52 protein-coding genes and 5 pseudogenes are annotated in these 56,119 nt (G+C 59.2%); 30 read left to right on the plus strand and 27 right to left on the minus strand.

Features of this window, described 5'->3' with window-relative positions; translation table 11 throughout:
* Positions 1-348 precede the first annotated feature (348 nt).
* Positions 349-918: a type 1 glutamine amidotransferase domain-containing protein gene (locus EV281_RS30205; RefSeq protein ID WP_132658524.1), complete on the plus strand. Its 570-nt coding sequence runs from the start codon at positions 349-351 to the stop codon at positions 916-918.
* A gap of 598 nt (positions 919-1,516) precedes the next feature.
* Here the strand turns inward: EV281_RS30205 and EV281_RS30210 are convergent.
* On the minus strand, positions 1,517-1,897 hold the full coding sequence (locus EV281_RS30210; RefSeq protein WP_132658525.1) for a response regulator: 381 nt from the start codon (positions 1,895-1,897) through the stop codon (positions 1,517-1,519).
* A 553-nt stretch (positions 1,898-2,450) separates the two neighbouring features.
* On the opposite strand from EV281_RS30210, the gene EV281_RS30215 reads away from it, so the two are divergent.
* The 5 genes from EV281_RS30215 (at position 2,451) to EV281_RS30235 (ending at position 7,449) form a co-directional block, all read left to right on the plus strand.
* A complete protein-coding gene (locus EV281_RS30215; RefSeq protein ID WP_132658526.1) occupies positions 2,451-3,071 on the plus strand; it encodes a DUF1684 domain-containing protein in 621 nt (206 codons plus the stop codon).
* 90 nt (positions 3,072-3,161) lie between these two features.
* On the plus strand, positions 3,162-3,404 hold the full coding sequence (locus EV281_RS30220) for a DUF2934 domain-containing protein (RefSeq protein ID WP_132658527.1): 243 nt from the start codon (positions 3,162-3,164) through the stop codon (positions 3,402-3,404).
* Between the two features lie 433 nt (positions 3,405-3,837).
* Complete coding sequence (locus tag EV281_RS30225; protein WP_132658528.1) at positions 3,838-5,613, plus strand: PAS domain S-box protein; 1,776 nt, start codon at positions 3,838-3,840, stop codon at positions 5,611-5,613.
* Between the two features lie 238 nt (positions 5,614-5,851).
* Positions 5,852-6,976, plus strand: a complete 1,125-nt coding sequence (locus tag EV281_RS30230; RefSeq protein WP_132658529.1) for a PAS domain-containing protein — start codon at positions 5,852-5,854, stop codon at positions 6,974-6,976.
* The gene (locus EV281_RS30235) at positions 6,973-7,449 is read left to right on the plus strand and encodes a response regulator (protein ID WP_132658530.1); all 477 of its coding nucleotides are present in this window, start codon (positions 6,973-6,975) and stop codon (positions 7,447-7,449) included. The genes EV281_RS30230 and EV281_RS30235 overlap by 4 nt, the downstream gene beginning before the upstream one ends.
* A gap of 232 nt (positions 7,450-7,681) precedes the next feature.
* On the opposite strand, the gene EV281_RS30240 is transcribed toward EV281_RS30235, so the two are convergent.
* The 17 genes from EV281_RS30240 to EV281_RS30325 form a co-directional block, all read right to left on the minus strand.
* Complete coding sequence (locus EV281_RS30240; protein WP_132658531.1) at positions 7,682-8,050, minus strand: cupin domain-containing protein; 369 nt, start codon at positions 8,048-8,050, stop codon at positions 7,682-7,684.
* Positions 8,051-8,057: 7 nt separating this feature from the next.
* Positions 8,058-8,843: an SDR family oxidoreductase gene (locus EV281_RS30245; RefSeq protein WP_132658532.1), complete on the minus strand. Its 786-nt coding sequence runs from the start codon at positions 8,841-8,843 to the stop codon at positions 8,058-8,060.
* Positions 8,844-8,887: 44 nt separating this feature from the next.
* Positions 8,888-9,661 (minus strand): SDR family oxidoreductase, encoded by a 774-nt coding sequence (locus EV281_RS30250; protein WP_132658533.1) that lies wholly within the window; start codon positions 9,659-9,661, stop codon positions 8,888-8,890.
* A gap of 10 nt (positions 9,662-9,671) precedes the next feature.
* Entirely contained in the window at positions 9,672-11,006 is a 1,335-nt protein-coding gene (locus EV281_RS30255; RefSeq protein WP_132658534.1) for a dihydroorotase family protein, read from the minus strand.
* A 15-nt stretch (positions 11,007-11,021) separates the two neighbouring features.
* Positions 11,022-12,707, minus strand: a complete 1,686-nt coding sequence (locus EV281_RS30260; RefSeq protein ID WP_132658535.1) for a thiamine pyrophosphate-requiring protein — start codon at positions 12,705-12,707, stop codon at positions 11,022-11,024.
* Positions 12,700-13,608: an allantoinase PuuE gene (locus tag EV281_RS30265; RefSeq protein WP_132658536.1), complete on the minus strand. Its 909-nt coding sequence runs from the start codon at positions 13,606-13,608 to the stop codon at positions 12,700-12,702. The genes EV281_RS30260 and EV281_RS30265 overlap by 8 nt, the downstream gene beginning before the upstream one ends.
* Positions 13,608-14,645: an NAD(P)-dependent oxidoreductase gene (locus EV281_RS30270; RefSeq protein WP_132658537.1), complete on the minus strand. Its 1,038-nt coding sequence runs from the start codon at positions 14,643-14,645 to the stop codon at positions 13,608-13,610. The genes EV281_RS30265 and EV281_RS30270 overlap by 1 nt, the downstream gene beginning before the upstream one ends.
* A gap of 31 nt (positions 14,646-14,676) precedes the next feature.
* On the minus strand, positions 14,677-15,438 hold the full coding sequence (locus EV281_RS30275) for an SDR family oxidoreductase (protein WP_132658538.1): 762 nt from the start codon (positions 15,436-15,438) through the stop codon (positions 14,677-14,679).
* Positions 15,435-16,868, minus strand: coding sequence for a dihydropyrimidinase (hydA, locus tag EV281_RS30280; protein ID WP_132658539.1), 1,434 nt, complete (start codon positions 16,866-16,868; stop codon positions 15,435-15,437). The genes EV281_RS30275 and hydA overlap by 4 nt, the downstream gene beginning before the upstream one ends.
* The gene (locus EV281_RS30285; protein ID WP_132658540.1) at positions 16,865-18,121 is read right to left on the minus strand and encodes an MFS transporter; all 1,257 of its coding nucleotides are present in this window, start codon (positions 18,119-18,121) and stop codon (positions 16,865-16,867) included. Before EV281_RS30285 ends, hydA begins: the two co-directional genes overlap by 4 nt.
* Before the next feature lie 3 nt (positions 18,122-18,124).
* Positions 18,125-20,182 carry an ABC transporter ATP-binding protein gene (locus EV281_RS30290; protein ID WP_245508411.1) on the minus strand — a complete coding sequence of 686 codons (2,058 nt, stop codon included), beginning with the start codon at positions 20,180-20,182 and terminating at the stop codon, positions 18,125-18,127.
* A 32-nt stretch (positions 20,183-20,214) separates the two neighbouring features.
* Positions 20,215-21,090 carry an ABC transporter permease gene (locus EV281_RS30295; RefSeq protein WP_132658542.1) on the minus strand — a complete coding sequence of 292 codons (876 nt, stop codon included), beginning with the start codon at positions 21,088-21,090 and terminating at the stop codon, positions 20,215-20,217.
* Between the two features lie 3 nt (positions 21,091-21,093).
* A complete protein-coding gene (locus EV281_RS30300; RefSeq protein WP_132658543.1) occupies positions 21,094-22,107 on the minus strand; it encodes an ABC transporter permease in 1,014 nt (337 codons plus the stop codon).
* Positions 22,108-22,176: 69 nt separating this feature from the next.
* Positions 22,177-23,856: an ABC transporter substrate-binding protein gene (locus tag EV281_RS30305; protein ID WP_245508412.1), complete on the minus strand. Its 1,680-nt coding sequence runs from the start codon at positions 23,854-23,856 to the stop codon at positions 22,177-22,179.
* 181 nt (positions 23,857-24,037) lie between these two features.
* The gene (locus EV281_RS30310) at positions 24,038-25,048 is read right to left on the minus strand and encodes a GlxA family transcriptional regulator (RefSeq protein WP_132658545.1); all 1,011 of its coding nucleotides are present in this window, start codon (positions 25,046-25,048) and stop codon (positions 24,038-24,040) included.
* Between the two features lie 90 nt (positions 25,049-25,138).
* Positions 25,139-25,600 carry an amidohydrolase family protein gene (locus EV281_RS30315; RefSeq protein WP_132658546.1) on the minus strand — a complete coding sequence of 154 codons (462 nt, stop codon included), beginning with the start codon at positions 25,598-25,600 and terminating at the stop codon, positions 25,139-25,141.
* 787 nt (positions 25,601-26,387) lie between these two features.
* A complete protein-coding gene (locus EV281_RS30325; RefSeq protein WP_165912007.1) occupies positions 26,388-27,053 on the minus strand; it encodes a GntR family transcriptional regulator in 666 nt (221 codons plus the stop codon).
* Positions 27,054-27,244: 191 nt separating this feature from the next.
* Here EV281_RS30325 and EV281_RS30330 point away from each other — a divergent pair, with 191 nt between their 5' ends.
* From EV281_RS30330 to EV281_RS30360, 7 genes are read left to right on the plus strand one after another with little or no spacing between them, the layout of a single operon-like run.
* Complete coding sequence (locus EV281_RS30330; RefSeq protein ID WP_165912008.1) at positions 27,245-27,724, plus strand: ureidoglycolate lyase; 480 nt, start codon at positions 27,245-27,247, stop codon at positions 27,722-27,724.
* A gap of 3 nt (positions 27,725-27,727) precedes the next feature.
* Positions 27,728-28,633, plus strand: a complete 906-nt coding sequence (locus EV281_RS30335; protein ID WP_132658550.1) for an allantoinase PuuE — start codon at positions 27,728-27,730, stop codon at positions 28,631-28,633.
* Positions 28,634-28,669: 36 nt separating this feature from the next.
* Positions 28,670-29,533 (plus strand): transporter substrate-binding domain-containing protein, encoded by an 864-nt coding sequence (locus EV281_RS30340; RefSeq protein WP_132658551.1) that lies wholly within the window; start codon positions 28,670-28,672, stop codon positions 29,531-29,533.
* A 56-nt stretch (positions 29,534-29,589) separates the two neighbouring features.
* Positions 29,590-30,261 carry an amino acid ABC transporter permease gene (locus EV281_RS30345; protein ID WP_132658552.1) on the plus strand — a complete coding sequence of 224 codons (672 nt, stop codon included), beginning with the start codon at positions 29,590-29,592 and terminating at the stop codon, positions 30,259-30,261.
* Between the two features lie 9 nt (positions 30,262-30,270).
* Positions 30,271-30,951: an amino acid ABC transporter permease gene (locus tag EV281_RS30350; RefSeq protein WP_132658553.1), complete on the plus strand. Its 681-nt coding sequence runs from the start codon at positions 30,271-30,273 to the stop codon at positions 30,949-30,951.
* Entirely contained in the window at positions 30,948-31,916 is a 969-nt protein-coding gene (locus EV281_RS30355) for an NAD(P)-dependent oxidoreductase (protein ID WP_165912009.1), read from the plus strand. Before EV281_RS30350 ends, EV281_RS30355 begins: the two co-directional genes overlap by 4 nt.
* A gap of 25 nt (positions 31,917-31,941) precedes the next feature.
* Positions 31,942-32,712: a glucose 1-dehydrogenase gene (locus EV281_RS30360; RefSeq protein ID WP_132658555.1), complete on the plus strand. Its 771-nt coding sequence runs from the start codon at positions 31,942-31,944 to the stop codon at positions 32,710-32,712.
* A 303-nt stretch (positions 32,713-33,015) separates the two neighbouring features.
* Here the strand turns inward: EV281_RS30360 and EV281_RS30365 are convergent, their stop codons facing one another.
* On the minus strand, positions 33,016-33,273 hold the full coding sequence (locus EV281_RS30365; RefSeq protein WP_132658556.1) for a hypothetical protein: 258 nt from the start codon (positions 33,271-33,273) through the stop codon (positions 33,016-33,018).
* 77 nt (positions 33,274-33,350) lie between these two features.
* Here EV281_RS30365 and EV281_RS30370 point away from each other — a divergent pair, with 77 nt between their 5' ends.
* The 4 genes and pseudogenes from EV281_RS30370 (at position 33,351) to EV281_RS30385 (ending at position 36,622) form a co-directional block, all read left to right on the plus strand.
* Positions 33,351-34,244 carry a Ku protein gene (locus EV281_RS30370; protein ID WP_132658569.1) on the plus strand — a complete coding sequence of 298 codons (894 nt, stop codon included), beginning with the start codon at positions 33,351-33,353 and terminating at the stop codon, positions 34,242-34,244.
* An 11-nt stretch (positions 34,245-34,255) separates the two neighbouring features.
* The gene (locus EV281_RS30375) at positions 34,256-35,071 is read left to right on the plus strand and encodes a Ku protein (protein WP_132658557.1); all 816 of its coding nucleotides are present in this window, start codon (positions 34,256-34,258) and stop codon (positions 35,069-35,071) included.
* 283 nt (positions 35,072-35,354) lie between these two features.
* Positions 35,355-35,803 (plus strand): annotated as a pseudogene (locus EV281_RS30380) (SDR family oxidoreductase); the annotation flags it as partial.
* A 27-nt stretch (positions 35,804-35,830) separates the two neighbouring features.
* Positions 35,831-36,622 (plus strand): SDR family NAD(P)-dependent oxidoreductase, encoded by a 792-nt coding sequence (locus EV281_RS30385; RefSeq protein WP_132658558.1) that lies wholly within the window; start codon positions 35,831-35,833, stop codon positions 36,620-36,622.
* An 803-nt stretch (positions 36,623-37,425) separates the two neighbouring features.
* Here the strand turns inward: EV281_RS30385 and EV281_RS30395 are convergent.
* A complete protein-coding gene (locus EV281_RS30395) occupies positions 37,426-38,841 on the minus strand; it encodes a PLP-dependent aminotransferase family protein (protein WP_132658559.1) in 1,416 nt (471 codons plus the stop codon).
* Positions 38,842-38,931: 90 nt separating this feature from the next.
* Here EV281_RS30395 and EV281_RS30400 point away from each other — a divergent pair, with 90 nt between their 5' ends.
* From EV281_RS30400 to EV281_RS30415, 4 genes are all read left to right on the plus strand, one after another.
* Positions 38,932-39,357 (plus strand): cupin domain-containing protein, encoded by a 426-nt coding sequence (locus EV281_RS30400; protein WP_132658560.1) that lies wholly within the window; start codon positions 38,932-38,934, stop codon positions 39,355-39,357.
* An 11-nt stretch (positions 39,358-39,368) separates the two neighbouring features.
* The gene (locus tag EV281_RS30405; protein WP_132658561.1) at positions 39,369-39,818 is read left to right on the plus strand and encodes a carboxymuconolactone decarboxylase family protein; all 450 of its coding nucleotides are present in this window, start codon (positions 39,369-39,371) and stop codon (positions 39,816-39,818) included.
* A 172-nt stretch (positions 39,819-39,990) separates the two neighbouring features.
* Positions 39,991-40,185 carry a hypothetical protein gene (locus EV281_RS30410; protein WP_207896917.1) on the plus strand — a complete coding sequence of 65 codons (195 nt, stop codon included), beginning with the start codon at positions 39,991-39,993 and terminating at the stop codon, positions 40,183-40,185.
* 241 nt (positions 40,186-40,426) lie between these two features.
* Positions 40,427-41,146 carry an SDR family oxidoreductase gene (locus tag EV281_RS30415; RefSeq protein ID WP_132658562.1) on the plus strand — a complete coding sequence of 240 codons (720 nt, stop codon included), beginning with the start codon at positions 40,427-40,429 and terminating at the stop codon, positions 41,144-41,146.
* A 277-nt stretch (positions 41,147-41,423) separates the two neighbouring features.
* Here EV281_RS30415 and EV281_RS30420 read toward each other — a convergent pair whose 3' ends face one another.
* A complete protein-coding gene (locus EV281_RS30420) occupies positions 41,424-42,518 on the minus strand; it encodes a GSU2403 family nucleotidyltransferase fold protein (protein ID WP_132658570.1) in 1,095 nt (364 codons plus the stop codon).
* A 375-nt stretch (positions 42,519-42,893) separates the two neighbouring features.
* On the opposite strand from EV281_RS30420, the gene EV281_RS30425 reads away from it, so the two are divergent.
* The 4 genes and pseudogenes from EV281_RS30425 (at position 42,894) to EV281_RS31380 (ending at position 46,754) form a co-directional block, all read left to right on the plus strand.
* Positions 42,894-44,867 (plus strand): AI-2E family transporter, encoded by a 1,974-nt coding sequence (locus EV281_RS30425; RefSeq protein WP_132658563.1) that lies wholly within the window; start codon positions 42,894-42,896, stop codon positions 44,865-44,867.
* Between the two features lie 162 nt (positions 44,868-45,029).
* On the plus strand, positions 45,030-45,302 hold the full coding sequence (locus tag EV281_RS30430) for a type II toxin-antitoxin system VapB family antitoxin (protein WP_245508413.1): 273 nt from the start codon (positions 45,030-45,032) through the stop codon (positions 45,300-45,302).
* Positions 45,302-45,686 (plus strand): annotated as a pseudogene (locus EV281_RS30435) (type II toxin-antitoxin system VapC family toxin). Before EV281_RS30430 ends, EV281_RS30435 begins: the two are co-directional and overlap by 1 nt.
* A gap of 927 nt (positions 45,687-46,613) precedes the next feature.
* Complete coding sequence (locus EV281_RS31380; RefSeq protein WP_165912004.1) at positions 46,614-46,754, plus strand: hypothetical protein; 141 nt, start codon at positions 46,614-46,616, stop codon at positions 46,752-46,754.
* Positions 46,755-46,832: 78 nt separating this feature from the next.
* Here the strand turns inward: EV281_RS31380 and EV281_RS31960 are convergent.
* Together EV281_RS31960 and EV281_RS30440 are read right to left on the minus strand one after the other, a co-directional pair.
* Positions 46,833-47,064 (minus strand): annotated as a pseudogene (locus tag EV281_RS31960) (SOS response-associated peptidase); the annotation flags it as partial.
* Between the two features lie 532 nt (positions 47,065-47,596).
* Entirely contained in the window at positions 47,597-47,923 is a 327-nt protein-coding gene (locus EV281_RS30440; protein ID WP_132658564.1) for a hypothetical protein, read from the minus strand.
* A 650-nt stretch (positions 47,924-48,573) separates the two neighbouring features.
* Here EV281_RS30440 and EV281_RS30445 point away from each other — a divergent pair.
* The gene (locus tag EV281_RS30445; RefSeq protein WP_132658565.1) at positions 48,574-49,185 is read left to right on the plus strand and encodes a L,D-transpeptidase; all 612 of its coding nucleotides are present in this window, start codon (positions 48,574-48,576) and stop codon (positions 49,183-49,185) included.
* A 49-nt stretch (positions 49,186-49,234) separates the two neighbouring features.
* On the opposite strand, the gene EV281_RS31385 is transcribed toward EV281_RS30445, so the two are convergent.
* Entirely contained in the window at positions 49,235-49,372 is a 138-nt protein-coding gene (locus tag EV281_RS31385; RefSeq protein WP_165912010.1) for a hypothetical protein, read from the minus strand.
* A gap of 272 nt (positions 49,373-49,644) precedes the next feature.
* On the opposite strand from EV281_RS31385, the gene EV281_RS30450 reads away from it, so the two are divergent.
* Positions 49,645-50,622 carry an alpha/beta hydrolase gene (locus EV281_RS30450; protein WP_245508414.1) on the plus strand — a complete coding sequence of 326 codons (978 nt, stop codon included), beginning with the start codon at positions 49,645-49,647 and terminating at the stop codon, positions 50,620-50,622.
* Between the two features lie 376 nt (positions 50,623-50,998).
* Here EV281_RS30450 and EV281_RS30455 read toward each other — a convergent pair whose 3' ends face one another.
* Entirely contained in the window at positions 50,999-51,442 is a 444-nt protein-coding gene (locus tag EV281_RS30455; protein ID WP_245508415.1) for a cupin domain-containing protein, read from the minus strand.
* A gap of 116 nt (positions 51,443-51,558) precedes the next feature.
* Here EV281_RS30455 and EV281_RS30460 point away from each other — a divergent pair, with 116 nt between their 5' ends.
* Positions 51,559-52,296 (plus strand): TetR/AcrR family transcriptional regulator, encoded by a 738-nt coding sequence (locus EV281_RS30460; protein ID WP_132658567.1) that lies wholly within the window; start codon positions 51,559-51,561, stop codon positions 52,294-52,296.
* 603 nt (positions 52,297-52,899) lie between these two features.
* Complete coding sequence (locus EV281_RS31390; protein WP_165912011.1) at positions 52,900-53,073, plus strand: hypothetical protein; 174 nt, start codon at positions 52,900-52,902, stop codon at positions 53,071-53,073.
* Between the two features lie 627 nt (positions 53,074-53,700).
* On the opposite strand, the pseudogene EV281_RS30465 reads toward EV281_RS31390, so the two are convergent.
* Positions 53,701-54,703, minus strand: a pseudogene (locus tag EV281_RS30465) (aldehyde reductase).
* Between the two features lie 126 nt (positions 54,704-54,829).
* Between EV281_RS30465 and EV281_RS30470 the strand changes: the two are divergent.
* Positions 54,830-55,810 (plus strand): AraC family transcriptional regulator, encoded by a 981-nt coding sequence (locus EV281_RS30470; protein WP_132658568.1) that lies wholly within the window; start codon positions 54,830-54,832, stop codon positions 55,808-55,810.
* A gap of 201 nt (positions 55,811-56,011) precedes the next feature.
* Here EV281_RS30470 and EV281_RS31500 read toward each other — a convergent pair.
* Positions 56,012-56,119, minus strand: a pseudogene (locus EV281_RS31500) (LysR family transcriptional regulator); the annotation flags it as partial.

A 56,119-nucleotide genomic window follows, 5' to 3' on the forward strand; every position in this document is an offset into this window, starting at 1 on the left:
AACTCCGTTCGGGCTACGCCCTCTCTGCGTTCCACCGCTGCTGCAGAGTCTCATCTTGATTGACGCTTCGTCTCATCTTGATTGTCGCGCTGCACGAATGCGGCCATCTGCTCATGATTGGCTCGACCTCCTCCCAGCGGTAGATCTCGGAGCGAGGATACCGCAGACTCATCCTCCAGCACTTCTTCCGCAACCTCGATCGACTATGAGCGCTGCCATCGTTCCGCCTGTCCAGCGATAGTCTGGCGCCCCGCAGGGAATTGATCGCCTGGTGGCGGAACATCGAGTTCTCTTCCAGGTTTAAATTCTGACACTTGTGTCGAATTCTCAATAACTAAGGAGAACCTCATGACCCTGGCAGGTAAGAAAATTGCTGTCCTGATCGCGCCGCGGGGGACCGAAGATCCCGAGTTCAAGCAGCCGAAGGAGGCTGTGGAGGCCGCGGGCGCAACCGTCACTGTCGTTGGTATCGAGACGGGAGAGGCGAAGACGAACAACGGCGACCTGGACCCAGGCAGAAGCTATAGGGTCGACAAAGCTGTGAAGGATGTTTCCGCGTCGGACTTCGACGGTCTCGTCATTCCGGGCGGCACGGTTGGTGCCGACAAGCTGAGGGCGAACCAGGATATCGTCTCTTTCGTGACCTCATTTTTTGAGCAAGCGAAGCCGGTGGGGGTAATCTGCCACGGCCCTTGGCTGCTGGTCGAAGCGGATGTTCTCAAGGGGCGGACGCTCACCTCTTATTCGTCGATCCGTAGGGATATCGAGAACGCGGGCGGCGTCTGGGTCGACGAGGAAGTCGTGACCGACAAGGGATTGGTCACCAGTCGAAAGCCAGATGATCTCCCGGCCTTCTGCGCGAAGATCGTCGAGGAGTTCGCCGAGGGCAAGCATCCCAAACAAGCTCGTAGGGCCTGACTCTCCGGAAGCATCCAAAATCCTCGCAAATTTCAAGAAGGGGCGGCGGCTATAACACATGGAACGCCGGACCATCCGGGCGACGAACGGCGTGAAATGATTTGCTTGAGGGAAGACGATGAAACTGGAGGCGTCTGTTGTTCGACAGCCGATTTTAGCGCGGCCCCTTCCTCGCCGCGATAGCACCTTGACCAGAGTGGCCGACGACTCCGCACTAAAGACAGAGGGCGCTCTACCCGTCATAGGGAGCGCCCTCTTTCACCCGGACACGCCAAGCAGGCGAATTCATTTCGCGGCAGGCGGTCGTTGGTCGGGTGCGTCCCTTTAGGTGGGTTCACATTCGAACGCTTTCAAGATCGGAAGGATTGTCGCGGTTGTCTCCATCCAGGCAATGGCGTTCTTCGTCCTGATGAACTTTCATGGAGGAACGCCTCAGAGGCCGGGATCGCCTCCTCGTGAGGGATGGCTCTGTCATGGGTGGTGACGGTGCCATCATCATTCGTCTTCATCACCTTCAGGACGGCGGCGTCTCAGGCGTGCGCCACAGAAATTTTTCATACCAAACGGGAGCCCTTCCAAACGGAACCTCTGATACGTATCAGCCAGCATATCCAAGGACCTCGCCTTGGATGGTAGCTATCAGCTGCCGGCTTTCATACGGCTTGGCGAAGAACCGTACCCCCGTAGGAATATCCGATTGGGTTGTTTCACGATCACCGGATATCACCATGACTTTCACCGACGACCAGCGTACCTTCGTGAAGGTAGCGAGCGCAAGTCCGTCCAGTTCTCCGGGCATGCGGATGTCTGTTAACAGCACGTCGATGTTCTGAGATGTCTCAAGGATGGCAACCGCATCTGCATAATTGCTCGCTTCGACAACCATCATACCGGCATCTTCGAGCAAGGACTTCGTTGCCAATCTGACCAACGCCTCGTCGTCGACCACGAGTACGCTGATGGCTTTGTCTTTGATCATATCGCATTCTCTCATTTCGGGAGCGAACGGGCCGATGGGGAAGATGACCCAGTCGCGTGGACTAATGAGCCTGTTGCGGGAAGAGGTGCGACAGGCTTCTTGATCACATGAACGACCGCTGGGAGGAGGATGCCGCGGTTCGATAGAGAATGAACTCTGGGAGGAGGACGAGGTCACTCAAGTCCGAAGAATCGCCGGAGGAATGCAACGCTTCGATACCGACAATTTATGCTTGTCTAGCCCAACGAGTAGGCAAATTCGCGCAATGGAGCCATGCGCTATGCACGTGTCGCAGACCTCATTTTTTGCCCGAAGATTGTTCGCTGGCGAAGCTCCGTGACCGACGGTCCGTCTGTAAAGCTAGTGGGGCCGGGCCGATAGCCTGCTGAAGCATTTTTAGTTATCTTTCAGTCGTTGTTGACTCCGCACTTAAACGTCACCCGTAATTGACGCGGGCAGTGCAACACACCCGATCACACGCTGGCTTTTAACGTTGGCGAGCTTTTAGATCAGAGAAAGCGGCGCGGCGTTTTCGGTCACGGGAGATAATGAATTGAACGAAACTGAACAGCTTTGGGACTGGCGCGAGAAGATCGCAAACCTCTATTACCAGGCGCGTTTCAACGAGAATGTTACCGATGCCTGGAGAACTTGGTGTGACACTCGTTCGAAGATGTTTCGCGACCATCCTCAGTCCCCAATCGAAGCACAAGACCGTAAGACCTATCACGGGCCGACAACGTTTCCTTATGATGCATCGTTGCGCCTGGCGGTAGAGCTCGTTCCAGTAACCGCGGATCACATGACCATCGCTACGGGATCGGATGGCGAGTTGTCGATGCGTTCGTTTGCACGCACCACCGGTTTGGACGCTAGACTTGGTGGCGAACTGACCCTTTACTGGATTGAGGGTTACGGCGGTGGCGTCTTCCTGCCGTTTGCCGATGCGACATCAGGAAGCGAGACGTATGGTGGCGGCCGATACCTTCTTGACACCATCAAGGGAGCAGACCTTGGGGTTGTCCGGCCGGACGGTAAACTAGTGCTCGATTTCAACTTCTCCTATTTTCCTTCGTGCGCTTATTCATCTCGCTACGTCTGCCCATTGGCACCATCGGGCAATCGGCTGGCGGGCGCGGTAAGAGCCGGAGAACGGCATCCTATTTCGGCATGAAAGCGTCTAGTGCAGAAAGGCAGAACGTTCGCACCGGAACTTGGGCACCGGACGCCCGTTTAAGGCTCACATCAAGCAAGGAGCTTTTCCATGGGAGATCGCGAGCAAGCACGGCGAGAGCGCGCCTACAGAATTTGGGAGGCAGAAGGTCGCCCCGAAGGACGACATCTCGATCACTGGCGGCGCGCAGACGAGGACGGCGAAGCAGTAGAGACGGACGCCGCCGAGGTGACCGACGCAAACCAGGAAGCCGACAGCCAGTTCAATGGCCAGGGCGCAGAAGCGCCATCAGCGGTAGATCTCAGGCCGCCTTCCGTGTCGAGCGCTGACTGACAAGTACCCGATGGCCCTGAGGGCCAGCCTTTGGGCGCAGCGGTCCGAACGGCAATGCCGGGTCTCGATTCCTTGTCAGGAACCTTGACCAGTCGTGCATTTCCCAGTTGGATATGAAAATCTCGGACATCCTCCGCTGGCACGGAGTGATGTAGGTGCGGCCTGCCCCTCTGGCGCATTGCCTCCATCCTCTCCGTTCCCCTGCTACCGGGCACGGCCTTCGGGTGGGCTCGGGAACGTTTCCGGCAGTCGCAGCCATTCTTCACATTAGTGCGCCATGTGATGGCTTCCACTATCGAAACGGCGCGCAGTGTTGAGCGTGTCCCCTTGTTATCGCGTTCAAGCGGCTTAACTTCACATCTGTTTCCATAGGGTCGATAGAGTGTCTGCAATCGAATTGAACAATGAAACCGCGTGTGCCGGAATAGCGGACATGATCGAGCGGGGGCTCTGGGACGACTCCGTCGTGGGACCGCCGTCGGAATGGCCTGATTGTCTGAAGTCCGCCGTGGACATCATGCTTCCTTCACATGCACAGATCGTGATGTTCTGGGGCGACCAGTATGCAGCCCTTTATAACGACGCCTACGCTCCCACGATCGGCCTTAGGCATCCGCGTGCGTTCGGAAGACCGGCAAAGGAGAACTGGGGCGAGCTCTGGGATGACCTTAAGCCTTTATTGGATCGCGTCCTTCATGGTGGCGAAACCGTTTCCGCCAGGGATCGTCAATTTTACATCGAGCGTCACGGACATCCCGAAACCGTCTATTTCGACATTTCCTATTCGCCGATCAAAGACGAAACCGGTAGCGTCCGCGGGGTGTTCTGCATCGTCAGCGAGACGACAGAAAGAGTGCGTTCGCAGCAAGCGCTCAAGGAGAGCGAGGAACGTCTGCGGGCGCTATTTTCCCAGTCCGCCGCAGGTATTGGCCAGACCGACCTTCAGGGCCGGATGACCCTCGTCAACCAGCGCTTCTGCGAGATGCTCGGCTACCAGCGGGAGGAGCTTGTGGGCATCCGTTTTCAGGACTTGACGTTTCCGGACGACCGTCAGGAAGCTGAACGGCTTTTCATGCGCCTTGCCGAGACCGGCGAACCCTTCGATATGGAAAAGAGATGCGTGCGGAAAGACGGAAGTCTCGTATGGACGGCTGTCTCGGTCTCTGCCCTCACAGATGACGATGGTTCAATCCGGCAGGTAGGATTCATCGCCATTGACATCTCGGCCAGGAAGAGCGCCCAGGAAGCGGAGCGCCTGCTTGCGTCGATTATCGCTTCCTCCAACGACGCCATCCTCAGTATCGATCTCGGCATGACGATCACCAACTGGAATGCGGCTGCCGAGAGGCTATACGGATACACTCGAGACGAGGCGGTGGGAAAGTCGGTCCTGATGCTCCTCCCGGAAGGACGTCGTGACGAGGAGCCGGAAATTCTTCGGCAAGTCAGCGCCGGAAAGGTCGTGGAACCTTACGAGACGCAGCGTCGAAGAAAAGATGGCGGCCTGGTAGACGTCCAGCTGAGCGTTTCCCCGATCTACGACAGCAATGGAAGAACGATCGGCGCTTCCAAGGTGGCGCACGACATCACGGCCCGAAAGGAGGCCGAACGTCTTCAAACGGTGCTGACCAGCGAGCTCAATCACCGCGTCAAGAATACGTTCTCCACTGTCATTGCTATTGCAAGACAGACCCTGGATCGAGAGGGAACAGATCGGAACCAAGTGAGCGCATTCCAGGATCGCCTCATTTCGATGGCGAAGGCACACGATCTGCTCACGCATCGCGACTGGCAACGCGCTGACTTGGGAGAGTTAGTCAGCCAAGTGCTGGAACCCTACCCTCCTGAGCGGTTCGACATCGAGGGCTGCGCTGTGCTGTTGCCTCAGAAGGCCGTTCTCTCGTTTTCGCTCGCAATCCATGAGCTTGCAACGAACGCCGCAAAATATGGAGCATTGTCTGTCGCTCAAGGGAGGGTCTCGATCTCCTGGAGCTATGAGGAGGCCATCACGAGGCTGCGGTTCAGATGGGTCGAGCGGGATGGCCCGACAGTACAACCGCCGTCCCGGAAAGGCTTTGGTTCGCGTCTGGTCGAGAGGCTTCTGGCAGCCGAGCTGAATGGCCGTTCGACAATCAACTACGATCCTGCCGGTGTCATCTGCGAGATCGAGGCGATCTTGGATCCGGACGCAGCACCGGAGCGACGATAGCTGGTCTTCGGCCATTTCTGTCATGCTCGCGTCTCCCGTCTTTTCTCCGCAAGCGCCCAATTTTCGCCGATCGCCGCATGCTGTGTGGATCCTTGAACGGGAAAATTCTCCAGCCTAACTGTTTTCGGCCCTCTCACCGATGGAGCGCATCGGGGTCGGGCAAGCTGTCGCCGAGGATGGAGCGGGAACTCGAAGACCCACAATGCATTACACCGAGACTAGAAACCACTAGGTCACTATGCAGGAAAACGACCAGAAACGAGCTGAAGCGCGAGATGCCGGGGAGCGCCTTGTTAGCCGCCACGTTCGCGAAGACCCCTTTGCCGCAGCGTTCAAAGCGACGCGTATGCCGATGATTGTCACCGATCCAAATCAGGCCGATAATCCCATCATCTTTTGCAATGCCGCATTCGAAAAGCTGACCGGCTATTCGAGCAGCGAAGCGGTCGGTCGAAACTGCCGCTTCCTTCAAGGCCCGGAGACGAACCTGGAAACGGTGGGTCGCATTCGCGCCGCAATCAGCGCCGGTTCCGATATCGCCATCGACATCTTGAACTACAAGAAGGATGGCGAACCCTTCTGGAATGCCCTGTTCCTATCTCCGGTGCGCGACGATAACGACAAGATTATCTACTTCTTCGCCTCCCAGCTCGACTTCACCAATGTGAAATCACGGGAGGCGGATCTCGCCGCCGCACGTCATCGTGCAGAAGAGGAAGTCGCCGCGCACACCGAGAAACTGGAGGCTGCACTCAAAGCCAGGTCGCTGCTCGTCCACGAGGTCGATCACCGCGTCAAGAACAACCTGCTGACCATGGCGTCGATCGTAAAACTCCAGACCCGGCTGACGAGGGACGAAGGGCAGAAGCGCGTTTTGAGGTCCGTGCTAAACCGCGTGGAGGCCTTAAGCACCGTTCAAAGGAAACTGTTCACGCTGGAGGACGTCTCGCGCTTCGACGTCGCGGATTTCACGAAGGAACTCGTCACCGATCTTGTCGAAGCTGTTGGGCGCAAGGATATCCGACTGACGCTTGATCTGCATCCCCTCTATGTGCCGGCCGTAAAGGCGACACCGCTGTCGCTGATCGTCAACGAGCTTATCGGCGACGCCGTCCGGCGCGGCTTAAGCGACGGTGGCGGCGACATCCATGTCGTCGTCAAACGGTTGAACGGCCATTTCCTAATCAGAGTGGAGGACACGTCCATACCGGTTGAGGTCGATGCGGATACCGCCGAGATCGGTCGCATTCTTCTCGAGACCTCTGCCAAGCAGGTCGACGCGAAAATCGAGAAGCGGATCGAGGGACATCGGACAACGGTCGATGTCACTTTGCTCGTCGATGCACAGGAGAGCGCGCATTGAAGGTTATGATTGTCGAAGATGAGATGTTGCTCGCCATGGAGCTTGAAACCGAGGTTGAAATGGCCGGACACGAGGTGAGTGGGGTGGCGATGAACCGAAGGCAGGTGGACGACCTCCTGCGAGCGCATCGGCCGGATTTCGCTTTTGTCGATATTCATCTTCAGGACGGTCCAACGGGGATCGAGGTCGGGCGCGATCTGGCATCCAAAGGCATTCCGTACGTGTTCGTCAGCGGTAATATCAAAAAGATCCCCGCGGACTTCGCGGGCGCCCTCGGCGCCATCGAAAAGCCCTACACGATGAACGGCATGACGAATGCTCTTGCCTATATCTCAGCGATCCTGATGGGTGAGGAAGATATCTCCCCTCCCGCAAGCCTTGTGCTCGCCGACGACGCTCGGACCATCGTGTTTGCAGGCGCACGGAGTTCGACCTCATTCTGGGAGGCTCAGGATAACCTCAACGAACGGTAGGCGGTGCGGCAAGCAATCTTTTGGCTGAGCGGATATCCCGCTTGCTCCGGCCGTGCAGGAACCATCGAAATCTTCAGTTTTCGTGAACGGCGGCTTCCAAAGTCTCAAATCCAGCCGGAAAACACTTGTGCCGCGATTTCTGGCGGTGCAATCGGCGGATCCGGACCGGGTAACAAGTCTCAACATCTGCGACTCGTAGGGCGGCTTTTAGGCCGCCCCGATCAATCTCTTCTTATTCGAACCTCAGAACTGACGAGCCAATCCACCCGGGAAGCTGGTCCGGACGCGCCGGTGCAAAGATCTCATAATAGACACAACCTTCCGGCCCCGTTCCGATCGCCGCGTGTCGCGAGCCTGCCGGAAAGAAAACCATGTCGCCCGCGCTGGCTTCAAGCTTCTTGCCATCGATGACGAGCTTGCAAAGACCCGAAACCATAATCAAGATCTGCTCATTTTCGTGTGAGTGTGTCTTGCCATCGAAAGCAGCGTCTGCCGCCGTTTCAATACGCACGGCCGAGATCTTATCGGCGCAGATTCCCTTGCGGGAGGAGCCTGCCCGCATGCCGGCAACAGCCGGCAATGTCTTCCAATCAATCAGCATGTCTACCTCATACGCTCGCAATCAGCCCGCCATCAACGCGGATTAGCGAGCCGGTGAGATAGGATGCCCTGCTGCTCGCCATGAAGGCGACGACATCGGCGTATTCCTGCGGATCACCGTAGCGACCAACGGGGATCGAGGCTGTGCTGGCTGCTGAAACGTCTTCTACGGACTTGCCTTCACGCTTGGCTTTCTGCTCGTCGAGGTATGTGATGCGTTGGGTTGCGACACGGCCCGGAAGGACGACGTTGACCGTCACGCCGTCACGGCCCACCTCGCCTGCCAGCGTTTTCGACCAGCCGAGGAGCGACATGCGAAGTGAATTCGAAAGCCCGAGGTTGGGAATGGGTGCGACGACACCCGATGATGTCGACGTGATAATGCGGCCCCACTTCCTCTCCCGCATCTTAGGAAGAACAGCGTCGCTGATGGCGATGACCGAGAGCACCATGCTGTCGAAATACTTGCGCCAGCTGTCAGCGCTTTGACCGGAGACCAGCGTCGGCGGCGGTCCGCCGGTGATATTGACGAGGACATCGACCGAGCCGAGTTGATTTTCGATGGCGGCGAGATTAGGGGCGATCGCGTCAAGGTTGGCAAGGTCCCATTCCACGGCCATACCCGAACCGCCGGCTGTGCTTATATCGGAAACCGTCTTTTCGGCCGCTTCCTTGTTAATGTCAGCGACCGCAATCTGCGCACCCTCTGAAGCGAGCGTTTTGGCGATCGCACCGCCAAGTCCTCCGCCAGCCCCCAATACGAGAGCCGTTTTACCATTCAATCCCAGATCCATGGTCTGTTCCTTTCTGTTGTTGTCGATTTTTGTCCGGCGTCAGATCAGCCGGCCATCCAGCCGCCATCGACCATCAGGTTGACGCCGGTGATGTAGCTCGCCATATCGCTGGCAAGGAAAAGGGCCGCACCCGCGACATCGCGGGGTTCTCCAAGACGCGGCCAGGGCGTACGCCGTCGCGAATAGTCGAGGGCGTCGGGATCATTGGCGACGCCCGGCTTGCCGGTGATGATCTTGCCGGGTGCGATCGCGTTGCAGAGGATCATATCGGCGGCGTGATCGACCGCGATCTGCCGGGTCATCTGTACGATTGCTCCTTTGCTGACGCCGTAGGGAAAATCGCCTGGGCAAGCCACCATGCCGTGCTGCGAGGAGACGTTGATGATCCGGCCCCGCGCCTCGCCCTCAGGCTCCTGTGTCAGGAACTGCGTTACCGCGCGTTTGCAACAGTAGAAGAAGCCCGTAACGTTGACCGACATAACCCGATCCCATTGTTGCAGGGAGGTATCGAGAAGATTGGTCGAAGTGTATATCGCGGCGTTGTTGACCATGATGTCGAGGCGACCGAACTCTTTTACTGTCTGGGAGACAAGCGCATCGACGTCCGCCCAGCTGGCGATATCGGTCTTGACGAACAGACAGCTTCCGCCCGCCGCGACAATAAGGGCACGCGTAGTATCGCCTCCCTCGATCGGAGCCTCGGATAGGTCGGCAATGACGACGGTTGCGCCCTCTTCGGCATAGCGAAGTGCGATCGCGCGTCCGAGACCTGAACTGGCACCGGTCACAATTGCAATTTTATCATCGAGCATAGGCATTGGAATTCCTTCAAGCGAGGCTGCGGACAACTCGGCCGCGGCGCGAGGCAATAAGTGCTCCGTCTGCGACGATGCGTTCACCACGCAGAAACACGTCCGTCAGCCTGCCGGGCGTGCGCTTGCCATGAAAAGGGGTATAGGCTGCGCGAGAGACCTGAGTGATGTCGGTGATATCAGTGGAACGGGTCATATCGATAAGCAGAATGTCAGCGTCACGACCAACCGCGATGGCACCCTTGGCGCGCCCCAGCCCAAAGCGAAGCGCGGGGTTGCGAGAGCAGATGCGGACCAGATCCTGAAGGGTCATAAGCTTTTCCGCCACGAGATCCAGCATAACAGGGAGCAGCGTCTGGAGACCGGGCATGCCGCCCGGAATGTCGGCAAAGACGTCATGGGGAAGGGATTTCTCTAGCGGGCTATGGGGTGCATGGTCCGTCGCCATGATGGCAATCAGTCCTTCAGAGACCGCATTGCGCAAAGCCACTACATCGTCACGGCTGCGGAAGGGAGGCGATCCCTTGAGTCTGGCGCCCGCAGTCTCGTAATCTTCAGAGGTGAAAAACAGGTTCTGCGGTGTCGTTTCGACGGTGACATCCGCCATTCCACGAAAGCGGCGCCACGTCTCTACGCCAAGCTTGGAATTCACCTGGCGTACATGCACACGCGCGCCGGTCTCGGCTGCAGCCAGCACCGCCCGCGCAATCCCCCCAGCTTCAGCAAGCGGCGGTCTGCTTTCCAGAAATGCCCTGATGTCGCCAGCCCGGTTGCGTCCGGCGCTGCCCTCGAGGATCGATTGCTCGCCGGGAGAAACTCCTATCACCGGGCCGGCGCCCACAACACGGCGCAGCATCTCGGTTACAGCATCCATCGTGTCGAAACGGTAGTCGACGGGCACGTCGGCCGTGAACAGCTCGAGAGAAACCGGCGACAAGGCCAGCAGGTCGTCCAGGTTATCGATTTTCCTCGAAAGCACTGCCTGAAAACCGACATCGACATGAAGACGGCCTGCGGCACTCGCCATCTTTTCCGACAATTGCTGAGCGGTTGCCGTCCAGGGATCGTCAGTCGGCATATCGAGGACCGTCGTCACCCCGCCAAGGGCGGCGGCATGGGTACCGCTTTCGAAATCTTCCTTCTGCGTCAATCCCGGTTCGCGCAAATGCACATGCGCATCGACCAGACCAGGCAACAGCTGTTTGCCGCGAGCATCGATGAAGCTTCGTGCCGTAGCGGTGTCGCCCGGCGCAAGAAGGGCAGCAATTTCTCCACCGCGAATGCCGACGTCAGCAGGGCTTTCACGATCCGCATTGACGACGGTTCCGCCGGTGATCAGCGTGTCGAACATACGCGGCTCCCGTCCCTACCACAGACCCGCAAGTCGCGGCTCTTCATGCGTGACGACCTCGACGAGTGCCGCCTGCCCCGCCTTGACCTTTTCCAGTGCGCGCAAAAGACCCGGACGCAGCATTTCCGGTTCGACCACGCATTCGCCATGACCACCGAGGGCCTCGGCAATCGGGGCGTAGTTTCCGCTCAGCCGGTTTGCTCCATATTTGCTGGTGGCGATCGGCATGCTCTTGGCGTAACCGCCGAGCACGTTGTTGCGCAGCACGATCGTCAAGACCGGAAGATTGCATCGTATTGCCGTCTCGAAGTCGATCCCGACCATGCCGAAGGCGGATTCGCCCATCAGATTAACGACCGTCGCGTCGGGGCGGGCAAGCTTGGCGCCCATGGCGAAACCGAGACCACTGCCAAGCTGGGTGGTTTTTCCCCAGCCGATATAGCTGCCGGGCGCCGTGGCCACATAAAAGGGGCAGAACTGATCGCGCGGGTTGCCGGCGTCATGCGTGACGATCGATGTTTCCGGGTCGAGCACCTGCATCAATTCCCACACGACACGGTATGGCGAGATCGGCCGGCTTTGCGATGTCAGGAGCGGCATCCATTTTTCCATGAAGGCAGCTCGCACGCGGGCAATCTCGGCGACCGGATCAGGCCGCTCGCCGAGCGACCCATGCGCCTCGCGGATACGGGCAGTCATCTGCTTCAGAACAGACCCCACATCGCCAATCACCCCTTGCGCGATCGCATAGTCCTTGCCGAGATCAGCCTCGTCGATCGTGACCTGCAGGATAACCTTGTCGTCCGGCATTGGCAGAATGTAGTAGGATCGCGTCAGGCTGCTGCCGAGCGCCAGCACAACGTCGGCCCTGTCCAGAAAATGATCGACCGTCGCCGGACGTGCGCGCCCCGCGGTCCCGAGTGCCAGCGGATGGTCCTCTGGAAAACCGCTCTTGCCGTTCGGCGTCGTCATGACCGGAATCTTCAAAAGCTCCGCGAGGTCGACTAGTTCAGCCGTGGCCGATGCCGACAGAACGCCCTGGCCCGCCAGGATGAGCGGCTCTTTGGCCGCAAGCAGCGTCTCGACGAGTGTGGCGACCTCCCCATCGTCGGCTTGGGTCACACTCCGGCGCGGACGGCGATGGTCGGCCGGCAGGGCATCGAGCTTTTCGGCCAGGAGATCAACAGGCAACTCGAGAAGGACCGGCGCCGGCGGGCCATTTCGCACCCGCGATATCGCCGCATGCATCAGCTTCGGCAGATGGGCGACCTGCGTTGCCGCCTCGCACCACTTCGTGATGTGACGGAAATTGCGTCGGGATTCGAAATTTGGAGAGACGGCTTCCGCGCCGCGTGGATAGCCGGTCGGCAGGAACAGCATCGGCACGCGATCGTTGAAGGCCTGCGCTATGCCGGAAAATGCGCTTTCGGCTCCCGGACCGTACTGCACCGTGACGACAGCAAGCTCCTTGCCGGCCGTTGCCCGCGCGTAACCCTCAGCGATATTGACGGCAACCCGCTGCGTGCGGGCAATCAGCGGCGGAATGTCGAGCGCTGCCGAGGCATCGAACAGCTCGCTCGCCGGAAAACCGATGATCTGTTTGACGCCTTCTTCCTTCAGGACCCCGGCAATATAGTCCGCGCCGGTCATCGTCTCTGCGCGCAAGTGTCCTTCAGCCAGTACATGTGTGCCGTCAGCCATGATGATCGATCCAGTAGCGGGCAATATCCTGCCGGCGCATGAAGCTAGCCCCGGGGGTATTCTTGACGTGTTCGATCACATCGCGCAGGCCCGAGGCTCGGTTGGGCTGACCCATCCAGCGAGCGTGCACGCCGATCGTCAGCATCCGCCCGCCGGTCTCATCGGCTTCCCCAACCATGTAATCGATGGCAGCACGGCAATCCTCGGCAAAGTCGCGCGGATTGCTGTAGCCAGGCGCAATCAGATAGCGGCTGTCGTTCAGCGTCTTCGAATATGGCACGACGAGAAGCCGCGTCCCCTCATGGTCGAGGAAATAGGGAAGGTCATCGTTGCAGGGGTCGGAGTAATAGAGAAATCCCCCTTCCCTGACGATCAGGTCACGGGTGTTGACGCTTGGAAAGGAGCGGCAGTTCCAGCCGAGCGGCCGTCTTCCCGTGAGTTTCTGATAAAGCGCGATCGCCTCGTGAAGCTGCTCTTCCTCCTCATGGCGCGGCATGGCTGAATATTCGCTCCAACGCAGGCCATGGCCGAGGAGATCGTGGCCGCGGGCGTTCATCCAGTCGATAACGGCAGGGTTCTTCTGGAGCGCAACGGCGCAGGCCGAAACGGTCACGGGAATGTCATATCGGTCAAACAGACGTGCCAGACGCCAGACGCCGGCGCGGCTGCCATATTCGAAATGCGTTTCCGTTCCGAGGTCACGCAGCGGCGGGCTGTTGGGTATATTGTATTCGCCCCAATTGTCGTTTCGCCCGTCCTCGAGCCAGGAGTATTCTGCGCCTTCCTCGTAGTTCAGTACGAGATTGATCGCGAGCCTTGCCCCGCCCGGCCAAGTGACGACCGGTGGGTTCGGGCCATAGCCGACGAAATCGCGCGATTGATCTTTTGCCGTTGCGCTCATCACTTCTCCTCGCTCTCATGTTCGTTTTCGATGATCCAGTCCATGTAATCATGGAAGGACTGCCTGGCGCAGCGCGGCCGCCAGCCCGTATCCAACGCGATGCGGGAAATGTCATAGGCGCCCCACATCCCGTCTTTCAGCGAAACATCCTGGACGATGTTGGCGCTCTCGGCCGGGCTCACTTCGACTTGTAGGTGAGGCGCGCGTTCCCTTGCCCAACCGACGATGTCGCCGATCGTGGAGGTCTCTCCGCTGCCGATATTGTAGTGCCGGTAGCGCAGCCTGTCCGCGAGGAGGAGTGCGACGATCGCATCGGCGACATCCGTCGAGGTGACGTAGTCGCCGACAGGTTCCAGGCTGTTCGGGCGGATTGCCTCGCCTGCAAGCGCCATATGGGCGATGCGGTTTGGCACATGCCGGAAATTGCGGCTGCCCGTGGCCCGATCCATTGGACCGTAGACCGAGGCGAGCCTGACGGAGGCGGCCGACAGACCGAAGAGATCGGCATAGCGGTTGACAACCATCTCGGCAGCAAATTTGGAGATCCCGTAGAGCGTCAGAGGTGCGACATACCCGCCTTCCGGAAGGGGTTCGCCCGTCCAATCCGGCCCGTGATGACGATAGACAGAACCCGAACTGACGAAGACCAGACGTTGAATGAGGGGACGCGTCCGCAGCCATTCGAGCATATGCACGGTGCCCATGAGATTGACATCGACGATCCTGGCAGGGTCTTCGGCTTCGGGCTGGCGATTTGCCTCTGCAGCACTGCCACGCGAAATCGGAGTAACGGTCGCGCCGTGCACCACGTAGCGGATATCGTGGCTGTCGAGCGCTGCTTCCCACGCGTTGCGATCGCGGATATCGGCCGTCACCACAGTGAGCCGATCGCGAACCGGAGCAAAATAACGTTCCGCCATGGCATCCAGGCCGGCACGATCAAGGACGACCACACGCGCCAGGGGATCACGATCGAGCCACGTCCGTGCGAGGACGCTCATGACGAAGCCGGTTGCGCCGGTGACGAGAAGGGTCATTTCAAATCCATCCAAGATTTCGATACAGGGATCAGCGCGTCGCGTAGCCGCCGTCAACAAGAAGGTCGGTGCCTGTGATGAAGGAGGCATCCGCCGACAGGAGGAAGGCAGCGGCAGCGGCTATCTCTTGCGGCTTGCCGATGCGACCAAGCAGATGGTCGGGGCCCAGCGCGGCATTCGCCGCGTCGAGATCGGGCCAGCGCTGCAGAAGCCTCGGGGTTGCGACGGCGCCTGGCGACAGACTGTTGACACGGACGCCATCGCCGGCGTGGTCGACGGCCATGGCCTTGGCGAGGTGAACAAGGCCGGCCTTTGCGGCACAGTAGGCGACGGCCTTGCCGGTCGCTACATGCGCGAACTGCGATGCGATGAAAACGACCGATCCGCCGCCGCCCGCAAGCATCGGCGCAAGCGCATATTTGCTCGCAAGGAAGGCGCCCGTCAGGATCACGTCGACCTCCAGCCGCCATTGCTGCTCGGGCAGGTCGAGGACGCTGGCGTCCAAGGCGGGCGCTGCTGCATTGTGCACGAGACCGTCCAGGCGACCGAAATGCCTCAAGCCTTGATCGACGGCGTCCTGGACCGACGCACTATCCGTCACATCGCAGCGGACGGCGAATGCCTTGGGGCCAAGCGACCGGGCTAGCGCCGCGGCACCATCGAGCGATTGATCCGCACAGACCACAGCGGCATTTTCATCGGTGCAACGTCGCGCGATTGCCGCACCGATACCGCTCGCGGCACCGGTCAGAAAGACCACCTTGCCATCAAGGCGTGACGTCATCGCGCTCATGATGCGAGAACCTTCGAAAGACCCTGCTGTGGCGGGAAGGGCCGCTCTCTGGCGATGAACCGGCCACGGCCGGGTTCGGCCGTGATCTTCCCGTCGTCCCAGACGATGTCGCCACGTGAGATCGTCATGATCGGCCAGCCTTTCACGACTTGGCCCTCATAGGGCGTGTAATCGGTCGCGTGATGCAGCAGAGAATTGGTGACGGTGACGCTGCGATCCGGATCCCAGATCGCGATATCGGCGTCTGCGCCAACCGCAATGCGTCCCTTCCGGGGATGGAGGCCAAACAGCCGCGCCGGCGCACCGGCAGTCAGGTCTGCAAATTTCTGCAGCGATATCAGCCCGCCATTAACGGCTGCGGAAAACAGCAGGGCAAGGCGTGTTTCGATACCGGGTATCCCGTTGGGAATGCGATGGAAGGGCGTCCCGGGACCGCCGGCGATCTTGTCGGCATAGTGCCAGGGCGAATGGTCGGAGGTGAAGACTTCGAGCGTTCCGTCGAGGATGCCGGCCCAGATTGCCGGCTGGTTGGACTTGTCGCGCGGCGGCGGTGTGCAGACGCATTTGGAGCCCGACAGATCATGGGTGTCGATATCGTCGGCGGAAAGAAAAAGATATTGCGGGCAGGTCTCGGCATAAATCGGCAGCCCGCGCGCCTTGGCGCGGCGAATCTCCTCGACAGCCCCACCGGCGGCGACGTGGCTGACGAGGATCGGTGTCTCGATCAGTTCCGAAAGGCTGATGGCACGGAAGGTTGCCTCGCGATCACCGATCGCCGAATGCGCCTTTTCGTGGTAGCGTAGCTCGGTCTTGCGCGCGGCGATGAACTTTTCGGTCAGCCATCGAATGCAGGCATCGTTTTCCGCATGGACCATGACCATTGCGCCTTGGGCGCGGGCAAGGGCGAGCACGTTCAAGACCTCGTAGTCATCAAGCTTCAGTCCGTCATAGGTTAGATAGATCTTGATCGATGTGCAGCCCTCGGCGATCAGACCGGGGATTTCGTCGCGCAGAACCTCTGCCGACGGGTCGCCGACGATGAGATGAAAACCATAGTCGATCCGCGCCTTCGAACGCGCTCGCTCATGGTAGTCATCGACGATTTCGCGCAGTGACTGCCCGCGCATCTGCATGGCGAAGGGCACGACTGTCGTCGTGCCGCCACACAATGCAGACAAGGTGCCGGTGTTGAAATCGTCCGCCGTCGCTTTGCCTTCCCAAGGCTGCTGGTCCATGTGGCAATGGCTGTCGACGCCGCCCGGCAGCACGATACGCCCCTCGGCCGCGACTTCCTGTTTTCCCTCGGGCAGGTCCAGCGCCAGCGCCGCTATCACGCCGTCGCGAACGCCGATATCGACCCGCCTGGTCGCATCCGGCAGCACCACGCGACCACCACGGATCACGAGATCATAGGGCTTTGTGGACGTCATTCGCTTCCTCCGGGCACGAGGCATGGTTTGGTAGCGCCGATCGGACGACGCAGATTGAAGCAGGCAGCGGCGGCAACCAGAAAGGCGCCGCTCCCAAGGAGGAGAAAGAGCGCCTGCGGTGCAAACAGCTCCATGAGCTGCGCGGCAAGCCCAGGTGTCATGATGTTGCCGATCGAATAGAGGAGCAGCAGGCTGCCCGACGCCGAGACCATATGCCGGCTGTCGAGCTGCGAATTCGCATAGGCGATGCCGATCGGATAAATCGTCAGTGCAATGGCGCCATAGGCGAAGAACAGGCCGTAAAGCACCGGCTGCGGAGAGTTTCCACCCCAGGCAATTGCCGCGCACAGTCCCGCGCCCGTCAGTCCCTGGAGCAGCAGCAGAACACGCCGGTCCATGCGATCCGACAGCCATCCGACCGGTGCCTGGGCAAGCATGCCTCCAAGGCTGAAAGCGGTCACCAGCGTCACGGCGACGGTTGCGTCCAGGTGCATCCGCTCCGCATAGATCGGCGTCATCGTGTAGACGTTCATATTCGTCATGCCCGCCTGAAAGACGCAGATGACCGTCACCGGCGCCAGGGCGGCGAGCCGCCAAATGCCGTATCGATTCCCGGAATGGGCGATGCCGGCCTCGACCGTCACCGTCAGTGGCAGCCGCAAGGCGGGCCATGGTCCGCCGACGAATCGCGCGTAAGTCAGGCCGAGCAGGATGACGCCAAATACCATCTGAAACAGATAAGGCGAATTCGCTCCGGCCAGTTCGACCAGCAGCTGCGCAAACAACGTCGCCAGCGATGTCATCAGCATGTAGAAGGAGAAATAGGTTCCCCTGTTCTTCTGATCGGCATAGAGATTGATCCAGCTTTCCGACACGACGAAAAGGGTCGCGATGGAAAAGCCGTTTATCAGGCGCAGGCAAAACCAGACCGGAGCTGCTTGCGTCAGCATATAGCCGCCCGCACCAAGGCCTGCGAGCGATGCCACAAGCAGGAAGGAACGCTCATGTCCGAAACGGACGACAAGGAAGCGCGCCGACAGGCAGCCGGCAAGAAAGCCGATAGGAAAGGCCGTCAGCAACAGCTGGACCCCGTGCGGGTCGAGTGCGGGATCGCTGAGCTGGAGCGAGACCGCCGTCGTCAGAAGTGAATTTCCGGTCGCAACGATGCAGATGCTCGCCATCACGTGCAGAATTGCACGAAGGCCTGCGGCCTTTTGCGGAGTGTCACCCATCGTCCTTTCGCGGTCGTGCATTGCCTATGCCTTTTCGGCTGGAGCAAGGACGGACGGGCGTGCGGCAAGCTCCGCCTGATCGATATGGCATAGAATTTCGTGCGTCCCGGACATCTTGCGCAACGGCGGAGCGACGGTATCGCAAATGCTGCCGAGCTTGCGATGGCATCGCGTTGAGAAGCGGCAGCCGGCCGGCACGCTCACCGGGCTTGGCGTCTCTCCCGACAGGCGGATGCGCTGGCGCGGCGTCTCGTCGGGATGCGGGCTGCGGATCGCCGAAAGAAGTGCCTCGGTATAGGGATGGGCGCCTTCGCTGAAGACCTCGTCGACTGTTCCCTGCTCCATGATCTTGCCGAGATACATGACGACGACCTTGTCGGCGACATGACGGACGAGGGCCAGATCGTGGCTGATGAACAACATCGTCGCGTGCTTTTCCCGCTGAATGTCGAGGAGAAGCGTCACGACCGCGGCCTGCACCGAGACATCCAACGCCGAGACGGGCTCGTCCGCGACGATCAGCGATGGTTCGGCTGCAAAGGCGCGCGCGATGGCGATCCGCTGTTTTTGGCCACCGGAAAGCTGGCTCGGCTTTCGGTCCGCGACAGCCGGAGACAGACGGACCATTTCCAGCAATTCACGGACGCGCTGCTCAATCCCGGCCCGGTCCTTGCGGATGCCGAACTTCTTGATCGAACGGCGGATCGAGAAGGCGGCGGAATGCGAGGGATTGAGCGTGCTGTCGGGGTTCTGAAAGATCATCTGAACCTGCTGCAGCAATTCGCGTGGACGCTCGCTTGCCTGCAGCTCGGCAATGTTTTCGCCCGCCATCCGGATTTCACCCGACGTTGCCTTGTCGAGCCCCGTCACTATCCGCGCGAGCGTCGATTTCCCGCAGCCAGATTCGCCGACGAGCGCCACGATTTCGGCTCTTGCCGCTGTAAAGCTGACGGCTTCATTTGCCTTGACGGTCCTCTGGTGACCGACCGGATAAAGACGGTTTACATTGGAAAGTGTTATCGCAGTCGATTTCGCAATCGCCTTCGTCTCGGGAGGGGCAGGCATTGCTTGGGCATCGTGGATGTCCTGCAAGCGGACGCAGCGTACCAGATGGTCTTCGCCCGCAGGCTCCAGAAGAGGCCCGGGCGGCCGATCGCAGAGGCCGGCGACGAAACTGGAACAGCGGGGTCCGAAAAGACAGCCCTGCGGCCTTTCCTGCGGCAGCGGGATCGAGCCGGGAATTGCGGCAAGCGTGCGGCTGCGCTTGTCACCGCCAATATCGGGAATGCAATCGATGAGCCCGCGCGTATAGGGGTGTTTCGGCCGGCGGAACACGTCGGCCGTTATTCCCTCTTCCACCATCTCGCCGGAATACATGATGCCGAGACGATCACAGCCTTCGGCGATGAGGCCGAGATTATGTGAGATGAACAGAAGGCTGGTCGAGTAACGCTGGCGCAATTCGGCGATCAAATCGATGACGGCTGCCTCCACGGTCACGTCAAGGCCCGTCGTCGGTTCATCGAGCAGCAGAAGCGACGGCTTGGCAAGCAAAGCCATGGCGATGACCACGCGCTGCTGCTGGCCACCGGAGAGCTGGTGGGGATAGCGCTTCAGCATGTCGCCGGGATCCGGCAGGCGAACGTCGGCCAGCATCGCCTCCGCCATCGCCACGGCTTCCTTCTTGCCGACTCCCAGATGAAGCAGCGGCACCTCGGCAAGCTGCGCGCCGATCGTTTTGACCGGATTGAGTGCGCTCATCGGGTCCTGATAGACCATCGCGATCTGTCGCCCGCGAATGGAGCGCAGTTCTTTTGCCGAGGCATTGACCAATTGCTTGCCGTTGAAACGGATGCTGCCGCCGGCAATCACACCGGTATTGCCGAGATAGCCCATGATCGCCATGGCCGTCGTGCTCTTGCCGCAGCCGGATTCTCCGACCAGGCCATAGCTTTCGCCGGCCATGACCTTGAACGAAAGATCCGGGATCGCAACGACCGTCTCGCTTTTGCCGCGAAACTCGATGCGCAGATTCCGGATCTCGAGAACGGGTTCACGATCGATCGCTGGCGTGACGGACATGGCCGCTCCTTGAAGACTGGACGCGATGATGTTCATGGTTTCCATGCCTCCCGCATGCCGTCGGCAAGCAGATTGAAGCCGAGGACGAGGCTGACGAGCGCGGCCGACGGAATGAGGGACATATGCGGCCAGACATTCAGGACGGTGACGCTTTCCTTGACCATACCGCCCCAATCCGGGTTCGGTGGCGGCAGGCCGAGGCCGAGAAAACCCAGAATACCGATCGTGATGATCGTGTAGCCGATGCGAAGGCAGGCATCGACGATCAGCAGACTGCGGCAGTTCGGCAAAAGCTCGACGATCATGATGTAAAGCGTGTTTTCCGCACGCAGCTTCGCCGCGGAGATATATTCCTGCTGTTTGAGACCAAGCACCAGGCCGCGAGTGATACGTCCGATGCCGGGCGCCGAGGCAATCGTGGTCGCAATGACGATATTGAGGACGGACGGTCCGATATTGGCGATCAGGATGACGTAGATGACCAGGACCGGAAAGGCGAGGATGATGTCTGAAAACCGGCTGATGAGGACATCGATCCAGCCGCCGTAGTAGCCGGCAATCATGCCCATCATGATGCCGACCAGCATTGCTACCGCCACCGACAGGGGCGCAACGGAGAGCACGGTGCGGGCACCGAAGATCAGTCGTGACAGGACATCGCGACCGAGGACATCGGTTCCTAGCCAATGGGCCGCCGAGGGATAGGGATTGCTCATCGCCATGACATCGGAGTCGGTTGGAGACGGCAGGGGCAGGATGGGCGCCAGAAGAGCCGCAAGAACCCAGAAGAGCACCAGACAGAGACCGACGACGGCGGTGCGAGAGTGGAAAATTCGCACCCAGTTCGACCGCCCTACCCGCTTTGGCGGCGCGACGGCGACTGCTGAGATATTATCGTGAACAGCCATGATCTATTTCACCCGGATACGTGGATCGAGCAGCATGTAGCCGAGGTCGCCGAGCAGTTGCGTGATGACGGCGATCGCGACGGTGATCAGTGTTGCGGCTTCGAGGGTCGCGATGTCGCCGAACAGGCTTGCATCGAGGATCAGGCGACCGAAACCTGGATAGGCAAAGACGAGTTCGGTGACGACAACGCCGCTGATCAGAAAGTTGATCTGCAAGAGCAGCACCGTAAAGGGTGCGATCATCGCATTGCGAAGCGCGTGGCCGAGGACCATGCGTCGCGTGCTCATGCCTTTAAGAATTGCAGTGCGGATGTAAGGCCGCTCCATGACGCCAATCATCGAGACGCGGATCATGCGCGCCACGTAGCCGAAGTCGTAGATGACCAGCACGGCAACGGGCAGCACGAACTGGTAGGGCACCGCCCAGCCGCCGTCGCTGTTGAGAGGGCTGGTGCCCGGCAGTATCGGCCAGAGGATCACGAAAAGCGTGACGAGGAAGACCCCTGAGGCAAATTCCGGGATAGAGGTGAAGGTGATACAAATGACCGATAGTGTCCGGTCTAGCACGCCGCCTTCCTTCAATCCCGACAGGATGCCGAAGATGATCGACAACGGGACGATCAGCAGAAAGGCCAGTCCCGCCAGGATCGCGGTATTGCGGAGGCGATCCCAGATGACATCGTTGACGGGCAGCTTGTTCAGCGTTGAATAGCCGAAATTCCCGAAATACTGGGCGCCGCGGGGATCCGTAAAATTCAATCCGGTGGTCGGATCCTGAAGAGGATCGGGGATTGCCCCGACGAGTACGCCGAGCCAGCGGCCGAAACGAACCGGCAGGGGATCGTTCGCCCTCAGTTTTTGCGACAGAAGGTCCACCTGCTGCTGGGTGGCGAAAGGACCGAGCGACTTGCGCGCCACGCTGCCGGGGGTGAACTCGCAGACGGCAAAGACGAGAAACGAAGCACAAAGCATCGTCACGACCATCATCACCAAACGCTTTAGGAGGAAATTCGCCATAGCCGGAGGAATCCGAATGTCCAGGCAAAGTGCCCGACCGCGCGACGCGGTCGGGCACCAGCCGAAAGGTTAAGCCGAGATCGCGTACTGATGCGCGAAGATGTACTGGGATGGATGGAGCTCGAAGCCCTTGACCTTCTTGTCCATGACGGTCGAGAAAACACGCCAGAAGGGCTGAACGATCGGCCCGTCCTCCTGCATGATCGCTTCGATCTTCGCCATCACCTTGCTGCGTTCCTTCGGATCGAGAATGCCTTCGGCTTCGGTCAGCAGCTTGTCGAAATCCGCATTGGAATAGTTGGATTCATTCCATGCGGCGTTCGAGCGGTAGGCAAGCGACAGCGTCATGATTGCCAGCGGCCGGTGGCCCCAGGCGGTCAGGCTGAACGGCGACGTCGTCCAGACTTCCCAATATTGGGCGCTCGGCAGGGCCTTGATATTGACCTTGACGCCGATGTCCTTGAACTGTTCAGCAAGGACCTGCGCGGTATTGAGCTCCCAGATGGGATCCGGGCGCGTCGTCAAGTCGAACTCGAAACCGTCCGGATAGCCGGCATCGGCTAAAAGCTTCTTGGCCTTCTCGACGTCGCGCGGATATTTGGGCAGAGCCGCGTATTCAGGATGCGACGGCGCGACGTGATGATCTTCCGCCGGAATGCCGGCGCCGAGGAGAGCCGTCTGGATAACCTTGTCGCGATCGATCGCATAGCGCATCGCCTGACGCACACGCTTGTCCTTGAACTGCTCGATATCGGGATGCATGCGCGCAACGACCGTCTGCGTCGTCTCGACCTGATAGACGGCGACATGGGCGAAATTCTTCATCGCGTTGATCTGCACTGCATCGGCTTCCGACAGACCATCCACCTGCTTGGAGGCCATGGCGGCGATACCCGCGCCCGGATTGTCGCCGAGGTCGACATATTCGAACGTGTCGAGATAAGGGCCGGTGCCCCAATAGTCGGTGCGGGCCTTGTACTTGGCACCCTTGCCGACGACGTATTCGGTCATCGCGAAGGGACCCGTGCCGTTGGCATCTGCCCCGAAGGCCCCGTTTTCTTCCGGATCAATGATGAACATCGGATAATGGTAGAGGTGCTCGGGCACGGCAATCTGCGGCGCAGAGCAGTTGAGGCGGACGGTGTGGTCGTCCACCTTCTCGATGGCGTTGTCGGCCCAAAGCTTGCTCGACTTCTTCGGATTGCCCTTCTCGTCCTTTTCGCCGGTTTCATATTCCTGCACGAGATAGCCGGTAAAGAGCCCAAGCATCGACGAGCCGATGGCGGGATCGCAAACGCGCTTCAGGTTCCAGACCACGTCATCTGCTGTCAGAGGACGACCCTTGCGCCACTTGACGTCCTTGCGCACAAAGAGCGTCCACGTCTTCAGGTCGTCGCTGACCTCCCACTTTTCCAGGAGGTAGGGATGCGTGATGTTGTTGCGATCGGTGAAGGTAAGATATTCGCAGACCTGACGGATGACGTTCGACTTCTCGGCGAAGTCTGCCAGATGCGGGTCCTTGATTTCCATGCAGCGCATGCCGATGCGCAGGTTTCCGCCCTTCGGCAGGTCTTCTGCATGGGCGGCACTACCTGGCATCGAAATGCCGGCGAGCGAATAGGCAGCTGCTGCCGAGACGCCGAGCAGCGTCGCCTTGCGCAGGAATTCGCGACGGCCGATCGAGCCGCCGGACATCTGTTCGACGAGAGTCGGAATATAGGAATGCTGTTTCTTGTCCACGGTGGTCATCTCCTAGTTGGCGCTTTAACTGTTCCGATTTTCTTGTTGGTTGGACCGATTGGCTGCTTTCGCTCGCCACCGTCGCAGCAGGCTTTTGCCCGTCACCCATCCGTCTTGGTTAAAATTAAAACAGGATGGACCTCTGTGACATGCAGCGACCCGACGTCTTCTCTGCGTCGATCGACATTGTTCACGTGGTTGACACCTCCCTTCGCCTTTCGGCTTTTCTTGTGGCTGCAGGGCTTTCGCGAAATCGCGTGCGATACGAGCGGCCGAAGTGGGAAGCCGATTGATAACCGCAGATTTCAGCGATCTTCCCGATCGCCAAATCCGTGTACGTCAGGAGTTCCCTTGCGCGCGCCATGCGCAGCTCGATGTAGAAATGACTGGGACTTTTACCGAGAGTGGCGTGAAACAGCCGTTCGAGCTGGCGCAGCGAAAGCGCAACGCTGTCGGCAAGATCGGAGATCTCCACGGGATCGCCGAGACTTGCCTCCATGCGGCGTACCACAAACGCAAGCTTGGCGTTCCTGATGCCAAAACGGTCTTCGGGGGACATCCTCTGGACGTCGTCCTGACGCCTGATGCGGGCGTGGTTGAACTGGTCGGAGATGAGCGCGGCGAGCTCCCTGCCCTCAATGGCAGAGATCAGGTAGAGCATCATGTCGAGCGTGACCGTGCCGCCTGACGAGGTCAGAAAGCGTCCATCGATGGCAAAAATGTCGTCTGTGGCAAGACAGTTCGGGAACTCGCTTCGAAAGCTTGCCAGCGACTCCCAATGGACGGCACATCGCCGCCCCTCCAACAATCGCGCCTTTGCCAGGAAGAAGACGGCCGTGCTGACTGCGCCCAGCACACAGCCTTCCGAATGAATACGCCTTAACCAGGCAAAGACGTTGGCATCATAGGCGTCTGCATAATTTATGCCGGCGCAGAGAATGACGATATCGCAGCGGGGTGCCTGCCCTACGGCCATGTCGGCATCGAAACCCAATCCGCTGCTGGATTTCACATGGTCACCATCCGCCGACAGGATCAGCCACTCGAAGGCTTTTCGCTTGGCCAGCCGATTGCCCTGCCTCAGAGAGTCAAGTGCTGCGGCAAAGGTCATCAGCGGGAAGTCCGGCACCAGGAAGAAGCCGATCCGGATCGGCCGGTCGCCCTGTGCCAACTGCTTCAGTGTATAGGTCTGTTCCATCATAAGGGGAACTCCAAACATCCGCTTTCCCTGCTTCTGCTGGCCCGCGGTAGCGGCCCCAGGCGATCAAGCGAAAACACCGCCGACCCACCGTCACCGCATGATCAGTCGGTTTTGCGTCACATCGTAGCCGGTGACCGGCTTGCCGCTCGTGCGCGCGGCATTCGGCCGGTCGCAGGCTATCAGGCGACTGCAGTCAGGCTGGGCTAGCAGTCTTCCGTCGTGACACGGGATCTCGCCGCGCGAGATGGTCGTCTGTGGCCGCCCCTCGACCACCATCCCCTCATAGGGCGTGTAATCCAGTTCATCGTGCAGCGTTTCGGTGGAGATCCGCACGCGTTTCGCCTCATCGCAGATCACCATGTCTGCGTCGGCGCCGGGCGCCAGGACGCCCTTGCGACCCCGAAGGCCGTAGAGCTCGGCTGGCCGCTCTGCGGTGACGCGCACGAAATCGCGCAGAGACAACCGGCCATTCGACACCCCCATCGGAAAACAACAGCGGCAGCCGGGTTTCCAGACCAGGAAGTCCATAGGGAACCTTGTCGGAGGTCGCATTCATTCCGTTGCGCATCTTTCCTTGAGATTCCCATTCCCCTTTGGTTCTTGTGGGAATCCCCCTACAATCCCGCTGGTATCCCATTTAAATACCGTACCAGCGGCAACTTGACGGAGTCAATCGGCAAATCACCGAGCAGTCGCTCACGAATTGAGGGGATCGAGAGGAAGGGACGCGCGGGTACGGACGCCAGCAGGCTGTCCGTGTGGCCTGCGACCACATTTTGTCGCCAATCGAAACCGCGGATTGCAATTGCGAGCGATCCTGGAAGAGCGAGCCCTGGCGGCGAGGTTGGACGTCCCATGGACACCGATCCGCGCCACCCTGTCCCGCTTGGTCGGCAAAGGGCTTACGGACAGCCCCCGGGATGGCTTCCTCACCGTTACCCGACTTGGCCTGGAGGATTTTGCGCAGCTGATACAATTCCGCCGGGTCGCTGAAACGCAGGCGCGCCTATTTCGCAGCTGGAAAGATTGCGAGCGATCGACGTCCCGAGCTGATTGACCGGATCGAGAGAATGAACAGCGCGACTCGACGACGAGCTGCATGCGCTCGTCGCGAGATCCTGCGCAAATCGGTGGCTTGAGCGATCAGCCCTAAAGGTCTGCCGGCTGTTGCGCACCCACAATGTCGGAAAGCTGCCGCGCCGGCGAGACCCGGATCGAGCATCTGGCCACTCTGCATGCCTATGCGGGCAGTAATGGCGATCTCAAAAGGATCACTGCGCAATCAGATCACGTCAGGATTTCTCAATCTCCCGACCAAGAGGTTAGTCCCCTGATCGCATCAATCCGTAAAGAGCCAGCGCATGAAGCGCTCCCGAACACGGTCGATATGGTCCGACATTGCCTGGCGCGCCTCGTCCGGCTTCTTGTCGGCGACTGCCTGCAAGACGGCGATATGCTCGCGCGCCTGCTGCTCGAAATTCTTTTCCATGCGCACGACATGAGCCATGCGCGCCTTGTCGCGCAGATTGCGGATATATTGCGCCAACATCGGTTTGCCGCTGGCATTGGCGATGAACAGATGAAATTCGTCGTCATACTCCCAAAACGGGTCGAATTCCAAACTCGGATCGGCGACAATCGCCCGGCTCTTTTCCAGGATCGCATCGACACTGCCGGGGGTGCTGCGATGGGCTGCCTGCGCGGCAGCTTCGCCCTCGAGCAGACGGCGGATTACGAGGATTTCCATCAGCTCTTCGATCGCCACCTGCTTGATGACGATGCTGCCATTCGATAGACGCGAGACAAGGCCTTCGCCCACAAGCCGATTAATCGCCGCCCGAAGCGGCGTTCGCGACGCCTTGATCTGTTCGGCAAGCTTGCGTTCGGTGAACACATCGCCGGGACCAAGCTCACGGGCCAGAATAAGGCTTCTCAGATATTGATAGGCCTGTTCCGAGATTTTGGTCTGATCTTTGCCAGTGGTGATGGTTGTCTCTTCCGCCACACTCAATCCTTGAGAGTTTTTCCCGCCGACTTCCCTCATAGACGATCAACAAGTCTCAAGCAATCCCAGCGGGGTCCCGCTGGTTTGTTATGAGGATGGGTGCGGTATTACCGCTTTACAAAATCATTTTTTTATCGCTAGTTTCGCATCGTGCCCCGTTGGTATCCCAGTGGGATTTAGATGGAGACCATGTGAACAGGACCCTTCAACCGCTTAACCAGGCTGGTTTCACGAAATACGGCGATGTCATCGAGCATCAGGGTGATCAGCGTCGACGCGCGCTCTCGATCGACTTCACGGGCGAACATGATGACATGCGGCGGGCGTTCTGGGTATCGAAGGTCGTCGAAGCGACAACTCTTCCTGCGCGGATCAAATTCCTCGAACGTCATCCCTTTTCGGACCAGGCTTTCGTTCCGCTTCGCGACACAAGTTTCCTGGTGGTTGCCTGCCCGGACAACCCGGATGGCGGCCCCGACCTGGACCGCCTCAACGCTTATATTGCGAGCCCCGGTCAGGGCGTGATCTACAGACGCAATGTCTGGCACGCTCCACTTTCTGCCCTCACCGCCCCAGCTGAATTTTTCGTGACGATGGGGATTACCGACAAGGCGGCGAATGACGAGTTCTATGAACTGCCGATACCGCTCGCCATCGATCCGGAGGCATAGCAGATGGTACCGAGCGAACACCTGACGCGGAATTTTATCGGTTACGGGGCCAAAGGCTACGATCCGAGATGGCCTGACGGAGCACGCTTAGCACTCAATCTCGTCCTCAACGTCGAAGAAGGGGCAGAGCCATCCGTCATCGATGGAGATGCCACAAGTGAGGCAGCGCTGACCGAAGGAGGCTCAGGCTCGTTTCCAGGTCGCGACCTCGCGGCTGAATCAATGTTCGAGTATGGCAGCCGCGTCGGGTTCTGGCGTCTGTCACGGTTACTGGACGAGCGCGGCCTCCCAGCCACTGTCATGGCATGCGCCCTCGCGCTCGAGCGAAATCCTGAAATCAGCCACTATCTTCGCTCGAGCCAATTCGACGTCTGCGCGCATGGTTGGCGCTGGGAGCAGCATCGCGGACTTTCCCTCGACGAAGAGCGCGAGCGGATTTCCCGAACCGTGCGCAGCATTCAGTCCTCGATCGGCAGCGTACCGGAAGGCTGGTATTGCCGGTATGGCCCGAGCGTCAACACCCGTAATCTTCTTGTCGAGCACGGTGGGTTCTCATACGACAGCGACGCTTACAATGATGAACTGCCCTATTGGGTAAGGGTCGGCGATCAGCATCACTTGGTCGTTCCCTATAGTCTCACCAACAATGACGCCAAATTCATGCGCGGGGCCATGGCGACCGCCGAGCAATTCTTCCAGTTCCTGCGTGACGCCTTCGATTTTCTTTATGCGGAAGGCAAGCAGACGCCAAAAATGATGTCGGTGGGACTTCATTTGCGGATCGCAGGGCATCCCGGACGCGCTGCCGGGCTGCAGCGTTTCCTCGATCATGTCTCACGCCACGATGGCGTTTGGGTCTGTCGCCGCGGCGACATTGCCAGACACTGGCATCAGCACCATCAGCCGTAATCATCATCAACGCCAGCAATAGAAAAGGGGAATGCAATGAAAAAAAAATCAACAAGCTCAGTCGCACTTCTGGCCGCACTCGCAAGCTTCGGACTGCCGGGTGCTGCCGCCTTTGCCGATGATCACCCGCAGGATCAGCCGCTGGTCGTCGGCTCAGACTTCGGCGTCGCGCCATGGATGGTACGCGGGGCGGCTGGACCAGAGGGTTTCGGCGTCGATCTTATCACTGCCATCGCCAAGAAAATCGGCCGTCCGTCCGTCGACGTCCAGGATATCAACTTCTCCGGCCTGTTCGCCGCGCTGTTTTCCAAACGTATCGAATTCACGGTCAATCCGCTCAATATTACGCAGGAGCGCTCGGAGAAGATGCTTTATACCGAGCCCTTCTTTGCGACGGGCAACGGCTTTCTTGTCAGGAAAGGTGAAAAGCTGGAGTCCCTCGATGGACTGAAGGGCCAGGTACTGGCGGTCAATCGCGGCACGATCTCCGATACCTGGGCAACGCAGAACGCCGACAAATATGGCTTTGAAGTGCAGCGCTACGAGACCTTCCCGGATTCGGTTCAGGCCGTCATCACCCACCGCGCCTTCACGGCGCTGAACGAAATCCCGACAACGGTTTACGCAGCGAGCAAGAACCCTGCAATCGAGGTCGGCTTCAAGGATTTCAACGGCAGAAACTTCGGTTATGCTTTCCGCTATGGCGACGAGGCCTATCGTGACAAGGTCGAGAGCGCGATCGAATGCCTGAAGCAGGATGGCACGCTGGCGCAGCTCTACGAGAAATGGTACGGCGAGAAGGCTGCCGAGGGCACCGCCTTGACCACCGTTTACGCAGGCTACGGGGCGCCGGGCTTCAAGGGCTATGACGACAAGCCTCACGATCTCGCCTGCAACTAACCCTGTTCAGATCCGGCGCGGACTGCCGCGCCGTGTTTCCCGGCGAGGGTGGTTATATGGATCAGATACTCGAGAACTATTTCAACGGCCCGGTCATCGCTCAAGCCCTCCCGGACGTGTTCGGCGGCTTCATCATTACGGTCGAACTCGCTGTCTGCGTCATCGTCATCGGCGTTTCGACCGGGCTGCTATTTGCGCTGCTGCGTTGTACCAACAACCGTCTGCTCAATGGGCTCGTAACCGTCTATGTCGAGCTGTTCCGAACGCTTCCACAGCTTGTCATTATCATCTTCATCTATTTCGGGCTGCCCTATCTGGGTCTTACCTTCTCGCCATTCGTCGCAACCGCCCTCGCTCTCGCAGCGGTGCTCGCGGCATTTTCCGCGGAAATCTTCTGGGCGACGATCATGGCCGTATCGAAGGGTCAGTGGGAGGCAGCGTCAGCGCTTGGTATTTCGCGTGTGCTGACACTTCGACTGATCATTCTGCCGCAGTCCATCCGGCTTGCGATCCCACTGGTCACAAACCGATCGATCGCCATCACCAAGGGGACCGCGCTCGGTGCGGCCGTCTCCCTGCCGGAGGCGCTCGGCAGCGCACAGAGCGCAATGTCTATCTACGCTAATCCATCGCCGCTCACCCTCGCCGCAGCCTTCTATCTCGTTTTCTTCATCCCCCTCGTCTTTCTGAGCAGGGTCATGGAAAAGCGATACGCACATTCGCATTGAGGGGCAGCCATGGATCTCTTCCTTCAGAATTTCGTGAGCTTTCAAGCCGTTCTGCAGATCTACCCGTTGCTGCTGCAGGGACTTGAACTGACTGTCCTGCTGGCGCTCGTCTCGCTGCCCCTGTCCGTACTTTCCGGTCTCGGCGTGGCGATAATCTACAGCTTTGGCAATCAGTGGGTTCGCCGGCTGGCCGTCATGCTCATCGATCTCTTGCGATCCTTTCCTGTCCTCGTCCTGCTGATCCTCATCTTTTACAGCTTGCCATTCTTCGGGCTGACACTCGGCAACTTCACCGCGGTTGTCGTGGCACTTGTGATCAACAACACCGGCTATTTCGGCGAGATATTCCGGGCGGGCCTTCAATCAATCCCGCGGGGGCAACACGAAGCGGCGGCGGCACTTGGCCTCCATCGGTTCCATACGATGATGCTTGTCATCCTGCCTCAGGTTCTCAAGAAGGTTTTGGCACCGCTGGCAAGCAATTCCCTGGAGCTTATCAAGACAACCTCGATCGCCTCGATGGTGGCATTGCCTGAATTGCTTCGGTCGGCGCGTGTCGCACAGGAGCAGACCTATAATCCGACGCCGCTGACAGCGGCCGCCGTCATCTTCTTCATCATGTTATGGCCGTTCTCGCACTGGGTATCCCGAATGGAGAGGCGCGCCATCATCGGGAGCAATCAGAGATGAACGTCCTCATCACCGGCGGCACGGGTTTCGTCGGCCTGGCAGTTACCGAAGCCTTGAAACAGGCAGGGCACGACGTGATGCTTTTTGGTCGAGCAGCCGCGCCCGCCCGGTTTGCCGGGCAAATCGGCCATGCACCGTTCATGGCAGGAGACATTACCAGCCCAGCCGATCTCGACCGGGTCTTTCAATCAGTGGAGATGCGGGCCGTCATCCATCTGGCCGCAGTCACACCCGACCGCCAAGCGGAGATGAGCGATCCGGCCGCTGTGATCGCCGTCAATGTCGCCGGGACAGCCGACCTCATGCGGTCAATGGCGCGCATTTCACCGCGGCCGCGGCTCATCCTCGCAAGCAGCGTCGCCGTCTATGGACACGCCGCGCCTGAAAGCGGAACCTTTGAAGAAGGCACATTCATACCTTCTCCAGCAAGCCTCTACGGAATCACGAAACTGGCTGCCGAAGCAACGGCAACACGGCTGGCAGATCTCTACGAAATCGATCTGACGATCGTCCGCCTTGGTCCCGTCTACGGTCCCTGGGAATATAAGACGGGGCTGCGTCCGATCTTGAGCCCACATGGCCAGGTCGTCGATCTCTGGCGGCGGGGCCACGACGTTATTCTACCGCGGGCGCTGAAGGGCGACTGGCTTTATAGCCGCGACGCGGGTGCGGGATTTGCCGCCATTCTGGCGGCTCCAAGGTTGAATCATACCATCTACAATCTCGGTGGTGGCGTGATGAGCAGTGTTGCGGACTGGTGCAAAAACTTGCAATCGCTGCACGGCGCATGTGGCTGGAAAATCGCCGGCAGAGACGACGTACCCAACTTGACATTCGGCCTTGCGGCTGATCGCGCTGCTCTCAGCATCGAACGGCTCGAAGCGGATACGGGGTTCCGGCCGGGCTTTTCCGGACCTTTGGCCGCAGATGATTATCTCAAATGGCTGGCAGCCGTGAACGGGTAGAACACGTGGGAGATCAGAGAAGGTCATGCGCCTGAAGAACAAGACTGTCATCATCACCGGCGCTTCCTCCGGAATTGGGCGCGCGATCGCTGTTCGTTTCATGGCGGAAGGTGCAAATATCGTCGCTGTCGACATATCGGCCGATGTCGTCGAGGGCGGCAGGCCCGTTATCGAGGTACTGGAGACGATTGGCTCGGACGCGATGTTTCTGCAAGCCGATATCGCGAGGTCCGATGACGTAGAGCGTGTGTTCAAGGAGGCGCAAGCCCGCTTCGGCAGGCTTGACGTACTTGTCAACAACGCCGCCATTCATGCTCCGTCACCGCTTGCCGAGACGGAGGAAGCGGACTGGGATCGCGTCATGGACGTCAATCTGAAAGGCGCCTTCCTCTGCAGCCGTGAAGCGGTTCGGTTCATGCTCCAGCAAGATATCATCGATGAGGCCCGCGGCAGGATCGTCAATATCTCGTCCCAACACGGCATGATCTCGGCACCGGGTGACTTCGCCTACGGGGTAAGTAAGGCAGGCCTCGTCTACATGACGAAGCAGATTGCCGCCGACTATGCGGCGCAGAACATTCTCTGTAACGCAGTTGCACCCGGTAAAATCCTGACTGGCAAGGGCGGTCGAGCCGTCCTTCCCGAAACGCTTGAATATTCGCGCAGCCGAACGCCCATGCCGCGTCTGGGGACCCCTGAGGATGTTGCCAAAGCGGCCCTCTTTTTGGCCTGCAATGATTCAACCTATATTACTGGCCATAACTTGCTGGTGGATGGCGGCTGGATGGCGGCATAAAGCGCGAGCGACCGGATCGTGCCGCCTCATTTTGATCTAAGACATCTTTCCCGGCAGAGCAAAGGGCGCGCACCCTGAAAGGCGCCCTGTCGCAGACATTTACTGAAGGCAACCGGATACTAACGCATCGACCCGTGTGGGGGCCTGGATCGGCAAGCAGGCAAATCGGCCGTCGCACACGCTAACAGCGCCGACGGAGGGCCCGACCCCAATATTTGAGAGACATTCGGCGATAGCCGACACTTGGCTGGTGTCGTTTCGGATCTCCTGCGGGGTCCATTCGTCGTGTGGTCGCAGTAAGACTTAATGACACGACGTCGATGACGGTGCGTTCACCCTCGTGCCCGGCAATCCAAGGTACATCTGGATCAGGGCATCGACCATTTCCGGTCCACTGTAACCTTGGCGACGAAGACGGATCGCTGTTTCGCAGATAAGGTCTGCGGCGCTTTCGTCATATGGAACTTCATAGAAGGCAAACCAACCCATCGTCGCGTTGAGGACCACGCTACCCTCGGGTTCTATTGCGTCTTCTGCATACTCGTCAAAATACTGGGCCAAATGCATTCTCCGATGGCTTGCGGAACGAAAGCCTTAACAGACAGTTGATCAGAAAGTTCCACATGGAGATCGAACACATGGCCGCTCATCGCGCACAGTGGAAAGGGCATCTCAAGATCGGCGAGATCAGCTGCGGTGTGGGATTATACACGGCCGCTTCGACGTCCGACCGCATCACGTTTCACACGATCAACAAGGCGACCGGCAATCGCGTGCGCCGCGAATTCGTCGATAGCGAAACCGGAAAGACCGTCGAGCGCGAGGATCAGGTCAAGGGCTTCGAAGTCAACGATGGCCAGTACATCATGATCGATCCCGAAGAAGTGACCGCAGTCATTCCGGAATCCGACAAGATGCTCGATGTCGAAGCCTTCCTCCCCTGCGCCGACGTCGATGACGTCTATTTCGACAAACCCTACTATCTGGTGCCGAGCGACGAGGTCTCCGAAGAGGCGTTTGCCGCCGTCCGCGAGGCGCTAGCAAAGGCGAGTGTGACCGCGATCGCCCGCACAGTTTTGTTTCGACGCATGCGCACCGTCCTGATCAGGGCTCACGGCCGCGGGATCATCGCCACAACGCTCAATTTCGATTACGAGGTTCGTTCCTCAGACGAGGCTTTCAAGGACGTGCCGGATATCAAGATCGAAGGCGAGATGCTCGATCTTGCCAAGCACATCATCGGTACGAAGAAGGGCGAATTCGATCCTGCCACATTCGGTGATCGCTACGAGACCGCGCTTGCCGAACTGGTGAAGGCAAAGGCCGAAGGAAAGTCGCTTCCCAAGCCCAAGCCCGTCACTGTCTCCAAACCCAATGATCTCCTGAAGGCCCTGCGCGAGAGCGCCGGCATGGGAGGCGCAGAATCTTCGACGAGAACAAAGGCGAAGGCCGCCAACGCCAACGGCAAGAAACCCAAGAAGGTACCTGCCGCCAAATCTCCTGCAAAAACCACCCATCGTAAAGCCAGCTAGGGAGAGTTCACATGGCACCCCGTCGACCCTACTGGAAAGGCTATCTGAAGCTGTCGCTGGTCACGTGTCCGGTCGCGATGAGCCCGGCCACCTCGGAAAGCGAAAAGGTTCGCTTCCATACTCTCAACAAAGAGACGGGAAACCGGGTCGTATCGCGGTATGTCGACTCCGTTACCGGCAAACCCGTGAAGGACGAGAACGAAGCCAAGGGCTACGAGCGCGGCGAGAACGACTACGTTCTCCTGACGGACGAGGACCTCGAGAGTGTTGAACTCGAGACCGTACGCACGATCGATATCGAAAAGTTCGTTCCGCGCGACAGTATCGAATGGATTTACCTGGAAACGCCCCACTACCTCGTGCCGAACGAGAAGATCGGCAACGAGGCGTTCGCGGTGATCCGCGATGCCATGAAGGCGGAGGACGTCCTGGGTATATCACGGGTGGTTATCGGCAGGCGCGAACGGGCTATCGTCCTGGAACCGCGCGGTGATGGCATCGTTGCCTGGACCCTGCGCTTCGGCGACGAGGTCCGTCCCGAAGGCGAGTATTTCGAGACTATCCAAAAGAAGGCCGATCCCAAGATCGTTGCCGCGATCACAAAGATGATCAAGCCAAGGATCGTTAAATGGTCGCCCGACATGGTGCGTGATCCAATTCAGGAAAATCTGCTCAAGCTCATAGCCTCCAAGAAAAAATCTCTGAAACCGAGCAAGGAGCCGAAAGCGAAATCGGACGAAGGCGATAAGCCGTCCAACGTGATCAACATCATGGATGCCCTCAAGAAGAGCGTCGCTGCGGATTGGAAGGCCAGGAAAGGACCATGAACGAAAAGCCGCCTTCCCCCCGAAAGCGTCATTGAATTCGGCCGACGAATTTATTTATCATGATCGGCAGTCGTTGGGATTGATGCAATACACTCCGACGCTCTGTCGGGCGCTCCGAGCGCTCTCGTGGAGAGCGTTTTTTCACGCTCTGTGTTTCAATTCAAACTTCGAAATCCGTGTATCGTTGTATTAACAGTTCGCGCTATCTCAAAGGTGGTCGAGAATGTAGCTCTTGCGCGAGCGCTGGGTGCGATTCATCGTCCGCACAATTAACCGACGCAATGCATTCGGTCATCTCGACATCCTGTTCGTGAATGCCGGCGTCGCTCAATTCGGCCCGGTCGAAAGCTGGTCCGAAGCAGACTTCGACAGATCGTTCGCGACGAATGTGAAAGGCCCGTACTTCCTGATCCAGGCTCTGATCCCAATCTTCTCTAAGAGCGCCTCGATCGTACTGAACACGTCGATCAACGCCCAAGTCGGGCGAGCTGGTCGGGTATTCGCGTCAACGCCGTCAGCCCCGGACCGATCGCGACGCCACTCTACGGGAAGCTCGGCATGTCGGAAGCGGAGATGAAGGCAATGTCCGAAGGCGTGCAGAAGCAGATACCTGTCGGCCGGTTTGGGGACGTGTCGGAGGTAGCAAAGACGGTCGTATTCTTCGCATCCGACGAAGCTGCCTATATCGTCGGTAGCGAGCTCGTCATCGACGGCGGCATGAGCAACCTTTAATCGGTGTCCAACTTCAAGGAGCAGAACATGCAGATTGATCTCAAAGGAAAGACCGCCCTGGTAACGGGGTCAACGGAGGGCATCGGCTATGCGATTGCCGGTCAACTCGCCAGAGCCGGCGCGAACGTCGTCGTCAACGGCAGGTCCGAGGACAAGACCGCCAAAGCTGCCGAACGGCTGCAAAGAGAGGGTGCCAAGGGCAGTGTCACTGCGATTGCCGCTGATCTCGCCACCGCCGACGGGTGCGCTGAACTCGTCGCAAAGCTGCCGCATGTGGACATCCTCATCAACAATGCAGGGATCTTTCAGCCGGGCGATTTTTTCGACACCACGGACGAAGTTTGGGACCGGCACTGGCAGGTGAACGTCATGTCTGCCGTGCGATTGTCGCGGGCTTATCTGGCCGGAATGCAGAGGGCAAACTGGGGACGCGTCATTTTCATCGCCTCGGAATCCGGGTTCAACATCCCGGTGGAGATGATCCACTACGGCGTCAGCAAGACGGCCGATATCGCCGTCGCCCGCGGACTTGCCAAGCGCATGGCGGGTACAGGGGTGACCGTGAACTCCGTTCTTCCTGGCCCTACCTTATCTGAAGGCGTCGAGGCTATGCTTGCCGACGAGCGGGAAAGGACCGGAAAATCGATCGAGGAGGTCGCTGCCGACTTCGTCAAGCAGCACCGGAGCAGTTCCCTCATTCAACGCGCCGCCAGAGTCGAGGAGATCGCGAACCTAGTGACTTACTTGGCATCACCATTGGCATCGGCCACGACGGGCGCTTCGATGCGGGTGGATGGCGGCCTGATCGATACCCTTTAAGGAGTAGGAGCCTGAATCAGAGCGGCGAAAAATCCCCGCAGGGTGAACCGACGGAGGCTTCGGTCCGTTCCCGCGCGTCGGGAACGGATTTTTGTTGAAAGAGGTCATGGACGGGAAGCGCCGAACCGGCTCGATCGCTTCTGGTCGTAATCGTTTCGATCTTCCTCAAACACGTCAACGATGCGCATTGCCTCGAACGCCCGGTTGGCAGTGTCGGCTATCGGGATATTTGCGGCCAATGCCAGGGACAGGAAGGATGGCAGCACGATGGCCGTCTCGTCACCTCCGCCGGCCAAGCTGCGGGCATAGATCTCGCCCTCACACCGGTCGGGGAGGCACATGGGAGGGACGTGGCGTTGGCAGTTGCGAAGCGGCTAGTCGTTGTGGCGCAATCCAAGGGGCCGGTCTCCGTTCAGCCCATCCTCAGGGCCTACGTCGAATCCGAGCTCGCCGATCGCAAATATCCAGCAGCACACGGTGGTACATCCGCGCGAGCGGCACACTCTCGAGTCTCTCGCAAACTGGGTCGGCATGAGCACCCGACGCCTGTGCCCGGCACTTCGTGCAGGCTACAGGCCGCAACCCGCATGAATATGCGGAACGGGCGAGGATCGAGGCCGCGAGCAACATGCTCGAAGGCGGCAGTCTTCGAGACGATCACGTTAAACTGCGGATTCGGCATGCTGCCAGAAAGAGCGCGGTTTTCGCGGCTGGCGGTAGAGCCTGCTCGATATCGCTTGCGGAGGGCGGCGTGAGACACCGCCAGCAAACGGGAGCAGGTTAATCGTCCACGCGGGGCTGATTTAACTCCGCTTCCGGTCTGCCAAGCTTAGAAGCCGGCGACAAGCTTCCGCCAGGTTCTTCTGAGGCGCTGTCGCTACGCCGAGCAGGAGTCCCGACTGGGCGTTCTCTGGTGAAGAATACCAGGGCGAAAGCGGGGCTGGGAAAAGACCCAGCGTGAGAGCCTCACTCACCACCGCCACGTCAGAGATATCGTTCCGCAGCTTTAGTAGGACCGCGAGGCCCGGCGTCGCAACCTCTGTGACGCTGTCGGAAGCTGGCAGGGAAGCGAGCACCGCCTGCTGTCGGGATGCATAGAGCCGCTTCGTGCGGCGTATGTGCCTCAGGTAGTGCCCATCCCTGATGAACGCCGCGACAGCGATCTGCACTGCGGGACCTGGCGCTGGCATGAGGCAGGCTGCCGTCTCCGCAAACAGAGGCACGAGCGCAGGAGGCGCGATGACGAAGCCGAGCCGGAGCGCCGGACTTATCGTTTTGCTGAAGGACCCGATATGGATGACACGCCCGGCGCGATCCAGAGAGGCAAGCGCGGGGGCGGCTCTCCCCCTCAGCTGCAGTTCGCTCAGGTAGTCATCTTCCACAACCCATCCATCATTTGCGGCTGCCCAGTCGAGCAGAAGCAGGCGTCGTTCGAGCGACAAGGTGTGGCCTAGCGGCGCCTGCTGCCCCGGCGTGACAACTGCAAGCTTCGCGCCGGGGCACGAGGCCATGCCGTGCTCAACGTTGATACCCTGCGCATCGACCGGGATCGGCGCTACTGAGAGACCGGCCAGCTCGACGCCTCTTCTCGACCAAGGAAAGCTAGGCTCTTCCAGCCAAGCGGTATGCCCCGCAAGCTTTAGCGTGCCGAGCGCAAGCCCCAGACCTGCGGCATATCCGTTGGTCACTATCACCTGATCCGGCGAACAGTTCATCCCACGGGCTATCGCCAGAAAGGAGGCGATCTCGCGTCTCAGGTCTAGCTCCCCACGCGGATCCGGGTAGAGCAGCGGCGCGCTCGCCCCAGTACGCACGGCCTGGCCGTGCAGACGGGCGAACAATGTTGCTGGAAAGATGTCGGTCGCAGGCACGCCCATTTGAAAGAACGCAGGTCCCTGCGTCATGTCCAGATACATTTGCATAAAAGTACCGGGATCCACCCGCATCTGGCCGCCTGCAACGGGACCCGGCCGTCGCGCCACGCGCGTGCCAGCCGCCCTTGATGCCTCGATCAGCTGCGCGGCGGCGAGCTTGTCATAGGCGGCGCGGACGGTTCCGCGCGCCACGCCGAGCTCGGCTGCCAAGTCCTGCCACGAAGGCAGCCGGACTCCCTGTTCCAATACACCGTCCTCGATCGCCTTCCTGATTCCGGAACGGATCTGTTCCGAAAGCGAAGTACGTGCGGAGCGGTCGATGGACAGGTTAAGTTTGGTCATCATGGGTTCATGGTACACTGTTTGTCTGAGTTCTTGGTTCTTTTTCTTGTGCCACGGAAGCGGCATCTTCATTTCATCGAAAGGAGCACATCGATGAAGATGAACAACCCGTTGCCCGCCGCCTTCGCGGCACTTTCCTGTATCATCGCGTCGCCAGCGTTGGCTCATGATCCGCGATCCGAAACCGTGATTCCGAAGCTACGCGAGGCAATTCCCACCGTACCGGGCAAGTCGCTTGTCGCAGTCGAAGTCGACTACGAGCCTGGTGCGGCCTCCCAGCCACATACCCACGCCAGGTCGGCCTTCATCTATGCCTATGTCCTTTCCGGCGAGGTTGAGTCGAAGGTCAACGACGGGCCGGCTCGCATCTACAAAACCGGAGAAGGCTGGTCAGAGCCACCTGGCGCCGTCCATTCCATCAGCCGCAACGCGAGCTCGACGAAGCCAGCCAAGCTGCTTGCCGTCTTCGTCACCGATACCACCGAAACAAAGCTCACTTTCCCCATGAAGCAGAACTAAGGAGAAGCGACATGACACAAAGGCTTGATTACAACCAGGTCGCGCCGAATGGCGCGAAGGCACTTGGCGGGGTCTATGGCTACGTCACCCAGAGCGGCCTGCCGGGAGAACTCGTCGACCTCGTCTATCTACGCGTATCGCAGATCAACAACTGCGCCTATTGCCTAGACATGCACACGCGCGAGCTTGTCAAGCGAGGCGTCAGCGCTGAGAAGCTGGCTCTCCTGCAGGCGTGGGAAGAGGGCGGCAGCCTCTTCTCCGAGATCGAGCGTGCAGCTCTCGCATGGGCGGAGAGCGTTACCCTGGTCGCGCAAACAGGCGTCCCAGACGTTGCTTATCAAGCGGCGCGCAAGGTCTTCAATGAAAAGCAGCTTGTCGACCTCACAATCGCGATCAGCCTTATGAATAGCTATAATCGTATGGCCATCAGCTTCCGCAATACGCCACAGGCAGCGCGTTAAGCCGGACCGAAGGCCAGTCCAATCGAGCGCGAATGGAGTGTTCCATGACCCCTGGAGATAGCCGGAACCGGCATGCCTGACAGCAGCTCGCAGGGAATGTGACGCAGCTCATACGCGACACGGACAGCGAGCTGTTCTTTCACCATTCATGTGGTGTCTATTTTGGGGAGCTATGACCGGGAAAGGCGGAGGTTTTCGTGAAGCCAACTTCAAAGACGAGATCATCGACGCGTTCTACCAGGGCATGAAGCACAGACCGGAAACCACCTTTGGCCCCTTCAATGATGATTTCCTGGCCGCAAAGGATCCGCAGGTCAATCGAGCCGAAATGTGCTTGGTCATTTGCAACTTGTACTGGGGACACTGAAATGTTTCCTGGAGCATGAGGCAGAAGCGTCAACGCAGAGCAAGAGGCATCAACTGCCTCCCGCGGATTCCGGCGCGAGCAGACATCGGGGCGGACATCGATACCGGGATCTGCCGCGGCTCCGGAACCTCGTCACCCTCCGCATGAGTTATTCGCAGCGACCGTACCATCGGCGCACCGATCAAGCGTATCCTTTAACGGCTCCGCAAGGACATGACATTCTAAGATGACGGGTGCAAATATGACTGGACGCAATTTTCTGGTGACGGGTGCAAGCAAGGGCATCGGTCGCGCACTTTCGAATCGCCTCGCTGCGGCGGGCCACCATGTGGTCGGCATCGCCCGCACAAAGGAACCCGACTTTCCTGGCACGCTGGTTTCGCTCGATCTCAACGATTCCCAGGCGTCGGAGGAGGCATTCAGGGAACTTGCAGGCCTCTACTCCTTCGATGGCGTAGTCAACAATGTCGGATTGGCGCGCCTTCACGCGGTGGGTGAAATCGACCTTCATGATCTGGAGGACATGCTTCGTGTCAACCTGCATCCTACAATCCAGACCGTGCAGGCTCTTCTGCCGGCAATGAAGACGAAAGGCTGGGGCCGGATCGTAAACGTTAGCAGCATGGTGACGACCGGGACCCCCCTACGAAGCGGCTATGCCGCGGCGAAGGCCGCAGTGAATAGTTTGACACGCACCTGGGCTATGGAACTCGCAATCAGTGGCATCACCGTTAATGCAGTTGCACCCGGGCCCGTCGAAACCGAAATGTTCCGCCGCAACACGCCCACTGGGAGTTCCGCCGAGAAACAGTTCCTCTCGATGATTCCAATGGGTCGCCTCGGCAGGCCGGAAGAAATCGCAGCCGCCATAGCCTTCCTGCTGTCTGAAGACGCGGGGTTCATCACCGGACAGATCCTGTTCGTTGACGGCGGTGGATCTGTCGGGAGAAGCGCGACCTGAAGCACTGCATGCTTTTCGGTCAAGAAAGAAACTTTAACTTTCTCGCCTTCCCAACAGCCTTCGCGCCATCCGTAAAACGGATAAAACGCGCTCATGTCCTTGAAAGGACCTCTGCCCTCGGCAAGGTTTGCGATCCTCGTTCCAATGCCGAGACCTAGCGACACACCTGGGCGGCACTCCGTTGCACACGTGCGTGGGAATGACCGAACGCAGATCCGCTTCCGCCTCTGCGGTAAGAATGCAGCCTGTCTAAAACAACCCTCGGCAGCAACTCTTCCTATTCTCTGACCGGAAGGTCAATTTCTTCGCGGTTCTTTTTTGCGCCCTCGACCAGGACCATCTTGAACAGATTGGCGTCTTGTGCCGACAGCATCCCCGCCCCGGTTCTAATACCTTCTTGCCACGCCGGCCCGCGCTCCCACGCTTCATTGTAGACGAGCGCCAGGTCGGCAGATCGCCTTGTCTGCTGCAGCGCTTCAAAGAGCAGCGCAGCTTGACGAACGTCCTTCTCGCGCTTCGCCAATCCCTGCGCGTCAGTGTGTCGGCGGCTGGCGACTATGAGCTTATGGATCGCGTACCGGGACGGATCAGGGACGACGACCGGGACACCGCTTCGGTGGAGTAGCATTGTCCTGACGGGTTCCCTTATGAGGAAGTCGAGAAAGCGCAATGGATCCGCGCTGGCGCCACCAAGGGCAGGCATCTCCGCGGGCTGGTCGATATAGTCATCCGAACCACGGTTCGACGTCAGAAATTCAACGCGGTAGCCATCGGCATTCTGAAACGCCGACGAGGCCGCGGACCCGGATCGATGCGGAACGGGCCGGAAACTGGCGTCGACGCCCTGTAGCAGCTCAACGATTGGGGGCAGGCTGTCTTCAACCTCTCGACTGATGGCATAGTCCTGGGCGATGTCCGCATCGCCAGTCAGGATTGCAGCCATGGGAAGGCGGACACCCAGGAGGCCTGAGTAGCACTGAAAGGCGACCGTGCCGATGAGAACAGCGCGGAGCCGAAAAAGACCTCCGCCGGCAAGTGCCTCGACGATGTCGCCCGTCATGGCGTCAGGGGCGATCATCCCGCCTTCGCGGGTAAGCGTATTTACCAGGCGCCTGCGAGCGCGTAGATCGTCCTTGTCCCGCTTATGACCAGCTACGCGCTGCGCGATGTCCGGGTCTTCAGCTGGACCGACGTAACGGCGTTTAGTACCACCATGCCCGTCTGGGATGTCGAAGTACCAATACTTGCGGCCCTTGATGTTGGCCGGGGTGAACCGACCCTCCGGAGGAAAATCGGCCGTCCACGCGGCGTCTAGCGAGCGCTGACCGAGCTCGGCGAGCATCGTCTGATACATGAGGTCGATGGACTTCATTTGCCTTGACTCGGCGTTATACTGTTTTTCAAGAACAGTATAACGGTCGAGAGGATAGGTCGCAAGATTGGAAAGGCGCATCCGAATTCCGCCTTTGGCACGCGCCTTCCGGCAGGACGCAAGACAAACCGGCGTTACCAGAATCGCGCGAGACCTTGAATTGACAATCGCTAATCATCTGTCGTCTGAAGGGGCGGACCGCACGTGCTCATCGGCCGAGACATCATGCGGGCGATACATCAGATCATAACCGTTCTATGGCCGCAGTTTGTCAACAGACCGTGGGAAGCCCCCACCGTTGCCAAGTCCGGCCTGCGCGCTACCTGCACAAGACTGAGGAACATCTCCCTTTAGCCTTCTTCGACCGACATTCTGATGACGGAGGCGGGTTTGAAAGACGACGTCGGCGGCTCTCGTCGCCTCTATTCTATTTCATCAGTGTCCCCCTCCCGCATGCCCGCCTTTGCGACCATGCTCGCGGTTGTCGCTATTCTCTATTTTGCGAAGGAGGTGCTGCTCCCATTGGCGATCGCAGTGCTGTTGACCTTCGCTCTGTCGCCGATCTCATCCCGGCTTCGTAAACTTGGCCTTCCTCGCATTCTTGCGGTCGTAACCACCGTTGTGCTTGCGTCCTTTATCCTCGTTCTCTTCGCGCTGGTCGTGGCCTGGCAGGTTGCAGAAGTGGCCCAAGATCTTTCAACCTATCAGGGCAACATTATCGGAAAGATCAGGGCCCTCCAGGAGAGCGGAACCGACAATGGCATTGTGAAGCGTCTGACCTCGGTCGTCGAAAGCGTCGGGCGGGAAATTGACAATGCCGGGCAGAATCAGGCTGCTCCAGGTGCGGCCCCGAGAGAGCCTCTGCTCGTCGAGATATTCGCCCCTAGCCGCCCGATTGAAACGCTCACAAGTCTCATCAGTCCGCTCCTTGGCCCGATCGCTTCACTCGGCCTTGTCGTGGTGGTCGTCATATTCATGCTTCTGGAGAGGGAGGACCTCCGGGACCGATTTATCCGGCTGGTCGGTTACGGAGACCTCCATCGGACGACGGAGGCGCTCCAGGAGGCCGGCAGCCGCGTTGCCGTCTATCTCCTGATGCAGTTGGTCGTGAACTGTGCCTATGGCGTGCCCTTGGCCGTCGGCTTGTGGGCGGTCGGCATCCCCAATGCCGTGCTGTGGGGAATGCTGGCGATCGTACTTCGGTTTGTTCCCTACATCGGCCCTGTCATAGCGACGGTGCTGCCGCTCTTTCTGGCTTTCGCGGTCGATCCGGGCTGGAGCCTCGTTCTCTGGGTCGCTGCGATCTTCATCGTGCTGGAGCTGATCAGCAACAACATCGTCGAACCATGGCTCTATGGTTCTCGCACCGGGCTTTCTCCACTGGCCATTATCGTCGCGGCGATCTTTTGGGCATGGCTCTGGGGACCCGTAGGCCTTATCCTGTCGACGCCGCTGACGGTGTGCCTTGCAGTGCTTGGCCGTTATGTTCCGCAGTTCGAGTTCCTCGAAATCCTGTTCGGGAGCGAACCGGTGCTGGATCCCAAGGAACGGCTTTACCAGCGGCTCTTGGCCGGAGATCCCGACGAGGCGACTGACCAGGCTGAGGAGATGCTCGAAGAAGACTACCTGGAGGACTACTACGGCAGCGTCGCTATTCCGGCGCTTCTGCTGGCTGAACAGGACCGAAGGAGAGGTGTGCTCACGCCCGAGCAGATGGAGCAGGTATACGAAACTGCCACGGTGCTGGTCTCGAACCTCGAGGATATCGCTCAGGAGGAAGAGGAAGAGGAAGAGCAGGAAGGAAGCAACACCACCGTCGAGATCTCTATGACTCCTGGCGAGGAGGAAAATAGCCAGGAAGTAGAGGAATTGCCGGATGGCGCCGGCAAGACCGTGGTCTGTATCGGCGGTAGAGGCCCTCTTGATGACGCCTCTGCGGCGATGCTCGCTCAGGTTCTTCAGGTGCAAGGAGCGGCAGTCGTGGCTGCAAGGCACTCCGATATCGCCAATCGCAGAAGCCGTGACGTCATTCCAAAAGGAGCCAACGCCATTGTTGTCTGCTTCCTGAACGAAGACTCCGCCAAGCATGCCGCCATACTCGTGCGCCGCTTCAAGCGAATGTATCCTTCCGCGCGGGTGGGGGCCGTGCTGTGGTCCGACAGTGCGGACGGACGGCCATTGCTCGCGTTAGCGGAAGCGGACTTTACGGCCTCCACTTTGACCGACGCTGCTCGTGAGGCCCTTTCCGGCGAGGCGCCTTCGTTGTTGGCACACCCCCGGAAGATCCAGATCCGCACTCGACGCACCGCGGGAAAGGCTGCCTCCGTCTCAAAAGGCGCCGAGGCATAGGTGGCGATTTGCTGGCTCTACCACGAACGTTGTTTAGACCGCCCTGAAACCAGGACGTCATGTTGCCGAACGATCAAGTCCTCTTTTGTTCCCCGGTAAAGGACATCCCTTGTATTTGACAGAGGTTCCTGTTGGGGTAGAGATTAGCCAGAAGGTAGATTAGTGGATTCTTTCTTGTGTCTCTCAACATCCAAAAACCCAGCAACCGTCGCGCTTGCCGACGAACTGGCGCGCCGCCAGGGGATCAGCAAAACGGCCGCCATTCATGAGGCATTGAGCGAACGTCTGCGTCGCCTGGGCTACGGCGATGTGGCGCAGGAGCGGCTGCTCGATGAGTTGCGCGCAATTCGGGAGCGAGTGGGTCGACTGCCCGAGCTGGACAACCGAAGTGATGAAGAGATTATCGGCTACGACGAGCATGGAATTCCGAACTGATGGAGATCGACACCTCCGCCATCGTCGCCATCGCGCAATGAGCCCGAGGCGGTGCTGCTGGAGCGAGCCCTCGTCGCCGACCGGATCCGCCTAGTTCCCGCCACCTGCGTACTCGAGGCACGCATGGTCATGGCCAGCCGGCGCGGCGAACATGCGCTGGCCGAAATCGATCTGTGGCTCAGCAAAATCGAGGCCGATACCATTCCGGTCGATGCCGATCTCGTCGATCTGGCGACGCAAGCCTGCCTTGCCTACGGCAAGGGAGGCCACGAGGCGGCTTTGAACTTTGCCGATTACATTTCCTACGCCCTCGAAAAACGGGCCGACGAACCGCTGCTGTTTGTCGGCAACGACTTTTCCCAAACCGATATCCAGGCGGCATAATCGCGTCCCGCACCAACGCCGGCGATGACCTGTCGGATATCGTTCGCCTCTCTGTTCCGAAATTCAAGTCTTTAAGGCAGCAAACGACGGCAAAAGAATTTTTTTTGGGGAGCGCGTTTCGACTGTCGGATAAGGCTGAGGCGAATCACAGCCTATGTCGACATTGCGGACGACGTGCTAACAATGCTCACACCATGCTGTATCTCCTCGGGTTGGCGCCGGGGAAATCTGATTGCGCTCTTGAAGTGATGATGACTGACACGGCAGACGATGGAGTTAAGGATGAAAGCCTTCGCGGTGTTAGGCGTGAGCGTGCTTGTATTCTGTTCGACCGGGTGTTCTACGCCGAATGCGTCTTCGACGAATGATGCGCACCATATTGCACCTAAGGGCGGCGTCAAAGAAAACCGCAGCGCGTCGAAGAGAGTTAAAGATTGCACCAAAAAGCCGAACTACGCTGGAATGCTGCGGACCTTGTGCTACTAGGCAAGCCAAATCTCGGCCACCGCCCCTCCCCTGCCCGGCCAGGCCAATGATCTCGCGATATCGATGATGTCGTCGCGGGAGGAGGTCGGGTCTCCGACCGCAATCCTCCTCGCTGTCTTACCCGCAACCGAGCGGACGATCCCCCACCCGGCCGTGTCGAGCGGATGAAGAGCTGCACGCCGAGTTCGTTCTCAAAGAGGGTGGGAACAAAAAGGACGTGCTGTCGTTTGAGACGTCGGGATCGCGCGGTTGGAACCTCCCCTGAATCTCCGCTCGCAGCTCAACCGTGCGGTCCCGCCCTCCCTACCTCTGTCGACGTAGTAACGGACTCGGCAGCTTGCCTTTTGGGGCTCGGAATTTTCGAAGTGAGAATCGGGCCCGCCCGCCGACCTTCTCGGAGAAAGATCCCGATCGCTTCGTGCGCCCCAGGATGCATTGCAAATGGAGTTTCATGATCTTTTCGGTCGCACCATTGGCGCGGGATGGAAGCCCGAAGAGGTGCTGGTCTCGCTGATCGAGGTTGCGGACAACCAAGCGCTGATGATGGCCAACGCAGAGGTCGAGGCGCTTCGAATCTCTTGAAACGAAAGGCTTTCTCCTTTAGCCTGGACCGTCACAGCAGGCTTGGCTGCGCCGCCTCCTTGCGACGATGCTCGATCAGGCTTCTTCCCATGGCGTCCGAATCCAGACGTCGACGTCCTCTTGCCTCGGCAATAGGACCGGCATCGCTTCTTATGGAAGAGATTTGCGACTGCGTTCGGCTCTGTCGTCAGGAAGGCGTAGAGATCGTCAGTCGTCGACCGTTCTTGACCTTCCGCACGCTCTTCCATTGCGGCACATGCACACCGGCGAGAAAAATCAGCGGTTGCCTTTCGTCGCGCGCAAAGAAGCTCGCGCGGCAGGATGACGCCGTGCTTGTCGATGAGTGGGCGGTCGGGTTAAGCCTGATTGACGACTTGTCCAAGTAGCCGAGTCTCGCTCATATTCGCGGGTCGGCTCCGCTCTCAAGAGTAACACAGCGATTACTTGTAATCGCCTCCTGGTGGACGCGGGGCCGGCACCGACGACGTTGGGGCGGTGGGGTTGCATGTAAGGCGCGGCAATGTTTGTAGAGCCTGCTAGGCGGTCGAGCCTGTACGCAGCAGACGATGTTGATAAGCCTCGTCAGTCGCAAAGAACGAGTTCGTATGGACCATCCGTGACGAAGCGGGCCCCACCTTCACAGATTGGTCAAAAGAAGCAGCCATGCCCTCCTGGTCGTCGAAGGGTCGCCTCAACTCATCATTGACCTGGTAAGATTGCCGATGAGTGTCAACCCAATCGCCGCCGTCCGGAAAGGCGCTCGTTTCCGCTGGTCGGAAAGAACGTAGCGGACACCGACAGAACCCCGTCACGGTTGGTTGAGGCGATACGGTTGGACGCCATTACTTGAACGTCGCCATCAGGTCGCGAAAAGACGCTTCCTCATGTCGGCACCCCTCAAGAAGCGCGATCATGCGCGTGACCGCGTCATTCGCCTGCCAGCTGGTCTCCGCAAAGCCGTTCTCCTCGCACCACGCCTGCAGCCTTTCCTGGACAATCTCTTGGAACTGCGGAGTAAAAATATCTACTCGCCGACGAATCGTGGACCATTGGCCTTCCCCATGCCTATTTACATGGAGAAGTAGCGGAAACTGGCGGACTTCAACGAGGCGAGCGATTTTTCTGCCGGATTTCTCAGACGCGCTGCTACCGGCATGCCAACGAAACATCGCGCTGAGCGTCCGAGACTACCTTCCACCTGCCAGTCAAAGCCGAAAAATTCGCGGTCAACGCGGTGCATCTCCAGCACACGTTCGCAACCGAACTCCCAGATCATCAAGGCCGCTTCGCCTGGATGAACGCTGACATGGCGTGATTGCGCGACAGTCACCAAAATTGAGTGAGCCACTTTGCAGCTTTACGTTCACTGCTCGCACCGAGCCGCCGACCTCTTTTTACACCTACAACGATTTTGCTTCGGCGTTCGTGACCCACTATCTCGAAGGCTTGCGAGCGTCACACGAAGTTGTTCCTAGCGCAGATTAGTTCGATATCGTACTCTGCGCGTCCCATGCCAGCGTGAAGCTACACGCGCGGCTTAATAGCGCCGCACGCGTGACCGTAGAGTCCAGCCCTTGACTGCATAGGTCAGATATTCACATCGATCGCAGTGCCATCGGCCGGGTTGAATTTCGAGCCCTTGTGTAGCTCGTTCTTGACCAACGCCGCCAGGCCGTCGTGGCGCTGCCGAAGTTGATCGGCTCGGCGACTTCGCTGCACCGAAGTGCCCGGGTCCTCGCTTGAGCGAGGAATTCAATCCGCCATAGTGCCGCCATAGAGTTCGGCCCAATTCCGGTTGTAAAACAAGCGGATGAATAGAATGAGATTGTTGGTTCTCCTCGCCGCGGCTTTTTTGGTGACAGTCTTTCAAGCCGAAGCTCAGGTTTACGCGCCGTATGATGGAACGGACGAATATGACGGCTATCACAATGATGATCCGTACAGCCCGTATCCGCCTCCGCCTCATTACGACGCCGCCCCTCGCTATCGAGAACCCCTGTATGATCGCAGGCGACCGTTCAAGCGAAGCACAGAGGGAACCATAGTGATCGCTACGCGTGAGCACACGCTTGTCTACACGACTGCAAGCGGAGAGCAGTTCGTATACCCCATTGCCGTCGGCCGTGAAGGCAAACAGTGGTACGGAATAACGCGGGTGGTATCCAAGCGTATGCACCCTGAATGGCGACCGACTGCCAACATGCGCAAGAAGAACCCAAGGCTCCCAAAAGTTGTGAAACCCGGTCCTGCAAATCCGCTCGGAACCCGCGCTATCTACCTTGCCGACGGGCTGCTCCGCATCCATGGAACGAACGACCCCTCCTCCATCGGCACTAATGCATCGAGCGGATGCTTTCGTATGTACCGCGAGGATGTCGAGGAGCTTTTTGAGATGGTGCAGCCAGGAACCCGCGTGATCGTTCAGCGGTGATCGGACGGGAGATCAGGGCTCTGGAGGTAAAGCGGCCTGACATCAAGCTTCACTTCCCCGCGGCCTCGTTCACGCTCGATTCGATCTTGGCGCCGTTGCCGGTCTGTCCGGCCCCCGACGGAGACATGATCGCGATGCTGAGCACCGAGGCTATCATGACGGCAACGACGGCAATCATCAGACGCATGAACGTTCAAATCCCTGTTTGTCTTGCGGGGGATTAAACGTCGCATGACTTTGAAGGGTTCCGTGTTGGCTACTGCGCCGGCTGGGAGCGATTTGTCGGTGCGCCGACGGGCTGATCCAGATTTATGGGCGAAAACGCTGATGCCCGAAGCGTTCGGTTCCAACAATCGGCTTATATTCGTCGGCCTCTCTCAGGCCAAGGAACCCGTGCCTCACCACTGCGTTCGGCCATTCGAAACTTCCTTCGATGCCGAGTTGTGAGGTCACAATGCATTGATTACAGATCCGCGCCATGACTACGCTGCCGGTGAAACATTTTGGCTCGATAAGGATCTGGCCCTCGCCCGCCGGCTGAACCGGATCCTGAGCTTGCTGCCGCGATATCGGACGGATCGCCGCTGGAACGCATCGCTGCTGCAACGCATGATCGAAATCGGCCAACGATGCGTTCCCGACATCGCGGTCCTTCGCGGGCAGGCGCGCATCCGCACAATCAAGACCGAAGCCGGTCCGATCAACATCCGGATCACGGCTCCGCCACAACAAGAGGCGGCTGGCCTCTATATCCACTTCCATGGTGGTGCATGGGTTATCGGAAACGCGCGCTTTGAAGGCGGACTCGCGCGGGAGATCGCTCTAGAATGCCAGGTTGTTGTGGCTGTCATCGATTTCGAGAATGCACGTGACGATCGCCTCGATAAAACCATTCTTCAGTGCGTTCGCGCCACGGAATGGCTGGTCGATCATCTTGGCGATTTCGGCGTAGACCGCGTGGTAATCGGCGGGGAGTCCTCGGGTGCCCATCTCGGATGCGAGGCGCTCCTCCATCTGCGAACAGCCGGCAAGATCGGTAAAGTTGCCGGATTTTATTCGATGTGTGGCGGCTTCGATCTTCAAGGTTCGCCAAGCCTGCATAAGGCGTCTCGTGACAGTCTTGTCATCGACGCGCCGGCGGCAGTTGCGAATCTGCGGCGATTGACCCGATCCCTTTCCAATTCATTGAGCCACGGACCACTCCATGCTGACCTCAGGGGCCTTCCGCCATCACTGTTTATCGCAGGATCGCTTGATCCCATCGTCGACGACAGCCTCGAAATGAACGCGAGATGGGTGCAGCAGAACGGAAATTCGCGATGCATCCTCGTCCCCGAGGCGCCGCACGGCTTTAACCGCTTTCCCACGTCACTTGCGGCAAAGGCAAACGCCTTCGCCCGAAGATGGATCGGGGATGTAATCCGAACAGCCGATTGAGCCGTGGAACCATCGGGCTCCGAGAGGCCAGCCAATCCGCACGGCTCGTGCACCGCCCGGCACTTCGGTCTCCCGATGGATTGGTGCAGCATCCCAAGAGGAGACAAATTTGGCAAACAGCGAAACCCGCGACGTGTCCATCCTCGGCCTCCGCAACGCTCATGCAGCGAAAAGCCATCCGCTCAGCATCATCAACTCACGGCTTCAAGGGTTCGAAACGATCCGGAAGTCGCAGCCAATCTCGATCAGCATGTCACGGAAACCGAAGGCCAGATCAGTCGCCTGGGGAAATCCAGAAAACGAGCGTCACGAGCACGCGGGCAACGGCGGCAAAGGCTGGTAGGACAGAAGCTTTTCCATAAGCATCATCTGCTCCTCAGGCTGCCGGCGCCAGCGGAATGTCGATGCCGAAACGGGCGGCCGTCTCTATGATTTTCGGAATGTCGGGGGGCGACATCTCAGGAAACGCCGTAGTGCCCGGCGGAAGCGGCTCGCCGACCGCAACGAAGAATTCTTCATGTAGATCGCCCGGAAAGTTAATCAGCAACAGCTTTGAGGGGACGTCGGAAATGTTGCGGAAGGCATGCATGGTTCCAGGCGAAACATGCACGAAGTCGCCTGGTCCGCAGATTTTAGTCTCATTGCCCACAGTGATCTCATAGCGGCCCTCGAGGATGAGAAACGCCTCCTGATCCGTCTGCGTGTGTGGCGGCGGGCCGGCGTTCGGCGCGGTGAGAACCTCGATCACGGTGAAGCTGCCTTTCGTGTCGGCATACCGTGCGCGAAAGGTCAGGATGTTTCCGATGAAGTGAACGGTCATCGGCGAGTTCGACGATTGGTCTTGTCCTGTCGGAATGGAATTCATCGACTTGTGCCCCCAGGCGTTTGTGATACACTCAACTCTTAATGAGATGCATGTCTCATAATGAGGTGAAAATGGACAGTCAAGAGAAAAGATTTGAGCGGGTAAACCAGAAGCGCCGTACGCGCAGTGAATTGCTGCGTGCAGCACGGCAGATCGTCGAGAAGGGCGGACATCCATCGGTGGCGGAGGTCGCCGATTTGGCCGGCATTTCACGGGCCACCGCCTATCGCTACTTCTCGACACCTGATGAGATCATCCGAGAGGCGGTACTCGATGGGGTCGCCGACATCATCAGCATCGATCCGGCAGCTGACGATGCGGGTGTCAAAGACGCCGAGGCGCGGATGGACAAGCTTATCGCCGACATCTTCCATATGATTTTGAACAACGAGAGCGTCTTCCGGGCGCTGCTCGGCAATTCCGTGACCGGCCAATCGCAGGTACGCCGCGGCGCCAGGCGTATTCCCTGGCTCAAGGAGGCGCTGTCGCCGCTCCAAGGGCGCATTGGCTCCAAACAACTCGACAAGCTCATTCACGCGCTGTCCTTGGTCACCGGGGTTGAGTCCGTGGTGGTGATGCGGGACATCTGCGAGCTCGAACCTGCCGAGGCCGAGATGATACTGCGCTGGACGGCAAAGGCCATTCTGAAGGCCGCCTTGGAAGAAAGTGATCCCAGTCCTTCCTTGACGAGTTCCTTAATTGCATCATCCGAACCGAGTGACATGATCGGTGAAAATGATGGAGATCACTTGGATCAAGCGTCCACCAATTCCGCGTCGTTCCAGATTCTTAACCCGGCTCCGCGGTGATGGTCGCGCGATCCCATCCACCGCCGCTCCACGCCGAAACAAACAAGATGCCGACCACTGCCTTTTCCTTGTGCCGGCGGCGCGCCTTTCGCAGATTCGGTGAGAGTGCCTGCCGGAGTTGATGCGGCTGAATATTTGCGGCAGCTTGAAAATCTCCCGGACCACATCAGTCGGCTTCGGGAACAAGGTGGCCCCGCGGAAACCTTCCGGCACCTCTCGCGCAGCTGTGGCACACAGGTCCACTTCTGGTGGTCTTGATAGCTGCATTCCTTTGGGTCACTCGGGTGCCTTGCCCGAACAAGAAGGCTCGTGACGCAGCCCACGCTCTATGTGCCGACGCTCGGGCCTGATCAAGGTCGCCGAGGGCGCTCAACCTCGAGGAAGGGAGCGACCCTCTCACCCCACGCAAAACCGTCATCGCAGACAACGGCGGACGCTGCTGCGGCGGTTAGCGTATGTGGGGTGGCGAGCCGTAGATGGGATGCATAATGCTTCGCCACAAGAGCGGCGGTTCGCGCGGTACGGTAGCAGACGTAGGACCTCAAAACGTTGAAGTATAAGAGAATCCTTCCATATGTGAGGAAACCCTCAAGGATGATTTTCATGGTGAGCAGGATCAGAAAAACTCTGACCGTACAAGAACGCGCGGCAGCTTTTGAACATACTAGCAAGGTCGCAGCCGACGCCGCAGAAGAAGAGCGCCGTCTGCGCGAGGAGAAAAACGAACGACTCCGCAAGCTGAGGCGCGCGGGTAAAGACGTTTCGGGAGGCGCCTGAGAGCATGTTTCATTTATTTCCTCTTAGAGTTGGATCCGCGCGTTGCCCACAGCTTGCTGCTTAACAAGCGCCATATTAGGAAAGCCATTGAGCCATCTACTGTAAACACACTGGCTTCTCGCATCGGGGAACTTCTCCATAACGATCGGGGATGGGAGAGTCGTCGTAATTCTTTCCCCGCTCGCGTAGGCGCTCATCAACTACACAGCGGTCGCCCACATGGCGTCCTCCGGCCGCCGGAAAACAAGCCGCACGATAGGCGCTCCGGCATTTCCGATGCCCCGCATTCACTTAGACGGAAGAGCCGGATATCTAGTACCCGATGGCACAGACGTATTGAAAGTTTGGTTTGAGGAGCCCGCGTGGTCAAAACGCAAAAATATCCGAATGGCTTGAACGCGATCGTCTATCAGACAATTTTGATTCCGCGTTCGAGGCTCGGCACGATCGCCAGCGCGACTTCTTGATCGAGGCCGTATTCTGCAGGATCATCAGCCCAGATCTACGACTGAAAACAACGGGCAATGCTGAGTCCATTCCGCTGTCGGCCAATTGCGGACATGTCGGCGTGCCGCCACATCGCGTGGCCAGAGGAAGTCGGCGCTGGCCCTGTTGCGGCTTTCGACCTCAGGCGCTGACCAGACCAAGCCGGAACAGGCTTTCGGCGGTGGCAATGATCGCCCCTTCTCTCGACTGCGGAGCCCAGCCGAGAAGCCTCTCTGCCTTCTCGCCCGTCGCGTTCATGTCATAATTGAGCAATGGTACGACTGCTTTGAGCTGTTCGTTCGTCCGACTGGCGATGCGCACCTGCTCGTCGGGCCACACCTCGGTCGACACCTTTCCAGCCTTTTTACCGAAATGTTGCCGGAGCAGTTTGGCGATTTCGATCATCCACATGCTCTTGCCGACCGTGGCGAGAAATCGTTCTCCCCGAGCAGCAGGATCGGTCATGGCGCGCAGATGCAGATCGGCCACGTCCCGCACGTCCACGCAGCAGGAATTGACGTTCAGGCATCCCGGCTGCCCGTTCAGCATGTTGGTGATTAATCGGATGGAGTGGGAATAGTCCGGCCCCAGCACAGGTCCGTAGACGGCAACCGGATTGATTGCCGTCAGTTCGAGCTGCCCCCCCTCACGGGTGATGAAGTCCCAGGCGGCGCGTTCCGCAAGTGTTTTGGACTTCTGGTAAGGCGCAACATTGCCGGTCAGATCGCTCCAGTCCGTTTCATCGAATGGCCTGCGATGATCAGGCCCATGTCCAACCCCGATAGCCCCGAAAGCCGATGTCGCGCGCTGCCCCTAGCACCCTGAGATTTCCCCCGACCGCCGGCTCGATCCAGTCCTCCTCACGGGTCTGATCGCCTGATGGAGTAGGAGATGCGCCATGCAGGACATAGGCGCAACCGGCAACGGCTTCCGGCCAGCCGCGATCGTCGGTTAGATCGGCTTCGACGAAAGAGAGCCGCTCGCCGGCCTCCACGCCGGCCTTGAGATGCTCCCGCACCTCGACCTCCCGTGCCAGGGAGCGGACGGTCGTGCGCACCCGATAGCCGGAATTCAGCAGCGCCAGCATGCAGTATTGCGCGATAAATCCGGTACCCCCGGTCACGAGCACAAGATCGTTGGTCATGTCATACCTCAAAGCATTCGATGTCGGGCCGCATGGGCGGCAACCGGTTGATAGCTTTCACCGTAGGGCGCGCTTTTCGAACTGTGGATGCTTGAAAATGCGGATTACTAGCGCGATAGTACGGAAATGCAGATTGATCCCTTCTCGGACGTACTGACCCTGACAAGCGCCGAAGCCGTCGTCACGGGTGGCTTCACAGCCGGCGGCCCCTGGGCGATCCGTTTTCCGGCGCGGGAGAAAATCAAGTTCTTCGCCGTCGTGAAGGGACGCTGCTTGGTCACTCTCGACGGAGAGCCAGAGCCGGTTCTGTTCGAAACCGGCGACATCGGACTGTTGTCTGTACCGCGAGAGTTCGTCGTTGCCAGCGATCCCGGCGTCAAACCGGTCGGGGCTATGGAATTGTTCTCCGGCAATGGCCGGACGATGGCGACCCTCGGCGACGGCAATGACTTCGCCTATATCGGTGGCCATGTCCTCCTGGACCCTGTCCGCGGCAAGCTGCTTGTCGGTATATTGCCGCCATGGATTCATACGCGGGCGGCATCCCCTCATGCCGTGGTCTTCCGGTGGCTTCTCGACCGACTGATCGCGGAAAGAGATGCCGGGGAGCCGGGTGCAAGGCTCGCCTCGGCGCAGTTGACACAACTGCTGTTCATTCAGATTCTCCGCTCCTATTTAGACACCGCGAGGATAATACCGTCCGGCTGGCTACGGGCGCTTGCCGATCATAGGATTGCACCTGCGCTGCGGCTGATGCATGGCGACCCCGCCCGGTCCTGGCATCTGGAAGAGCTTGCGAGAGCATGTGCGATGTCTCGGACATCCTTCGCGCTCCACTTCAGGACGGTCGCAGGCGTCGCGCCGCTGACCTATCTCACCGAATGGCGAATGCACCTTGCCGAACGCGCTCTGCGCGATGAGACAACGCCGGTCGCGGTGATCGCCGGATCGCTTGGATATGCGTCCGAGAGCGCCTTCAGCAATGCCTTCAAACGCATCACGGGGTGTTCGCCGACAGGCTACCGTACCGCTTTGGGTGCTGCGGATCGCATGGGATCAAACAGCAGGCACTTGGATAAGGTCGCAGATACGATGCAGACACTGTGAGCTCGCTTATCTCCATCGCCAATCTCCCGCCGCCACCGTTGCCCGTAACAGGTGGCATTGAGGCGGGATTATGCCTTAGAAGCTCGGCGATTAATCCGACTGAGGGTCTCACCTTTGGCGCGAGCTTCTTGGCTCTTCCGCGCCATCGTGTTCCGCGTTAAGGCCGGTCACACCTACCGCACCAAAGACCGGCCTTCCCCCTCACCTGCCCGGACGCGCGAGTGACCGCGCAATATCGATGATGTCATCACGGCCTGCGGTCGGATCCTCCCGGTTCCAGGCAAGACCAAGGCCGATCTTGAAATCGAT

It is taken from the genome of Rhizobium sp. BK418 (assembly GCF_004341105.1).
Lineage (GTDB): Bacteria > Pseudomonadota > Alphaproteobacteria > Rhizobiales > Rhizobiaceae > Rhizobium.

Bases quoted from the DNA above. Each gene is read 5' to 3' on its own strand.
- EV281_RS31380 (WP_165912004.1), top strand. From the start codon at position 46,614: ATGGAGTTTCATGATCTTTTCGGTCGCACCATTGGCGCGGGATGGAAG.
- EV281_RS30295 (WP_132658542.1), bottom strand. From the start codon at position 21,090: ATGGCTGTTCACGATAATATCTCAGCAGTCGCCGTCGCGCCGCCAAAG.
- EV281_RS30270 (WP_132658537.1), bottom strand. From the start codon at position 14,645: ATGACCCTTCTCGTCACCGGCGCAACCGGCTTCGTCATGAGCGTCCTC.
- hydA (WP_132658539.1), bottom strand. From the start codon at position 16,868: ATGACGTCCACAAAGCCCTATGATCTCGTGATCCGTGGTGGTCGCGTG.
- EV281_RS30410 (WP_207896917.1), top strand. From the start codon at position 39,991: ATGACCGGGAAAGGCGGAGGTTTTCGTGAAGCCAACTTCAAAGACGAG.
- EV281_RS30240 (WP_132658531.1), bottom strand. From the start codon at position 8,050: ATGCTGATTGATTGGAAGACATTGCCGGCTGTTGCCGGCATGCGGGCA.
- EV281_RS30425 (WP_132658563.1), top strand. From the start codon at position 42,894: ATGACGGAGGCGGGTTTGAAAGACGACGTCGGCGGCTCTCGTCGCCTC.
- EV281_RS31385 (WP_165912010.1), bottom strand. From the start codon at position 49,372: ATGCGTCTGATGATTGCCGTCGTTGCCGTCATGATAGCCTCGGTGCTC.
- EV281_RS30455 (WP_245508415.1), bottom strand. From the start codon at position 51,442: ATGACCGTTCACTTCATCGGAAACATCCTGACCTTTCGCGCACGGTAT.
- EV281_RS30470 (WP_132658568.1), top strand. From the start codon at position 54,830: ATGCAGATTGATCCCTTCTCGGACGTACTGACCCTGACAAGCGCCGAA.
- EV281_RS30385 (WP_132658558.1), top strand. From the start codon at position 35,831: ATGCAGATTGATCTCAAAGGAAAGACCGCCCTGGTAACGGGGTCAACG.
- EV281_RS30415 (WP_132658562.1), top strand. From the start codon at position 40,427: ATGACTGGACGCAATTTTCTGGTGACGGGTGCAAGCAAGGGCATCGGT.
- EV281_RS30275 (WP_132658538.1), bottom strand. From the start codon at position 15,438: ATGAGCGCGATGACGTCACGCCTTGATGGCAAGGTGGTCTTTCTGACC.
- EV281_RS30460 (WP_132658567.1), top strand. From the start codon at position 51,559: ATGGACAGTCAAGAGAAAAGATTTGAGCGGGTAAACCAGAAGCGCCGT.
- EV281_RS30290 (WP_245508411.1), bottom strand. From the start codon at position 20,182: ATGTCCGTCACGCCAGCGATCGATCGTGAACCCGTTCTCGAGATCCGG.
- EV281_RS30440 (WP_132658564.1), bottom strand. From the start codon at position 47,923: ATGTTTCGTTGGCATGCCGGTAGCAGCGCGTCTGAGAAATCCGGCAGA.
- EV281_RS30285 (WP_132658540.1), bottom strand. From the start codon at position 18,121: ATGCACGACCGCGAAAGGACGATGGGTGACACTCCGCAAAAGGCCGCA.
- EV281_RS31390 (WP_165912011.1), top strand. From the start codon at position 52,900: ATGGTGAGCAGGATCAGAAAAACTCTGACCGTACAAGAACGCGCGGCA.
- EV281_RS30205 (WP_132658524.1), top strand. From the start codon at position 349: ATGACCCTGGCAGGTAAGAAAATTGCTGTCCTGATCGCGCCGCGGGGG.
- EV281_RS30255 (WP_132658534.1), bottom strand. From the start codon at position 11,006: ATGTTCGACACGCTGATCACCGGCGGAACCGTCGTCAATGCGGATCGT.
- EV281_RS30350 (WP_132658553.1), top strand. From the start codon at position 30,271: ATGGATCTCTTCCTTCAGAATTTCGTGAGCTTTCAAGCCGTTCTGCAG.
- EV281_RS30355 (WP_165912009.1), top strand. From the start codon at position 30,948: ATGAACGTCCTCATCACCGGCGGCACGGGTTTCGTCGGCCTGGCAGTT.
- EV281_RS30260 (WP_132658535.1), bottom strand. From the start codon at position 12,707: ATGGCTGACGGCACACATGTACTGGCTGAAGGACACTTGCGCGCAGAG.
- EV281_RS30250 (WP_132658533.1), bottom strand. From the start codon at position 9,661: ATGCCTATGCTCGATGATAAAATTGCAATTGTGACCGGTGCCAGTTCA.
- EV281_RS30265 (WP_132658536.1), bottom strand. From the start codon at position 13,608: ATGAGCGCAACGGCAAAAGATCAATCGCGCGATTTCGTCGGCTATGGC.
- EV281_RS30335 (WP_132658550.1), top strand. From the start codon at position 27,728: ATGGTACCGAGCGAACACCTGACGCGGAATTTTATCGGTTACGGGGCC.
- EV281_RS30405 (WP_132658561.1), top strand. From the start codon at position 39,369: ATGACACAAAGGCTTGATTACAACCAGGTCGCGCCGAATGGCGCGAAG.
- EV281_RS30210 (WP_132658525.1), bottom strand. From the start codon at position 1,897: ATGATCAAAGACAAAGCCATCAGCGTACTCGTGGTCGACGACGAGGCG.
- EV281_RS30300 (WP_132658543.1), bottom strand. From the start codon at position 22,107: ATGGCGAATTTCCTCCTAAAGCGTTTGGTGATGATGGTCGTGACGATG.
- EV281_RS30400 (WP_132658560.1), top strand. From the start codon at position 38,932: ATGAAGATGAACAACCCGTTGCCCGCCGCCTTCGCGGCACTTTCCTGT.
- EV281_RS30225 (WP_132658528.1), top strand. From the start codon at position 3,838: ATGATCGAGCGGGGGCTCTGGGACGACTCCGTCGTGGGACCGCCGTCG.
- EV281_RS30340 (WP_132658551.1), top strand. From the start codon at position 28,670: ATGAAAAAAAAATCAACAAGCTCAGTCGCACTTCTGGCCGCACTCGCA.
- EV281_RS30315 (WP_132658546.1), bottom strand. From the start codon at position 25,600: ATGCGACCTCCGACAAGGTTCCCTATGGACTTCCTGGTCTGGAAACCC.
- EV281_RS30375 (WP_132658557.1), top strand. From the start codon at position 34,256: ATGGCACCCCGTCGACCCTACTGGAAAGGCTATCTGAAGCTGTCGCTG.
- EV281_RS30445 (WP_132658565.1), top strand. From the start codon at position 48,574: ATGAGATTGTTGGTTCTCCTCGCCGCGGCTTTTTTGGTGACAGTCTTT.
- EV281_RS30360 (WP_132658555.1), top strand. From the start codon at position 31,942: ATGCGCCTGAAGAACAAGACTGTCATCATCACCGGCGCTTCCTCCGGA.
- EV281_RS30305 (WP_245508412.1), bottom strand. From the start codon at position 23,856: ATGACCACCGTGGACAAGAAACAGCATTCCTATATTCCGACTCTCGTC.
- EV281_RS30395 (WP_132658559.1), bottom strand. From the start codon at position 38,841: ATGATGACCAAACTTAACCTGTCCATCGACCGCTCCGCACGTACTTCG.
- EV281_RS30345 (WP_132658552.1), top strand. From the start codon at position 29,590: ATGGATCAGATACTCGAGAACTATTTCAACGGCCCGGTCATCGCTCAA.
- EV281_RS30310 (WP_132658545.1), bottom strand. From the start codon at position 25,048: ATGATGGAACAGACCTATACACTGAAGCAGTTGGCACAGGGCGACCGG.
- EV281_RS30370 (WP_132658569.1), top strand. From the start codon at position 33,351: ATGGCCGCTCATCGCGCACAGTGGAAAGGGCATCTCAAGATCGGCGAG.
- EV281_RS30220 (WP_132658527.1), top strand. From the start codon at position 3,162: ATGGGAGATCGCGAGCAAGCACGGCGAGAGCGCGCCTACAGAATTTGG.
- EV281_RS30420 (WP_132658570.1), bottom strand. From the start codon at position 42,518: ATGAAGTCCATCGACCTCATGTATCAGACGATGCTCGCCGAGCTCGGT.
- EV281_RS30245 (WP_132658532.1), bottom strand. From the start codon at position 8,843: ATGGATCTGGGATTGAATGGTAAAACGGCTCTCGTATTGGGGGCTGGC.
- EV281_RS30230 (WP_132658529.1), top strand. From the start codon at position 5,852: ATGCAGGAAAACGACCAGAAACGAGCTGAAGCGCGAGATGCCGGGGAG.